Origin of the sequence: Thioalkalivibrio sp. ALRh (assembly GCF_000381425.1) — a bacterium.
Lineage (GTDB): Bacteria > Pseudomonadota > Gammaproteobacteria > Ectothiorhodospirales > Ectothiorhodospiraceae > Thioalkalivibrio.
This window is the reverse complement of the sequence record NZ_KB906519.1, coordinates 1,085,855-1,141,212: the sequence shown is the minus strand read 5'-3', so window position 1 is coordinate 1,141,212 and position 55,358 is coordinate 1,085,855. Positions and strand designations below refer to the sequence as shown.

Sequence of the window (55,358 nt, the reverse complement as noted above, 5' to 3'; positions counted from 1 at the left end):
GCGCGTTCGGCTTCTTCGCGCTGGGAGGCGTCGTCTTTCTGGTCCTGATCGTGGCCATCCTGCGCGGTCGCCCGCGCGACTGAATTCACCTGCCCCGCCCCGTCGATCCGCGTGTACCGCGACCGGGGCCGGCGGCCCTATCGGAGAACACGATGCACGAACTCAAGATCAACATGCAGCGCCTGCAGCAGGACATTACCGAGCTGGGGCAGATTGGACGCGATGCCGACCGTGGTTTGCACCGCCGGGCGTTCAGCGAGGGCGACCGCGCGGGGCGCGAGTGGTTTCGCGGCCGCCTGGAGGCCGCGGGCCTCGACGTCTGGCAGGATGGCGCTGCCAACCTGCACGGTCGCCTGGACTACGACGGCAAGCGCCCGGTGGTCGCCATGGGCTCGCATCTCGATACCGTCCCCGGTGGTGGCCCGCTGGATGGTGCCCTGGGGGTGCTGATCGGGCTGGAGGTGCTGCGCACGGCCAAGGAACATGAGGTCGACTTGCAGTACCCGCTGGAGGTCATCGACTTCACTGACGAGGAGGGCCGCTTCGGCGGCATGTTCGGCTCCCAGGCGATGGCCGGAAAGCTGACCCCGGAGAGCATCAGCCATGCCCGTGACCTCGAGGGCATCACCCTGGTCGAGGCGATGGCCAACTGGGGCCTGAATGCCGACGACGCCCTGAGCGCGCGACGCGACCCGCACACCCTGCATGCCTTCATCGAGACCCATATCGAGCAGGGCCCGGTGCTGGATCGCCGCGGCCTGAGCGTGGGCGTGGTCGAGGCCATCACCGGCCTGTTCAAGTGGGAGGTGCGCCTGAAGGGCCAGCCGAACCATGCGGGCACCACGCCGATGGACATGCGCATCGACGCCTTCCAGGGGCTGGCCGAATTCGGCGGCGAGATCAATCGCCTGCTGGAGGAGCACGGCAGCCCGAACTCGCGCGCGACTATCGGCCGCGTGGAGCTCTCGCCGGGCGCGGCGAACACCGTGCCGGGCATGGCGACTTTCTCCTTCGAGGTGCGCGATACCGACGAGAAGGTATTGACCGCGCTGGCCCATGCGGCCCGCCGCACGCTGTCCAGCCTCGCGCGCCGGCGTGACCTGATGTTCGAGTTCGACGTGCTCTCGGAGATCGATCCGGTGCGCTGCGACACGGGCATCGTGCAGACCATCGAGGCGACCGCCGAACGCATGGGGCTGGAGTACCTGACCATGCCCAGCGGCGCTGCGCACGACACCCAGAGCATGAGTGCAATCACGCGTACCGGCATGATCTTCGTACCGAGCCTGCAGGGGCGTAGCCATTCCGCGGCGGAATGGACAAACTGGGAGGACATCGAGACCGGCGCCAACCTGACGCTGCAAAGCGCCCTGGCCCTGGCCGCCCGTTCGTGAGCATCCCCGATCACCGCGACCCAAGGACCGCCCGGCATGGCCAATAACGACAACGTCTCCCAGCTCACTGACTACGACTCCCTGGACCCGCTGCGCGAGCAGTACCAGGAGAGCCTGATCACGACCCCGGTGCTGCGTCAGGAACTGCGCGAGCACCACGTCGCCCTGCTGTGCATTGACCTGCAGTACCTGGATGCCGCGCGCGGTCATGGGGTGTTCGCCGACTCGGTGCAGTCCGGCGTGCCGCCCGAGGCGCAGGAGTACTACTTCAACCGCCTGGAGCAGACGGTGCTGCCGAACGTGCGCCGGCTGCAGGATGCATTCCGCGAGCAGGGGCTGGAGGTCATCCACACGCGTATCCGTTCGCTGACCCACGACGGGCGCGACCGCAGCCCGGGCCACAAGCGCCTGAACCTGCATGCCGCGCCCGGCTCCAAGGATGCGGAGTTCGTCGAGCAGGTCGCACCGGTGGGCGACGAGATCGTGCTGGACAAGACCGCCAGCGGCGTCTTCAATTCGACCAACCTGCACTACATCCTGCGCAACCTGAACATCTCGGCACTGTTCATCGTGGGTGTGTACTCGAACGAGTGCGTATCCACGGCCGTGCGCGATGCCTGTGACCTGGGTTTCTATGTCACGCTGATGGACGACGCCACCGCCACGGTGACCCCGGAGATGCAGAAGGCGACGATCACCACCATCAAGGATCGCTACGCCCGCGTGATGACCACCGACGAGGCGATCCGCGAGATCAAGAAGGTGAAGGAGGCCTCGTGACCGGCCTCGACGACCCGATCCTCCCGAGTTCGATCGCCTGGGGGCTGCTGATCGCATTCAGCATCCTCTGGGTGGCGCTCGGCTGGTGGCTGGGTCGTCACAACAAGACCGCCGAAGACCACATGCTGGCCGGGCGCAACGTCGGGCTGGCGCTGGCCACCGCGACCGCGATGGCCACCTGGGTGACGGCCAACACCACGATGACCGCCCCGCAGCTGGCGCTGCAGCTGGGCGTCTGGGGCATGCTCGGGTATTCGCTGGGGGCGCTGGGGCTGATCCTGTTCGCGCCGCTGGCTCGTCGTATCCGCGAGCTGATGCCGCGCGGGTTTACGTCCGGCGACTTCATCCGCCTGCGCTTCGGCACCTTCACCTGGCGCGTATTCCTGGTGGTCTCGCTGATCTACGCCTTCGGCTGGCTGGTCTCGATGGCGATGGCCGGCGGGGTGCTGATCAATGCCCTGGCCGGGATCGACTATCGCGTGGGCATGACCGTGATCCTCACGGTCTGCGTGATCTACACCCTGCTGGGCGGTCTGCGCGCGGTTATCGGTACGGACTTCATCCAGACCATCATCATCATCGCCGGCGCGGCGTTCATCGCCTGGCTGACCATCGACAAGGTCGGTTTCGAGGCGATCCACTTCAACCTGATGGAAGAGCGCCCGGAACTGCTGAGCCTGTTGTTCCCGGCCGCGATCATGTTCCTGTTCAACAACCTGCTGTTCGGGGTGGGCGAGATCTTCCACTCCAACGTCTGGTGGTCGCGCGCCTTTGCCTTTGGCCGCAACGTCGGCTTTCGTGCCTACCTGCTGGGCGGGCTGCTGTGGCTGCCGATCCCGATCGTCGCCGGCTTCATCGCCCTGGCCACGCCGGCGCTGGGCATCAACGTGCCCGCCGCGGACATGGTCGGGCCGCTGGTCGCGGCCGAGGTCCTCGGCCTGACCGGCGCGATCGTGGTCTTCATCGTCGTCTTCGCCGCCTTGGCCTCGAGCCTCGACTCGCTGCTGGCGGCCACCTCGGACCTGGTCACCCGCGATATCTACCGCGGCCATATCCGCCCGCAGGCCAGCGAGCAGAGCCAGTTCCGCGCGACCAAGGTGATCGTTGTGCTGCTGGGTCTGCTGACCTGGCTGGCCGCGAGCTATCGCGGCTCGCTGCCGATCATCGGCTCGCTGGCCGAACTGCTGTACTTTACGGGGGCCTTCGTGGCCTCGGCGATCTGGCCGATCGTCGCCGGGCTGTACTGGCGGCGGGCGAACCCTCAGGGCGCGGCCTGGTCGATGATACTGGGGTCGGGCATTGGGCTGGCCAGCTATTTCCTGATCGGCTTCTATGTCGCGGCACTGGTGGGCGCGGCCGTCTCCCTGGCCGTGATGGTGCTGAGTACCTGGCTGGCGCCGCGGCCGTTCGACTGGGGTCGCCTGTCCCGCGACGCCGCAGCCGAGGAGGTCCGGACCGCATGATGATCTCGTCGACTGCCTTGTCCGTGATCGTTGTGGTTGCCACGCTGGTCGCCACCCTGACCCCGATCCTGCTGCTGGCCCTGTTCATTCGCGACTGGAAAAAAGGATGCCTCTGGTGAACTACACCGAAGATCCCCTGCACGTGCTCCACCCGAAAGACGGCGCCGCCGGCACCGACCGCCCGAAGGCGCTCCTTGAGGCCGTGGAGGAAGACCCGGACCCGCTCCTGAAGCTGGCGGCCGCGCATGTGGTTTCCAGTCAGCAGTTCTCGCGCGATGAACTGCTGCAGCTGTTCCGTCTGGCGGCGCAGTACGAGACCACTCCGGCGCTGATGCACCTGCCGCTGGCCGGCAAGATTCTGATCAGTGCGTTCTACGAGCCGTCCACGCGCACGCGGCTGTCCTTCGAGAGCGCCTGGCACCGGCTTGGCGGGGCGGTGATGTCGATCACCGACCCCAAGAGCACCGGCATCGCCAAGGGCGAGTCGCTGGCGGACATCGCCGAGATGTTCAACAACTACGGCGACGTGCTGGTGCTGCGCTCCTCGGATGGCGAGGCGGCGCACAACATGCTGGAGAACCTGCGCATCCCGCTGGTCAACGCGGGCAACGGGATCGACGAGCATCCGACCCAGGCGCTGGCGGACGTCTACACCCTGGCCAAGTGGCGACCGGAGCTGTTCACCGGCCCGGTGGCGCGGGAGGACCGCATCAAGGTCGGTATCATCGGGGTGCCCTCGCGCATGCGCACGGTGCGTTCGCTGCTGCGCCTGCTAAGCCTGTTCCCGGAGGCAATCGAAGAGGTCGTGATCATCTCGCGCGAGGACGAGAACTTTGACCCGGGTCAGCGCGAGGAGCTGGAAGAGGCCGGCCTGAAGCTGCGCGTGGTGCACGAACTGGACCCGCTGCTGCCGGAGCTGGACGTCGTCTACATCAACGCCATTGCCTGGGTGGGGGATACGTTCGAGTCCATGGGCGAGGGCCTGAAGCTGGATCGCAACTCCCCGCTCAAGAAGGGCGCGGTCATCCTGCACCCGCTGGCACGCGGTGACGAGCTGTCCACGGACCTCGACGACACCCCGCACAACTGGTACTTCGCCCAGGCCCGCGGGGCCGTGTTCGTGCGCATGGCGCTGCTGACCACGGTGGTCCGCCGGATCAGCGCGGTCATGGATACCCCGGAAGACTGAGCCAAAGTCGAACTTGAACCGCGAGCGGCGTGGCGCGCCGTAAACCGCGCCCCGCTCGCACCCACGGAATCGAACCAAGGAGACATGCCATGTGTGGCATCGCCGGAATCTTTCACGCCGACCCCAACCGCAAGGTGGACCCGCAGACCCTGGTCAACATGGCCGCGATCCAGTATCACCGCGGCCCCGACGGCTTCGGCTACAAGACGCTGGACGACCGCGGCGTGGGCTTCTCCCATGCCCGCCTGTCGATCATCGACCTGGACGAAAACCGCGGCCGCCAGCCGTTCTGTATGACCGACGGATCGATCATGACCGCGGTCAACGGCGAGCTGTACGACTACAAGCGCATCCGTACCGACCTGACCTCGCGCGGCGTGCAGTTCCGCACCAAGAGCGACTCCGAGATGGTCATGCACCTGTACCGGCGCGAGGGGCTGGAGGATGCGATCAAGCACTTCCGCGGCGAGTTCGCGATCTCGCTGTATGACCGCGAGCATGATCGCCTGGTGCTGATCCGCGACCGCTTCGGCATCAAGCCGCTGTATTTCACCGAGGCCAATGGCAGCTTCGTGTTCGGCTCCGAGCTGAAGGTGCTGTTCGCCAATCCCGACGTCCCGCGCCAGTTTGCCGATGACGGCCTGTACCACCAGCTGATGCAGACCATGGTCCCGGGCACCACTGCGTTCGAGGGCATCCACCAAGTGAAGCCCGGCCACATGGTCATCGTCGAACGGGCCCACGGCAAGCTGAAGGTGCGCCAGGAGAAGTACTGGGACATGGACTTCCCGCTGGCCTCCGAGCGCCCGCCGGAGGAGGATGCCGACGAGAACTACTGGATCGAGGGCGTGCGGGAACAGTTGATGGAGGCCGTCCAGCTGCGCCTGGAGGCCGACGTGCCGGTCGCCTGCTACCTCTCCGGCGGGATCGACTCCTGCATCACCCTGGGCCTGGCCTCGGCCAGCCAGCAGTCGCCGGTCAAGGCCTTCACCATCGGCTTCGACAACGACGACTACGACGAAACGGCGATTGCCCGCGAGATGGCCGAGAGCGTCGGCGCCGACCAGGACATCCTGAAGCTGAATGCGGATCACCTCTACGACAACTTCGAAGAGGCCCTGTGGCACGCCGAGCGCACCATCTACAACACGCTGGGGGTGGCCAAGCTGTTGATGAGCCGGCACGTGAACGAGGCGGGCTACAAGGTGGTGGTGACCGGCGAGGGCTCGGACGAGCTGTTCGGTGGCTACCCGGCCTTCCGCCGCGACATGTTCCTGCACGGCCTGGACACCCTGCCGGAGGCTGACCGCGCCGCCTGGCAGCAGATGCTGAACGAGTCCAACGAGCTGTTCTCCGGCGCGATGCTGGCCGAGGACGAGGTCGACGACCCCGAGTTCACGAAGATGATGGGCTTTACGCCGTCCTGTCTGCAGCCCTGGCTGGCGGCAGCCGAGCACGTGCCCGGCCTGCTGGCGCCGGAGCGCCGCGAACGCATGCAGGACTACCAGCCCGGCAAGGCGATCGCCAACGCCCTGGACGACGACATGCTGGATGGCCGGCATCCGCTGGACAAGGCCCAGTACGTCTGGATCAAGACCATGCTGGAGGGCCAGATCCTGACCTGGGGTGGCGACCGCATGGACATGGCCAACTCCATGGAGGCGCGCCCGCCGTTTCTCGACCACCACCTGGCCGAGTTCTGCGCCCACCTGCCGCCGACCCTGCGCATCAAGGGCCGCACCGAGAAGTACGTGCTGCGCGAATCGATGAAGGGCCTGCTCCCGAAGGTGCTCTACGAGCGCGAGAAGTTCGCGTTCATGGCCCCGCCGGCGCACACCGACCCGGTCAAGTGGGCAGCGATGAAGGCCCTGGCCGACCGCTACCTGTCGCCGGAGAAGGTGGCCGAGGCGGGTCTGCTGGACCCGGAAGGCGTGCGCCGCGTGTTCGAGATCCACGAGGACGAGACCACCCCGGCGGCCACCCAGGTCCAGCTGGACGCGGTGATCAACCACATGATCGGGGTGCAGGTCCTGCACGAGAAGTTCGTCGCCACTGACATCCCGGCGCTGGCTCGCCAGAAGGCCGACGAGTTCGGCTGGCGGCCGTAAACCCGGGTTACGGACGGCCAGGAACTGCCTCGCAAGAGGGGACCGGGTGGTCCGGTGCTCAATCCCAGCTGTTGCGGGCGTTCTGGTAAAAGCCGGGGTCTTCGCTGGTGGCGCCCTGCAGGGTGCAGACCGCCGCCGCGAACGCCAGCGCGCGTTCGAGGGTGGTCGGCCAGCCCCAGTCCTGTCGCATGCCGAGCAGGACGACACTGGCAAAGGCATCGCCGGCCCCGACCGCATCGCGCAGCTCGGGTACCGGCGGGGCCGGGGCCGCAAAGCGCTCGCCGTTGACGGTACGAATGATCGCCCCGCCGGCCCCGGCGGTGACGACCAGGGCCTGACGGATGCCCGCCTGCTCGAGCAGGGCGGTCTCCGCCTCGTCGTCCGCAGCCCCGGGGACCAGGGTGGCCAGCTCGTCCTGGTTCAGCTTCACCACGTCGGCGTCCCGTATAAGGTCCAGCGTCGTGTCTCGCGTATACCAGGGGTCGCGCAGGTTCACGTCCACGAAGCGGTGCCCGGCGCGTTCGCGCAGGCGTGCCAGCAGGTCGTGATTCCCCCGGCGCAGGGCCAGTGTGCCGTGGTAGAGCAGTGGCGTGGAGGCGGGCAGCGCATCGGCCCAGGCTGCGGGTACGTCGTCGTAGGCCTGGTCCGGCACGATGGTGTAGCTGGGCTCGCCGCGGGCGAGTTCGACCCGGACTTCGCCGGTCGGGGCTTCGGGGTGCCGATACAGCCCGCGGGCGTCCATGCCGATCGCATCCATGCGGGCCTGCACCGCGGCGCCCGCTGGGTCGTTGCCTATGCCGCCGACGAAACAGACCGGCTCCCCGAGCTGATGCAGGTTCCAGGCGACATTGAACGGCGCTCCGCCCAGGACGCGCTGTCCATCGGGAAAGACATCGAACAGGACCTCGCCAAAGATCAGCTGGGGGGATGGCTCGGCAATCACAACGGCCTCCTATCAGGGAAATTCTCCCGGGGGATCAGGAAGGGTGTGGCTCGCGGTCGGCCCGCTCCACGCGATCGCGCCCGAGCTTCTTCGCCTGTAGCAGGGCGTGATCCGCGGCGTCGAAGATGGCCGCGGTGGACTGTCCGGCCGCGATCGGGCACATGCCCGCCGAAATGGTCACGCGCAGCCGCGTCTTGCCGGCCCGTACGATCAGGCGATCCACGGCCTCGCGGATCGAATCGGCACGGCGCTGGCAGGTGTCCGGGTCGGAGGTGAGGATCATCACGAATTCCTCGCCCCCGTAGCGCGCAACGAAGTCCTCGCTGCGCACGCCCTCGGCCAGGATCTCTGCGACGGCCTTCAGCACCTTGTCGCCGGCACTGTGGCCGTATTCGTCGTTGATCGCCTTGAAGCGGTCGATGTCCCAGACCAGCAGGCAGGCCGGTTGCTCCGCCCCCAGGTCCTCCCGCAGGCCATCAAGGTAGCGCTCGAAAGCCGTGCGATTGGGCAGCCCGGTCAGGCTGTCGCGGTAGGCCTCCGCCCGCGCCTGATCCAGCCGCTTGCGCAGGGCACTGACCTGCGACTCCAGCGTACGGCCCTTCGCTCGCAGCAGGCGGTTGCGCTCCAGGGCCTCGAGCAGATCGTTCTCCTGCTGATTGCGAAAGGCCGCCACATGTTCGACCACGCGATCCAGACCCCGGCTGATTTCCTGGCGCAGGGTGGCGATGTCCTCCAGGTCGTCCATGCGGCCCTTCATGGCCCGGACATTGTCCGAGATGCCATCGTGCAGGGTGGCAACCGAGGCGCGTGTACGTTCGCTGCGTTTCTCGTCTTCCGACAGGGCCGAGTCGACGTCTTCCAGGCGATGCCAGATCTCGCCCACGACGTCCGACAGCTCGTCGCGCTCGTGCATGGCGCGCTCGCACTTGTCGTGCAGCACCCGGAAGAGCTGAGAAAGCGTTCGTTCGATCTCCGAGCGGTCGCGCCGTTCGGTCGCGCGATGCAGGTCATCCAGGCCGGGGTCCAGGAAATCGAACCCGTTCAGTCCGCGGCGCACGACCTCGAGCACAGCGCTGGCCAGGTCCTCGTGGTGATCGGAGCTGCGGACCGCGTCGGCCAGCTGTGCACCCAGCCGATCCATCCAGGCAGAGTCGGGCGGGCTGGACTCCACCGCGCGGGACAGGTCCTGAACCGCGCCATCCAGTGCCGGCACGCGGGCGCTGACCACCGCCAGTGCCCTCAGGGCCACCCGCCTCAGTGCATCCTGCTGGACCTGCTCGCGCTCCAGGCGGCGCTCGAGGTCGATGATGGTCCTGCGCATCTCGCTGGCGGACATGGGGCTCCCGAAAGGGCTGTGGGGTCTGGACGTGCCGGGATCATTTAACCGCGTCCGCGACGCGGACGCCAGCGATGGGACTCAGGCGGTGTGGCGGGTTCCGTGCAGCGACTGGGCGGCTGGCAGCTCGATCTCGATACCGACCGGGAGGTGGTCGGACAGGGCCACGTTGTACACGCGCATGTCGCTGACATGCAGGTCCGGGGTCAGCAGGATGTGGTCGAACACGAGGCGCGGATCCCAGGAGGGGTAGGTGGCCGGGCAGCTGATCGGCTCCAGCAGCCCGGTACGGGCGACCAAACGCCGGATCTCCAGGCTGTCCTGCTGGCAGTTGAGATCCCCCATCACCACGGCGTGGCGTTCCGACTGGATCCGTTCGGCGACGTAGTCCAGCTGGGCCTGGCGTGCGCGCCGGCCGAGTGCCAGGTGCAGCAGAAACAGCACCAGCTCCTCGCCATTTTCCATTGCGTAACGGGCCTCGATGGCCCCGCGCCCCGGCAGCGGCCCGGGCAGGCGGTGCATCTCGACCCGTTCCGGCTCAAGCCGCGAAAACAAGGCCAGCGAGTGTTTGGCGAACTGGCCGAGATTGCGGTTGATGCGATTGTAGGTATGCGGGAAGCGGGCCTTTTCCGACAGATAGGAGGCCAGGTCCACGAAGTTCGAGCGCAGGCTGCCACCGTCCAGCTCCTGGACGCCGACGATGTCGAAGTCGGAGATGAAACGCGCCACGCGATCCAGGTTGCCGATCCGCCCCTTATAGGGAAGGACGTGCTTCCAGGAGTTGGTCAGATAGTGGTGCAGGCGCGACGAGGGGATGCCCACCTGGGCATTGAAACTCAACAGGCGCAGGCGCTGCGCGCCCTGGTCGTGCTGATAGGTCAGTCCGCGTACCTCCGGCGAGGCCGGTTGTGCGCGAACGGGTTCGGCATGCTTGCCGCTGGCCGTGGCCGTCATACTGCTTTGTTCCCCAGAGAACGGCGGAAGGTCCGCCCGGATACTACCTAGAATGGACAGACCAACTCGCCCAAACGTTCCGTCAGCTTCAGGTTTTCGCTGTAGTCGACCGGGCAGTCGATGATGGTGACACCGGGGGTGGCGAGGGCTTCGCGCAGGGCGGCCTCCAGGCTGTCGCCCGGGCCGATGCGCACACCGCTGGCGCCGAACGAGTGCGCCAGCTGGACAAAATCCGGGTTGCCGAAATCGACGAAGGCCTTGCGCCCGTACTCGCGCACCTGCTTCCACTCGATCAGGCCGTACGCATTATCGTTCCAGATCAGCACGACAAAGCTCTGGTTCAGGCGCACCGCCGTTTCCAGTTCCTGCACATTCATCAGGAAGCCGGCGTCTCCGGTGACCGCGATCACCTGGCGTTCGGGGTAGAGCGCCGCCGCCGCGATCGCTCCCGGCAGCGCGATGCCCATGCTGGCGAACCCGTTCGAGATCAGGCAGGTGTTGGGGAGCTCGCAGCGGAACATGCGCGCCATCCAGAGCTTGTGCGCCCCGACATCGGTAATCACCACGGCGTCGAGCTCGGCCGCGGTGCGAAGGTCCCAGATCAACTTCTGCGGCTTCAGCGGGAACTGGGTGTCCTCGCGATGCTCGTTCATGTCGTCGATCAGGTTCTGGCGCAGCGGGCGCAGGATGGTCTCCTCGCGCGGGTCCACGAGATCCGTGAGGCGGGCGAGGCAGGTATTTAGGTCGCCGATCACCTCGGATGAGACATTGTAGTGGCCATCGACCTCGGCCGGGGCGGAGTCGATGTGGATCAGCGTGCGGTCGCCGGTCGGGTGCCAGAGCCTGGGTGGATATTCCACCAGGTCGTAGCCGATACAGACGATGACGTCGGCCTTGTGAAAGCCGAAATTGACGAAATCCTGGCTTTGCAGGCCCACCGAGCCCAGGGCCAGCGGGTGGCGGAACGGCAACACGCCCTTGGCCATGAAGGTGTTCGCGACCGGGATATTCAGCGCGGAGGCCAGCTGCGAAAGGGCTCCGCTGGCTCCCGAGCGGATGACGCCGTTGCCCGCCAGGATCAGCGGATGCTGGGCCTCGTTGAGCAACTTCGCCGCGGCCTCCAGGGAGGCCTCGGCCGGCACCGCCTCGGGTCCGGCATGGACCGGGAGTGGCGGGTTGGGGCATGGCAGGGCGGCCACGTTTTCCGGAAGTTCAATGAAGCTGGCGCCGGGCTTGCCGCCCTCGGCCCACTTGAAGGCTTTGCGGACAACCTCCGGCAGTATCTCGGGCTCGACCACGCTGGAGCTGTACTTGGTGATCGGCTGGAACAGGCCCTTCAGGTCAAGGACCTGGTGCGACTCCTTGTGCAGCCGGTGAGTGCTGGCCTGGCCCGCGATCGCGACCAGCGGGGCGTGATCCATGTTGGCATCGGCGACACCGGTGATCAGGTTGGTCGCCCCCGGGCCAAGGGTCGCCAGGCAGACCCCGGCACGGCCGGACAGGCGACCATGGACGTCGGCCATGAAGGCCGCGCCCTGCTCGTGGCGCGTAGTGATGAACTCGATGGGGGAATCGGCCAGGGCGTCGAGAACGGCCATGTTCTCTTCGCCCGGCAGGCCGAACACGCGCTCGACCTGTTCCTGTTCCAGGCATTCGACCAGTCGCTGGGCCGTAGTGACGGTTGTGCTCACGCGTTACGCCACCCGACGCTGGACCCTGGACACGGGCGGGGTCAGCCCCGGGCCCGTTCGATCAGGAAATCGGCGACTTCGAGCATCTCCTCGTGGCTGCGCGTCATGCTGGCCGAGACCACGGCCTCGCCGTCGATGACCAGGGTAGGCACACCCTCGACGCCGTACTCCTGAACGTCCTGGCCGGCCTCGGTGACCTTGCGGCGGATCTCCTCGGAGCGCATCACCTCGCGGAACTCGTCGGCGTCGAGGCCGCGCTGGTTGATTAAGCGCAGGATGGCGCTTTCCGAGCGCAGCTCGCGACCCTGGTCATGGATGGCGTCGTAGAACGGTTGATGGACCTCGTTCAGCACTTCCAGCTTCTGTGCGGTGTAGAAGACGCGCGCATGCAGGGCCCAGACATCGTTCATCGGCGCGGGCAGATAGACGAACTCGACATCGTCATCCAGCCCCTTCTGCCACTCCTGCACATAGGGCTCGAACGAGTAGCAGTGCGGGCAGCCATACCAGAAGACCTCGACCACCTGGATCTTGCCATCCTCCAGGCCGGTGTCGACCGGCGGCTGGATGGTGCGGAAGTTCTGACCATCCCGGTATTCGCGGGCCAGGCTGGTGCCGGTTGCCAGCAGCAATCCGGCACCGCCCATGGCACCCAGGAAATCACGACGCCTCATTTACAGCTCTCCGTAGGAATGCAGCCCGGACAGGAACATATTCACGCCCAGGAAGGTGAAGGTGGTCACGAACAGACCGATGATGGCCCACCAGGCCATGACCGGGCCGCGCCAACCCTTGGTGAAGCGCATATGCAGCCAGGACGCGTAGGTCAGCCACAGAATCAGGCTCCAGGTCTCCTTCGGATCCCAGGTCCAGTAGCCGCCCCAGGCCTCGGCCGCCCACATCGCGCCCAGTACGGTGGCGATGGTGAAGAAGGCGAAACCGATCGCGATGGCCTTGTACATCACACTGTCCAGCGCATCCTTGCTGGGCAGCCGATGGGTGATCGCGGCATCCGGCCGGGTGCGCTCGAAACGGTGCTTGATCAGGTAGGCCACACCCAGCATGGCCGCGATGGCAAAGCCGCCGTAGCCGACGAAGTTGGTCGGTACGTGGATCTTCATCCACCAGGAGTTGAGGGCCGGCACCAGCGGTTCGATCTCGTGCGCCTGGCGGTCCCACATGTACCACAGCAGGAAAGTCACCGAGGCGGCGATCACCAGCATCACGAAGGCGCCCATGGTGCGCTGACCGGTGCGCTGCTCGTAGTACAGGTACATGAGCGTGGTCATTACCGCCAGCAGGATGAATACCTCGTAGAGGTTGGACACCGGGATGTAGCCCCAGCTGGGGTCGGTCAGGTAGATCTCGCGCCAGCGCACCATCAGCGCCATCATGCCGGCGCCCGAGCCGATCCAGGCGAAAGCGGCCCCGAGGCGCGACGGGAAGTCGGATTTGCTGAACAGGCCGAGGATGTAGGTCGCGGTGGCCATGTAGAGCATCACGCTCATCCACATCACACCGGCCTGGCCGGAGCCAATGTAGTTCAGCCAGAAGTTGGTGCTGCCCCGGGCCAGATCGTCACCGTACAACCAGACCCCGAACAGCGAGAGCGCGGCGACGATGATCGAAAAGAGCTGCCAGGGGCGCCAGAACCAGCCCAACCAGGCACTCATGCCGGCGGCGAGGATCAGGCCGCCGGTGTCGTAGCGATCCATCAGGTGGCCATACTGCCAGTGAGCGATCACCGCAACGGCGAGCACCAGCGCAAAGTATGCCCAGTCGAGCGGCCGGATGCGCCGGAAGATACTGGGCCGTTCAAAATCCAGGGCCTCATGGGGTACTGACATGGATCGCTCCTCCGACTGCTACCGGTTAGTCGTTCTTATTAGTTGATTCACTTCTGGCCATCGCCCGAGCCGTTGGCCGGCTTCTGATCGATGATCCAACGCTTAAGATGCGCGAAACGGTTCTCGAATTCTACCTTGTGCCGGTTACTGGTTCCGGCCATGGTCACCTGCGTCCCGCTGCCGTCTTCACGGCGTCGGGCGATGATCCACAGACGCTGATACGACACGTAAAACATCAGGAAAATCCCGATGATCAGCATCACGCTGCCGGTGTACACCGTGCTTTGCCCCGGGGCGCGCGCAATCTGGAGACCGGAGGCCTCGCGGTGCTCGAAGTCGCTCAGGTGGAAATAGAACGGTGACTCGTAGAGGCTGATCGCGTTGATTGCGGAGACAGCGTCTTCCAGCCAGCGCTGCTCCTCTTCCTGGATCGAGACCACACCCTCGTCTTCCAGGACCTCCATGTACAGGCCCTGTAGTCCGGCGTGCAGCACCCGCATCAGGAGCTGGCCGACCTGCTCGCGCTGTTCTTCCGGCACGCGGCGGTCAATCTCCGCGTGCACCGCGCCGTATCCGCCCTCGGCGAACAGGCGCATCAGCTCCGAGGTCGTCTGGGCGATCGCGGTGCCGGAGGGATCGTCGGCCGCGACTTCGCGCGCGATGGTGTTGCGCACCTCGGCGTTGTGCAGCATTGCCAGGTAGGTGCGGAAACGGTCCAGCGAGTCATCGGCATCCGCCGGCAGGAACAGGTACACGAACTCGTCACTCGGGCTCTCGCGTACGCCACTGAGGAAGTACATCGCCCCTTCCTGCAGTGCAGGCCGCATGTAGTTGCGGTAGTAAAGCCCGTGCCCGGTGCGATCCATCAGGCGGAAATCGAAGCTCGGGCCCAGCTGACGGTTCTCGCGCTGGCCTTCTTCATTCAGCAGCGGTACGACATTCTGGTCCTTGAAGTCGATGAACTCGATGATGCGCGTGTCACCCTGCGGGGTCGGGATTTCCTGCTCCTGGAATACGCGCCCGGGGACTTCCAGCGAGCGCAGGGCTTCGCCGCCGAGCGGGATCGCCTCGATATCGAGGCGGGTGCCGCCATCGGCGAAGCTGGCCTGGTAGATCGCGTACCCGTTGTAGATCAGCGGGTGGTTGACCGAGATGGTATGCCGCAGCGGCTCGTCGCGGTTGGGGTCATGGATCACGAGATCCGACTCGTAGGAGCTTTCCGCGCCGGTCGAGAAGCGCTCGATTCGGAACTCTTCCAGCTCGATACGAAACGGCAGTTGCTGGACGAAATAGCCCTCGCGCATCGGCAGGAACACCACGTCCGCGGAGGAGCCCTCCGGGATTTCGACCATGCCGCGGAACGAGGGATTGGAGACCGGCACCCAGGCCGAGCGCGGTACTTCGGACACCGGGACGCCCCGGGTCTCGATCTCGATGATGCCCAGCCACTCTTTGGCCTTGAGCAGCGTCGAGCCGTCTGCCAGCGCGCCCACGCAGATCACCACGATCCCGACGTGGGTCAGCAGATAGCCGAGGCGGTTCCAGCGGCCCTTCATGGCCGCGATCACCGTCTGGCCCTCGGATTCCTTCTCGCGTGCCTTGAAGCCCTGGGCCTTCAGCACACGCCGGGCATGATCAATGAATTCTTGCTGCGACTGGTCCAGCTCCCCGGTCGCGCTCGAGTGGAACGAGCGCAGGGACTTTTCCTTCACCTGCAGGTTGTAGCGCCGCAGGTCCTTCAGGATGCCCGGGCTCTGACGGTAGACGCAGAACGAGGTGGAGACCACCAGGAAGGTGACGATCAGCAGGAACCACGTGGCGGAATAGACCTGATAAAGCCCCATGCCGGCAAAGATCTCATGCCAGAAGGGACCGTAGTCGATCAGGTAGTCGGTATAGGGCTGGTTCTGGACGAGCACTGTACCGATTACGGAGGCGATGGCCAGTGCCACCAGCAGGGTGATCGCCAGGCTCATGGAACCCATGAACTCGACCAGGATGCGGCTGCGCCGCGGGGCGCGGGCGGACTTGCTGCGGGCACCGGTCGCGGGAGCAGACCCGGCCACCTGTTCGTTATTCGACATGCTGAAACCTGCGTTGACCTTCGCGACTATGCGAAGCACCCCTGTCGGGGTTCAATTTCCTAGACAAACTGCACGGAAGTTTCGTGCAAACCCTGTTACTGGAGCGGGCCAGTTTCTCTGATCCGACCTGTCTGACGTGCCGAGCCCCCGCTCCATTCCCGGTGGCGGAAAATTTGTCTGCCCCGGACAGCAAAAAAGGGGCGGCCTATGGCCGCCCCTTCCCTGGGAGGTTCGCCGCCCGGACTGCACGGCGCTCCGGCACGATCAGTCGGACGACAGCCCGGCCATGTACTGTGACACGGCCTCGATGTCTTCGTCGGACATGCGCTGAACCACATTGCGCATCATCCGACCCGCGTCGTTGGAACGCTCTCCGTCACGGAATTTGTAAAGCTGGTCCGCGCTGTAGGTGGCGTGCTGCCCCGCAACCTTCGGGAACATCGCCTCCGGGTTGCCCTGGCCATTCGGGCCGTGGCATGCGATGCAGGCGGCGACGTTCTGGGAGGGGATGCCGCCACGGTAGATGCGCTCGCCGCGTTCGACGACGTCTTCGTCGGCGGTTTCGGTGGTGATGGACTGCTCGGCGAAGTAGGCCGCCAGGTCGCGCATATCCTGCTCGTCCAGATCCGCGACTTCGCCCGCCATCAGCGAATCATAGCGGGTCTCGCCTTCCTTGAAGTCACGCAGCTGCTTGACGGTGTACTTCGGGTGCTGGCCCGCGAGCTTCGGCCACTCCGGGTTGGTCGAGTTGCCGTCCGCCTGGTGGCAGGCCGCGCAGGACTGGGAGATTTCCTGGCCGCGCTGAGGATCGCCCGCCTGAGCCGCCGACAGCGGGAGCAGCAGGGAGACGGACAGGGCAGCAAAGAGAGCGGAAAGCTTGTGGTTCATGATCGAAGATTCTCCTGCATGTAAATGCGTGCCGGGTCGGACCCGCGTTCCTTGTGCCCCTTGGCAGGGCGATCAACATGAAGGAAACACTGGTCAATGTACACCCTCGCGCTCGAGTCGCTTTTGCATGCGAACAAGGCGCGGCGACTGCCGTGCAGTCACTCTGCACAAGGGAGCCGCAACGCCGTTCGCGCGCAAAAGCGGCCGAGCCCCTGCATTGTAATGGGTTATGGGGTTGGTACCCCAGTTTCCCGATCCTGCGTTGCGCCGCTTGCGGGTAGAACCACTACCCGCTGCACGGCGCGCCTTGTCTCGGAAAACCTGGGGTACCAACGCGAGGGTGTACATTGACCAGTGTTTCCTTGAGCGGCGCAGTTTATAGCACAATGCTAAATTGCGCTCAAAAATATTCCGAGCTCCGCACTCGGCCAAGGACGTCCCCCGCCCCATGGAACCCCGTTTTCGCGAGACCGCCTTTATCAAGGGCGTGGCCCAGGTCGAGCAGCTCCCGGAGGATGACGGCATCGAGATTGCCTTCGCCGGGCGCTCGAATGCCGGCAAATCCAGCGCCCTGAATGCCCTGTGCGGGCGCAAGGCCCTGGCCCGGGTGGGCCGCACGCCCGGGCGCACCCAGGAAATCAACCTGTTCGCCCTGCCGCCGGACGAGGCATGGCGGCTGGTGGATCTGCCCGGCTATGGTTACGCGAAGGTGTCCGCCGGCCAGCGCCAGCATTGGGATCGGCTGCTGGGGGATTACCTGCAGTCGCGCGAGTGCCTGGCAGGGCTGGTGCTGATCATGGACATCCGTCGTCCCCTGACCGAGCTCGACCGTCAGCTGCTGGAGTGGGTGCCGCTGGAGCGTTGCCAGTTGCACTGCCTGCTGACCAAGGCCGACAAGCTCTCGCGGCAGGCGGCCGACAAGCAATTGCACGCGACCCAGCGTGAGCTGGAAGGCTTGGGGATCGAGGCGACCCTGCAGACCTTTTCTTCATTGAAAAATCAGGGGGTCGATGACCTGCGCGGCCTGTTGACCGAGTGGCTCCAGCCGGTCGAAGACTGACCGTGGCCCGCCCCGGGCGCGAACCATGAACCCCAGACAAAAAAATGCCCCGGCCTTGGGGAGGGCCGGGGCAAGATTCGGCCTCGACAGGGGGGAGCGAGGCCTGCCCGCTCAGGGAGAGAAGCGGGCTCGCGCTGGGCTAGAGCGCTTGTAACGTAAGAAAGCGTCAGTTGCCTTGAGTTCCATCCGTTCCCGAAAATGAACGTGATTGGCTTCACACTCCTGAATGCAGCGCTCCTGTGGCTGTTGCCCCGTCAGTCATCGGTTCCCTGGGACTGGGCGTGTGCCCTCAGGGTCTCGACCAGATCGGCCGCGCTGGTCCCGTGAGGGTGAATCTCCAGCAAGTCGCCTTCGGGCCCGATCAGATAGGTCGATGAGCTGTGGTCGATGATGTCGCCCATCGCCGAATCCGTTGCGCGGCGTTCGTAGAAGACACCAAAGCGCTGAGCGGCGGGCTTCAAGTCTTCTTCGGATCCGGTGGCCGCGTGAATGTCGGCATGAAAATGGGCCACGTAATCGGCCAGGCGGTCCTCGGTATCTCGTTCCGGATCGACGCTTATAAACACACCGTTCACCTGGCCCTGCAACTCTTCCGGCAAGCGGTTCAGCGCCCCGCCAATCCACCCCAGGCTCGTCGGGCAGGCATCCGGGCAGCTCGTATAGCCGAAATACAGCCAGACGTACTGGTCCGTGTAATCGCCCAGGTCGAAGCGCTCCGCGTGCGTGGCGACCGGCAGCTCGATCGGTCCGCCCTGTACCTCGTCGGCGATGGGCAGTTGCGCATGACCTGCAAGATCGCGCGGCGGCGGCTCGCCCGGCTCCAGAGTGACATACACCAGCAGAGCACCTGCGGCGACCACCGCGAAGGCCCAGAAGAGACTGCTGACGGGGATACGGTTCATAAGGGGTTCATCAGTGATCGCGGGCAGTGACAAAGCGGAATTGTACGAAGGCGGCCTCGGATTTGCCTGCCGGCATCGCGGTGGCTGCCCAGGTCATGGATTCGGTGGTACAGATCGGCAGCGTGGTCGTGCCGCGGTAGCGGCCATCACCCGTGTGTTCCAGGCGCGGGCGCTGGTAGCCCATATACATTTCGACTCCGGCCAGGTCCAGGTCCAGGGCCTCAGGGTTGTTCAGCGCGGTCTGCGCCGCGGCATCCAGCTGCAGGTCCAGCGTCAGCTCCCGCAGCATCGGTACCGGGCGCGGCGTGATCTCCAGGCGCACCTCGCCGCCCTGTGCCAGGGCGGTGCTGCAGGGGCCGGCATTCAGGTCGCAGGCCTGTGGCTGGACGATCGGCACCTCGGCGGCGCCACTGTCCAGGTAGCGTTCGGCCAGCATCCAGGCGCTCGCGAGTAGCAGCAGCGCGACCAGCCAGGCGGCGATTCGGTTGAAGCGATGGGCCAGCATGGGGGCTAGTGGGCGTCGTCCCAGTTGGCGCCGACGCCGACGTCTACGACCAGTTCCACGTCCAGGTCGGCGGCCCCGCTCATGGCCTTGCGCACCAGCGTGGTCAGGTCCTCCACCGCCGCGTCGGCCACCTCGAACACCAGTTCGTCGTGCACCTGCATGATCATGCGCGCGTCAATCCCGGTGTCCTCGAGGTCGTGCGCGACCCGTACCATCGCGCGCTTGATGATGTCGGCGGCCGTGCCCTGCATCGGGGCGTTGATCGCGACACGCTCGGACTGCTGGCGCCGCGCCCCGTTGCGGCTGTTGATCTCCGGCAGGTACAGGCGGCGGCCGAACAGGGTCTCGACGTAGCCGTTCTCGCGCCCGGAGGCGCGCGCCCGTTCCATGTAGTCGTGCACGCCGGGATAGCGGCTGAAGTAGCGGTCGATGTATTCGCGCGCCTCGCCCTGCTCGATGCCGAGGTTGCGCGCCAGGCCCCAGGCGGACATGCCGTAGATCAGGCCGAAGTTGATCGCCTTGGCCGCGCGGCGCTGATCGCCGGAGACCTGCTCCGGGTCCAGCCCGAAGACCTCGGCGGCGGTTGCGCGGTGGATGTCCTGACCCTCCGCGAAGGCCTTCAGCAGGCCGGCATCCTGCGACAGGTGAGCCATGATGCGCAGCTCGATCTGCGAGTAGTCTGCCGCCAGTAGCTGGTGGCCCTCATCCGCGATGAACGCGCGGCGGATGCGCCGGCCGGCCTCGGTGCGCACCGGGATGTTCTGCAGGTTCGGCTCCGAGGATGACAGCCGCCCGGTGGCCGCCCCCGCCTGGTGATAGGAAGTGTGCACCCGACCGGTCTCCGGGTGGATGCGCCGGGGCAGGGTCTCGGTGTAGGTGCTGCGCAGCTTGGACAGGCCGCGGTGCTCGAGGATCAGGCGCGGCAGGGCGTAGTCGTCCGCCATCTGCTCCAGCACGTCCTCGGCGGTGGAGGGCTGGCCCTTGGGGGTGCGCCGCAGTACCGGCAGGCCCAGGCGTTCGAACAGGATCTCCTGGATCTGTTTGGGCGAGCCGAGGTTGAACTCGCCGCCGGCCTCCTCGAAGGCCTCGCGCTCGATGCGCTCCATCTCGGCCAGCAGCTCCTGGCTCTGCTCGCCGAGCCGATCCGGGTCCACCTTTACGCCGACGCGTTCGATATCCGCCAGCACCGGGACCAGCGGCATCTCGATCTCGCGGTAGACAAACGCGGGGCCTTCGGCCGCCTGCAGACGTGGCTGGAACACCGCATCCAGCTGCAGGCAGATATCAGCGTCCTCGCCGGCGTAATCGGTGGCGATGCCGATATCCACCTCGGCGAACGGGATCTGCTTCGCCCCCTTGCCGGCCACGTCTTCGTAGTGCGTGGTCTTGTAGTCCAGGTGGCGCTCGGCCAGGGAGTCGAGGTCGTGGCGGTTGGCCCCGGCGTCCAGGCAGAACGACTCGAGCAGGGTGTCGTCGACGATCCCGCGCAGGGCGATGTCGTGATTGCCCAGCACGTTGCGGTCGTACTTCAGGTGATGGCCCAGCTTGCCGTGGTCCTCGGATTCCAGCCAGGGCTTCAGACGTTCCAGCGTCTCCGCGCGCGGCAGCTGCGGGTCGGCGTCCGGCCCGGTGTGGGCCAGCGGCAGATACCACGCGGTGCCCGGCTCGAAGGCGAAGGACATGCCGATGATCTCGGCGCGCATCGCGTCGAGGCTCGTGGTCTCGGTGTCGAAGGCGACTCGGTCGGCCTTGTCCAGACGCTCCAGCAGCTCGGCCAGTTCGGCCTCCTCGCGCAGCGTCCGGTAGTCGCCCTTTGCCTGCGACGGGCCCGGATTGCCGTCAGCGGCCTCGTCCTCGCTACCCTCCAGCTCCGCGCGCCAGCGGGTGAAGCCGTAGCGGCGCACCATCTCCAGCAGGCGCTCGTGATCCGGCTCGCGGATGTTCAGGTCGTTGGGGCCGGCATCCAGCTCGACATCGCGCTTGACCGTGATCAGTTCGCGCGAGGTGGGCAGGCGCTCGGCCGCGGCGCGCAGGTTCTCGCCGATCTTGCCGCCGATGTCGTCGGCCTGCTCGAGGATGGTGTCGAGATCGCCGTACTTCGCGATCCACTTGGCCGCGGTCTTGGGGCCGACCTTGTCCACGCCCGGGATGTTGTCGACGCTGTCGCCCATCAGCGCGAGGTAGTCGACGATCTGCTCCGGGGCCACGCCGAATTTTTCCTGTACGCCCTCGCGGTCCAGCGTGACCCCGCTCATGGTGTTGACCAGCGTGATGCGGTCATTCACCAGCTGGGCGAGGTCCTTGTCGCCGGTGGAGATCACCACGTCATGCCCGGCCGCGGCGGCCTGATCGGCCAGGGTCGCGATCACGTCGTCGGCCTCCACGCCCTCGACGCACAAAAGTGGCAGGCCCATCGCCCGCACGAGTTCGTGCAGCGGCTCGATCTGGGCGGCCAGCTCGTCCGGCATCGGCGGGCGGGTGGCCTTGTATTCCGGGTAGATGTCGTCGCGGAAGGTCTTGCCCTTCGCGTCGAACACCACCGCCATGTGTTCCGGGCCGTAGTCCGCGCGCAGCTTGCGCAGCATGTTCGCCACACCAATCATCGCCCCGGTCGGGGCGCCATCCGGCGCGGTCAGCGGCGGCAGGGCATGGAAGGCCCGAAACAGATACGACGAACCGTCGACCAGAACGAGGGGGGCTTGTGACATCAATGCGGTATCCGTGCGGAAGGTGCGCGCCATTCTACAGCCCCGTTTTGTGCCGCGACCATTTGTACCGACCCGGGGCGCCCGTTACGCTTGGCTTTCGACACGAGGAACCCTCCGCATGAACGACCGCGAACGCGCCGAACACCCCGGCCTGCGCCCGATTGACGACTCCGCTCTGACCCGCGAAAGCTGGAAGATCTTCCAGATCATGGCGGAGTTCGTGGAGGGCTTCGAGCGCCTGGCGCACATCAAGCCATCTGTGAGCATCTTTGGCTCCGCGCGCTTTCCACCCGGACATCCGCATTACCAACTGGGCGAAGAAGTCGCCCGCCAGCTGTCGGATGCCGGCTTCGCGGTGGTGAGTGGCGGCGGCCCGGGCATCATGGAGGCTGCCAACAAGGGCGCCTTCGCCGGGCGCTCCCCCAGCATCGGCCTGAATATCCAGCTCCCCCACGAGCAAAGCGCCAACCCGTATCAGGACATCAGCCTTGGGTTTCGCCACTTCTTCTCGCGCAAGGTGATGTTCGTGAAATACGCCTCCGCCTATGTGGTCCTGCCGGGCGGTTTTGGCACGCTGGACGAACTGGCGGAGATTCTGACGCTGGTGCAGACCGGCAAGACCCGGCGCATCCCGATCGTGCTGGTCGGCTCCGAATTCTGGAAGGGGCTGCTGCACTGGTTCGACGACACTCTTGTGTCCGAAGGCACAATCGATGCCGAGGACCTGAAGCTATACTCGTTGGTGGATGCCCCGGAAGACGTGGTGGACGTGATCTTCGAGCATTACGAGGCGCGCAGCTTCGAGCCTTCCGCGGAAGAAAAGAAACGCATGATGGAGCTGTGAGCATGGCCGCTAAGTGCACCCATTATCCCGCCGCCCTCCTGGTCGGTCTGCTTCTCGCGCCGGCTCTGGCCATTGCCCAGCAGGAGCGCGAGTGGGACGATGCCCCGCCGCCGCCCGAGATGCCGGACGAGGCCGAGGCCGACCCCGCGCCGCCCGTGCTCGACGAACGCGCGCGCGAGCAGCGGGGCCTGGAAGAGGCCGACATTGTGATCATCGAACGCGACGGGGAGACCCGGCGCGAGTACCGCATGGGCGGGCAACTGGTGATGGTGGAGGTGATCCCCGCGGCCGGTCCCTCCTACTACCTGATCGACAGCACCGGCGACGGCCTGCTCGATCGCCGTCAGCGTGAGCTGGAACCCGATTTCGTACCGCCGTCCTGGGTGATTTTCCAATGGTAATGAACGAACACGACTGCCAGGCCTGTGCCGAGGCCTGCGGGGTGAGCATCGAGTTTCGCGAGGGCGAGGCCTTGCTGGCGGGGCAGCCCGTGCAGTGCCTGCGTCTGTCGGCGGATGCCGCCTCCGGTATCGAGGCGGCCCTGAAGGGTGCAGGCATCAGCCCGCTGGCCACCGCTGATGCCGACGGGACGCGGATTCTTTTCCTGGATCTAGGTCAGGCATTGCGCGAACCCCTGTCGGCCGAGGGCCCCGGAAGCCTCAACGCCCTGGGGGAGCGGGCCGCGAGCTGGCAGGCCCTGCACCCGGCGAGTGCGATGCCGGAGGCCACGGGCTATCGCCGCGGGGTGCTGCAGCAGCTATTGCGCGAACGCGCCGATGCCCTGGGCCAGACGCTGTTGGCCGGCGAGCGGGAGACGCTGGACGCCGAACTCCACCACCAGAGCCTCTATCGTTTCGAGGATCTGCCGCTGGCCGGGAGCTACTGGCACTCGGTGCGGGTCTATTCGGAAGGGGCCGGGCTCGCGGATCTGGTGATGCCGCCGGCGCCGGTGCCCGCTTTCTGGCAGCTCGCGCGCATCGCATTGGCGATTGCGGTGGACGAGGCCGGCGAGATTCGAGCCGATGCCTACCGTGCGTTGCTTGCGGGCTACCATGCCAGACGCCCGTTGGCCGCGATCGAGCGCGGGGCCGCACCGACATTGCTGCGCCTGGCCGCACTGGACGACTGGATCGGTCGTCGCGAATCCGGCGCGACGGGCGAGGCCGAACGCCAGCGGCTCGTTGCGCTGCAGGGGCACGCCGCCCGTGTGCAGGGCATGTGGGTACGTGCCGCGTAGGTGGCTCGGGGGTTTCGGCCCAAGGAGATCGACGATGAACAAGGTCTGGGTGCTGTTTCTAGTCGCGATGTGCCTGCCGGCGCTCACCCAGGCCGAGGTCTATCGCTGGACTGACGACCAGGGCAATGTGCACTTTGGCGACCGTCCTCCCGAGGGCAGCGCCAGCGAGTCGGTCGATGTACGTGAGCCCATGCGCGGGGTGCCGCTCGAGGGTGCCCGAGAGATCCTTGAACGTCCGGTGCGGCCTCAGCAAGAGGAGGCCGATGCCAGTGGCTACGAACGCGTCGCGATTACGCAGCCGGAGGACGGGGCCGGCGTGCGTGCCAATGACGGCAATGTCACCGCCGAGGTGGCGCTGGAGCCCGCCCTGGATACCGAGGCCGGCCATCGCGTCGTCTGGCTGCTGAACGGCGAGGAGGCTGGCGACAGCACCGGCTCCAGTATCACCTTCGAGGGGCTCAACCGCGGCGAATACAGCCTGCAGGCGCGAGTAGAAGACGACGCCGGGCAGGAGCTCGCCAGCAGCGACACCATCCAGTTCAACGTGCTGCGCATCGCGATCCCGCGCGAACAGCAGCAACAACAGCGCCCGCAGCAATTCCCCCAGGGCGGCGCCCCGCAGGCCCCTCGGGCCCCCCAGGCCCCGCGCGCACCTCAGCCCCAGGTCCAGCAGATTCCGCAGAACTAGTCGGCCGCACCAACTCCGTGCGCATTCTGCCCCAATATGGTGCCGTATTTGCACTATAATGGGGCGGCGCTTGGTGATTGCCGCCACGGCCGCCTTGCCTGGGCGCTCTCCTGCCCGCGGATGATCCACCCTGTGCTGTGCCCCTGTTTGGCGCGATTCCTGCTTGAGGCCCGTTGATGAACAATCCTGTTGCCAAGCCCGCCCCAGCGCCATGGCCCTGGTGGGACGACCTGTCAACTGCCGTGCTGGTGACGGATGGCGAGCTGCGCCTGGTCAGCCTGAACAGTGCGGCCGAGGTCCTGCTGGGGCTTAGCCGCGAGCGTATCGTCGGCCACGGACTGGGGCAGTGCCTCAGGCTCGACCGCAGCCTGTCCAATCGGCTGCGGTCGGTGTTGTCACTCGATCAGCCGATTACCCTGCGCGCCCGACAGATGGAGCCACTGCGCGCCGAGCCCTTCCTGGCGGACATCACCATCACGCCTCTGCGCGGTGACGATGGCCGCGAGCCACAACTCTTGTTTGAACTTAACGCCATTGATCGCCATGAACGGATCAGTCGCGAGGAACAGCTGCAAAAGCAGCAGGCGATCACGCGTGCGGTGACCCGGGGGCTGGCCCACGAGATCAAGAACCCGCTGGGCGGCCTGCGCGGGGCGGCGCAGCTATTGGCCAGCGAGCTGGATGACGACGGGCTGAAGGAATACACCGGCATCATCATTCGCGAGGCGGACCGGCTGCGCAGCCTGGTGGATCGCATGCTGGGCCCGAACAACCTGCCCCGCCTCGAGGCCGTAAACCTCCACGAGGTGCTGGAGCACGTGCGCGGCCTGGTCAGTGTGCAACTGCCGCTGGGTCTGAAGATCCGCGGCGACTACGACCCGAGCATCCCGGATGTGCAGGCCGACCGCGACATGCTGGTGCAGGCCATCCTGAATCTGGTGCAGAACGCGGTGCAGGCGTTGAGCGAGGGCGGCGAGATCACCCTGGTCTCGCGCGTACTGCGCCAGTACACCATTTCCGGTCACCGCCACCGCCTGGTGGCACGCCTGAGCGTGCGCGACAACGGCCCGGGCATCCCGGAGGAGATCCGCGAGCGCATCTTCTTCCCGATGGTGACCGGCCGCGCCGCGGGCACCGGCCTGGGCCTGCCCATCGCCCAGAGCCTGATCCAGTTGCACAACGGACTCATTGAATGCCGTTCGCGACCGGGCAGCACCTCGTTCGACATCCTGCTGCCGATCGAACCCCAAAATGCCAAGGAGGCCGGCAACTGATGGACCCCATCGTCTGGATCATTGACGACGACGACTCGATCCGCTGGGTGCTGGATCGCGCCCTGCAGCGCGCCGGTATCAATGTGCGCGGGTTCGAGACGGCCGACGCGGCCTGGGCTGCGCTGGAGACTGACGAGGCCCCGGATACGGTGGTGGCCGACATCCGCATGCCGGGGCTGAACGGCCTCGATTTTCTCGCCCGTATGCAGACCCGCCCGGATCCGCCACCGGTCATCATCATGACGGCGTTTTCGGATCTCGAGAGCGCGGTCGGCGCTTACCAGACCGGGGCTTTCGAGTATCTGCCCAAGCCGTTCGATGTCGACGAGGCCGTGGCCCTTGTTCAGCGTGCGCTGGAGGCGCGGGCGACTGCGCAGCAAAATGCCGAGGGTGGCGCCAGGATCGAGGACACCCCCATCATCGGCGAGGCGCCGGCGATGCAGGAGATGTTCCGCGCGATCGGGCGTCTGTCGCGCAGCAATATCACCGTACTGATCAACGGCGAGTCCGGCACTGGCAAGGAGCTGGTCGCGAGGGCCCTGCACCAGCACAGCCCGCGGGCCGATCAGCCATTGATCGCGTTGAACACCGCCGCGATCCCGAAAGACCTGCTGGAGAGCGAGCTGTTCGGTCATGAGCGTGGCGCCTTTACCGGCGCCAGCCAGAGCCGCAAGGGCCGCTTTGAGCAGGCCGATGGCGGCACACTGTTCCTCGACGAGATCGGCGACATGCCGTTCGACCTGCAGACGCGTTTGCTGCGGGTGCTGGCGGACGGAACCTTCTATCGCGTCGGTGGGCATACCCCGATCCGGGTGGATGTGCGCATCATCGCCGCCACCCACCAGGACCTCGAGGAGCGCGTGCGCGCCGGGCTGTTCCGCGAGGATCTGTTCCATCGCCTGAACGTGATCCGTATCCATGTGCCGTCGTTGCGCGAGCGCCCGGAGGACATCCCGCTGCTGGTGCAGCACTTCATGGCCGAGGTGGCGTGCGAACTGGGGGTCGAGGCGAAGACCATGCGGCCGGAGGTGGTGCGCGAGCTGCAGCGTCTGCCCTGGCCGGGTAATGTTCGCCAGCTGGAGAACACCTGTCGCTGGCTGACGGTCATGGCCTCGGGACGTGAGGTGCACCTGGACGACCTTCCGGCCGAGCTGCATCAGGATGCGCCGCCCATGGAGACCCACGGAGGCCTGTCGGACGCGCAGATGGCCACGCCGCGTGACTGGACCAGCGAGCTGGCCCAGGTCGCTCGGCAGCACTGGCAACAGGGCGAGCGCGACCTGCTCGGCCGGGTTCTGCCACAACTGGAGCGTACGGTGATTCGCGAGGCGCTGAATGTGACCGGTGGGCATCGCCAGCAGGCCGCTGCCCTGCTGGGCTGGGGCCGCAACACCCTGACTCGCAAGATTCAGGAGCTGGGCATCGACGACGAGTAGGGCAGATCAGGTCGTGGGGTCTTCCGGGGCCGGGGCGGCGCAGGCGGAGATCGCGCTGTTGAGCTGCAGGCTCCCGGTCAGCTCGCTGACCTGCTGGATGCCGTGGCGATCCATGTAGTCGCGGATGCCGTCCAGGATCTTCGGCAGGCACAGCGGATCGTAGAACAGCCCGGTACCCACGCCCACGGTGCTGGCGCCCGCGATCAGGAATTCCAGCGCGTCGCGCGCATTCATCACGCCGCCCTGGCCGATGATCGGGACATTATGCGGTGCGGCCACCTGATAGACCTGCTGTACTTTCAACAGCGCGATCGGCTTGATCGCCGGGCCGGAGAGTCCGCCCTGGTTGTTGCCGATCACCGCGCGGCGGTTTTCCACGTCGACGGCCATCCCCATCAGGGTGTTGATCACGGCAAACCCGTCGGTCCCGGCATCGATGCAGCGGCGGGCATTCTCGGCGATGTCGGTCTGGTTGGGCGACAGCTTGGTGATCAACGGCTTGGAGGTCACGGAGCGGCAGGCCTCGACCACGCGCGCCGACATCTCCGGGTCGTTGCCGAACGCCACGCCGCCTTCTTTCACGTTGGGGCAGGAGATATTGATCTCGATGGCATCGATCGGCGAGTCGTCGAAACGCCGGGTGACCTCGATGTACTCCTCGATCGTGGAGCCCGAGACGTTGGCGAAAAAGCGCGTCTCCTCGAAATCCAGCGCGGGCAGGATCTCGTCCACCACCCGGTCCACGCCCGGATTCTGCAGCCCGATCGCGTTCAGCATGCCGTCGGGCGTCTCGTAGACGCGGTGCGGCGGGTTGCCCAGTCGCGCCTGGCCGGTCGTGCCCTTCAGGCAGATCGCACCCGCGTCGCGGTTGGAGAACCCGGCGACCCGGGTGTATTCCTCGCCAAAGCCGACACAGCCGGACAGCAGCACCAGCGGCGTGTTCAAATGCAGCCCGCAGAAATCAACGGCCAGCCGCGGATCGGTGCGCGAATCACTCATGCTTCACATCGTCCTTTATGAACCGGAAATCCCGCCGAACACGGGCAATATTATTCGTCTGGCGGCCAACACCGGGGCGGCGTTGCACCTGATCCATCCGCTCGGCTTCGAGCTGGATAGCGCCCGGGCGCGCCGCGCCGGGCTCGACTATCACGAGCTGGCCCGGGTGCAAGAGTATGACAGCCTCGAACGGTGGCGGGAATCGATCCGGCCGCAGCGCGAGTTCGCCCTGACCACGCGCGGGCAGGCCCGTTACGACCAGGCCGGGTTCCAGTCCGGTGATGCCCTGTTGTTTGGGCCGGAGACCCGCGGACTGCCCCAAGCGGTACTCGACGCACTGTCTCCCGAACAGCGATTGCGTCTGCCCATGCAGCCCGATAGCCGCAGCCTGAACCTCTCCAACGCGGTGGCCGTGGTCGTCTACGAGGCCTGGCGCCAACTCGGTTTTCCGGGCGGGGTCTAGGGTCCGATGTGCTGGGCAGGACGCCGTGCTTTGCTCTAAGCTCGAAGGCGTGGCTCACGGCTGCGGGACCCCCAGTTGGGTCTTCTGCGCGGCTCCAATAAGAAGGGGTTCGGGATTCATGGTTTCTGCTGTTCGATCGTTCTGCCTGCTGGCCGCCACCAGCCTCCTCGTTTCGCCGCTCGCCGCGGATGAACCCACCGGTTCTGACAACTGGTGGTGGGATGACGACTGGTGGGAAGACGGCGTGCTGTATTCCGATCTCGAGAATCACGAGGTCGAGATCGAGCGATTCGAGTATGAGCGCGACGGCGTGGACATCCCGGCGCTGGTGGCGCGCCCCGCCGATGGCGAGGCCTATCCCGCGATCCTCTGGGCCCATGGCCGGCGCGGGCTGGACGATCTGGCGATCCTGCATGTGAAGCGCTTGGCCGCGCGCGGCTTCGTGGTGATGGCGCCGGACATGTACACCGGCCGTTTCATGGAAAGCCATCCGCTGGATCATGACTACGAGCTGGAGGGCGACCTGAACAAGGGATTGGATGTCCTGCTCGAGCGTGACGACATCGTCGGTGACCGGGCCTGCCTGGTCTCCATCACGCGCGGGGGCTACAAGACGCTGAAGGTGGCCGTGACCTTTGAGCGGCAGGTCGAGGATGTTGCCTGCTGGGCCGGCTACTACCCGCACCTGCAGGACCCGAACCTCGGCGAGCCGCACCAGGTGTATCGCTACGCCAACGAGGTCAATCAGCTCGAGATCCCGATGATGATCCTGATCGGCGACGAAGAGCAGTATCAGCGCCACCGGACCGCGAAGATGGCCGCGGACGGTCTGGAAAGCCGCGGCGGTGATGTGACCTGGATCGAATATCCAGGCGTTGGCCGCGGCTTCGATTTTCGCAATGGCAGCAACCGCACCTTCGCCGACGATCTCGCCTCTCGTGACGCGATGATCCGGGTCACCCGCTTTGTGAACCAGCATCTGCGCGACTGAGTTCTCCCTCGACTTCCTCCCCTGGCCTGCGAGCCGGCACCACCGACCCATCGGGTTGGTGGTGCCGTTGTGCCTTCAGGTCCTCTCAGGTCAATAAGTCTTTGATAATACAATTAAACGTTTCCGTGCGGAGAGTGCGGAATTTGCTATCTTCGGGCCTTATGTCACTGAGATGCCCGGTCGTTGCGCGGCCGATTCACGGTTGGAACGCACTAAAGTCGCAGAAGGAGGACGAAGATGGCCAAGGTTCTGATCGCCCAGGGTGGAGGCCCGACGGCGGTAATCAATCAATCCATGGTGGGCGCAGTCCTGGAAGCCCGGAAATTTACCGACGTCGAGCTGGTATACGGGGCCTTCCACGGGGTCCGCGGGATCATCGACGAGGAGTTCCTGGACCTGACCCAGGAGACCACCCACAATCTGGAGATGGTCGCGCGGACGCCCTCCTCGGCGCTGGGCTCTACGCGTGACAAGCCGGATCTCGACTATTGCAAGGAGATCTTCAAGGTCCTGAAGGCCCACGAGATCACCTACTTCTTCTATATCGGCGGCAACGACTCCTCCGACACGGTGCGTATCGTCAGCGAGGAGGCGCGCAAGGCCAACTATCCGATGCGTTGCGTGCATATCCCGAAGACGATCGACAACGACCTGGTGGAGAACGACCATACGCCGGGCTTCCCGTCCGCAGCGCGTTTCGTGGCCCAGGCCTTCGTCGGCGCCAACCTCGACAACTATGCCCTGCCGGGAATCTATCTGGCGGTGGTCATGGGCCGCCATGCCGGGTTCCTGACCGCGGCCTCCGCCCTCGGGAAGAAATTCCCGGACGACGGGCCCCACCTGATCTACGTGCCCGAACGCGTATTCGAAGTCGACCGCTTCCTGTCGGACGTCAAGGCGACCATGGACCGTTACGGGCGCTGCGTGATCGCGGTCAGCGAGGGGATCCATGACGCGGACGGTGAGCCGATCGCGACCAAGCTCGCCAAGGACGTGGAGAAGGATGCCCACGGTAATGTTCAGCTCTCGGGCACCGGCGCCCTGGCCGACATGCTCTGTGGCGAGATCCGGGACAAGCTGGGGGTCAAGCGCGTACGCGGCGACACCTTCGGCTATCTGCAGCGTGCCTTTATTGGCTGTGTCTCGGACGTCGACCAGCGCGAGGCCCGGGAAGTGGGCGAGAAGGCCGTGCAGTTTGCGATGTGGCAGGGCCGCGACGGCTCGGTCGCGATCAAGCGTACCGGCTTTTATTCGGTGGACTACGAGTACGTGCCGCTGGAGGCCGTCGCTGGCAAGACCAAGGTCATGCCGGACGAGTTCATCGATGCCTCGGGCACCGACGTCACCGACGCCTTCCGGATGTATCTGCGTCCGCTGCTGGGCTCGGGCATGCCGGATGCCTACCGCCTGCGTCAGAACAAGGTGACCAAGGTGCTCGGTCGCTAGTAGCAAGAACGCCCCTGGTCCCGTGTCCGGGCCCAGGGGCGGCAGGCGCGGGGCCGTGGCCCAATCAAGACGACCCGCCCGGAATACCTGGCGGGTCGTTTTTTAGCCCAGGGCCTTGAAGATCTGGTCGCGGATGTCTTCCACCGACCCGGTTCCCTTGATGTGGACGTATTGCGGCGCGTCGGGCTCGCCGCTGTCCGCCCACTTCGAGTAGAAGTCCACCAGCGGGCGCGTCTGGCTGTGGTAGGCCTCGAGGCGCTTGCGCACCGTTTCTTCGTTGTCGTCTTCGCGCTGGATCAGGTCCTCGCCGGTGACGTCGTCCTTGCCTTCGACCTTCGGCGGATTGAATTCGACGTGATAGGTGCGGCCGGAGCCCGGATGTACCCGCCGTCCGCTCATGCGGCGGATCACCTCTTCGTCGGGGACATCCACCTCCACGACAAAGTCGAGCGGCACGTTCTGCTCCTTCAGGGCCTCGGCCTGCGGGATGGTGCGCGGGAAGCCATCGAACAGGAAGCCGGTGTCGCAGCAATCGGGCTGCTCCACGCGTTCCTTCACCAGGCCCAGGATGATGTCGTCGGAGACCAGGCCGCCAGCATCCATGACCTCTTTGGCCTTCAGACCCAGTGGGGTGCCTGCCTTGACGGCTGCACGCAGCATATCGCCGGTGGAGATCTGCGGGATGTTGTACTTCTCGCAGATGTACTGGGCCTGGGTGCCCTTGCCGGCGCCAGGCGCCCCCAACAGAATCAGTCGCATGCTCTCGCTCCTATGAGGAGTGGGTGGTTGTGCTATGGTCGCTGCAGACACTCCCGATCCGCGCAAGTTACAGTACAGGGGTTGTGGTTGTCGGTACAACCCTGCCCATCCTTATGTGACACCCGCCCCCTGCAAGGAGTCACCGACCGTTATGCAAGCCGGCCCCCGCGAGATCACCACGCCGTTTCGGCCCATCCCCCTGGATATCCCGGAGGGCATGAAACCGAACGAGTTCTTCAACAGCACCGAGAACCTCGCCGACCTGGTGAACAACAACGGGCTGCTGGTCAATCCGGAAAACCTCCTGCTCTACCGCAAGGCGCTGGGGCACAGCAACGAGTTCGACTGCTCTATCATCTACAACACCTCGCAGACCATCCTCGACCCGATGGGGCGCCCGGTGCGGCGCACCCAGGTGCCGGAGCCGGTGCGGCATGTCTGGAACCGGATGAACGGAGTGATCATCGAGTACATGCTGGAGCAGTACCCGGACCCGGCCGAGGCCCTGGTGCTGGCGGGCGAGGCCAGCCTGGACGCGACCTGGCCGCTGACCGCGCCCGGGGTGCCCAGTATCCGCATGCTGCACAACCATTTCATCGTCTTTCCGATGGCGACGCTGGCTGAAGCGCCGCTGGCCGATCCCGGTAACCCCAACCTGACCGATGGCGGCCAGCACAGCCTGTTCCAGGCCTATATGCGCGATGTCTACCGGGCCTTCTTTACCCGCGCCCTGGACCTGCAGATCCTGCGGCCGGCGCCCGATCACGAGGCCCGACTCGCGCTGACCGGCTACCCGCACGGCCTCCCGAGCTGGGAGATCCAGGGTGGGGTCGAGGCGTTGAAGGACATCCGCTTCTGGCGCGAATACGACGCGGTCCTGCAGGGCTTTCTGGACTTCTACCGCACCTTCTTCTCGCAGGTCTCCACCCGCAATGCCCCGATGCCCGAGGGCGTGCACTTCCCCGATGCGGTGGAGGAGGTCCTGCTGTTCAACAACGATTTCCTCAAGACCGCCAAGAAGGTGCGCGATCGCTGCTTCACCGACGCCAAGTACGCCCATGCGATCCGTTGGCAGCCGGCCTTCAAGCAGCTGATTTACCGCAACGACGAGGGCCGCTTGATCGTCACGATCAGTCAGAATTCGATCGGCAACGCGATCACTGAGCTGCTGGGGGTGGTGGTCAACCGGGTGCCGGACGCGGAGGCCTACGAGCACGTCGAACCGGCCCTGGTCGAGAAGTTGCTGGAGGTGCGCCGCCGCCTGGTAGAGCTCGATCTGGGTGAGGGGATCACGACCGAGGCCTGGTCGGCGGTCTGATCGGAGCGATTTGGGGCTGGGCCTCGAACCTGGATGGGCCGGGAGCGGTCAGGCCGCCCCCGGCTGTGTCCTCAGGCCACCGACTGGTAGTAGATGTTCTGCGGGTGGTTGGCCTGGGCGAAGAAGAACCAGCGCTCGGCGACCATGCCCAGATACTGGATCACGAATGCGGCGATCAGCAGGTTGACCGGGTCGATGCGGGTGACTAGCACGACCAGCAGCAGGATCGCCGGGACCACGAACGCACCCAGCAGGAAGATCCACTTCATCCCGCGCAGGAACGCGGCCGACATGTGGTGGAAGAATTCCCGCGTATTGAATGACCCGCCCATGAAGCCCTGGGACTTCTGCTGGATCTTCGGGTGCTTCACCCCGATCGCGGTTTGCAGCGTGGACTTCGACTTGATACGGGAGTTGCGCACCAGCGATGCGCTGCGGGTACCCAGTCCCAGAAGCGTCAGGACGATCGCGACCGTCGCCAGGAAGGCGACCAGCGGGACACCGGCCCAGGCCGCATAGGCGGCCGCCAGGGTGAAGCCGTTGGCGGCCCCCAGCACGGTGTAGTTGACCACGGTCAGCGGGGAGTGCCATTCCTGCAGGAACTTGATGCAGGCGTAGATCATCGCGGTCGTTACATACAGCACGATGGCCAGCAGCGCCCCGATGGCGCCAAGCACGACGGTCAGCAGGACGGGGACATCCCCGGCCAGCGTACCCAGGGCCGGGTTGAACCCGAACGCATGGGCCGCGCCGTACAGGAACACGACGCCCATGAACGCCGGGAGCACGATCACCTCGCGCGAAAGCCAAGAGGTGCGCCACTTGGTGGCGGTGCGCCAGGCGCGTTCCGGCCGCCCCAGGTGAAAGAATGAGGCGATCAGCCCCAGCACCAGGAAGGCCAGCGCGAGCGCGGAGCCCAGGGCCAGGAAGTCCGAACCCGGGGGCGGCAGCACGCCCAGCAGGCTCAGTGCCTCGGCACCGAACAGGCCGAGAAACAGGCCCTGGCCGGCGCCGATCAGGGTGGTGAGGAAAATGACCGAGAAGGCTGGATGCATAGTGTCTTCGTCCCTGTTTACCAGCTGGTGACGTCGTCGAGCGAGGGTTCGTCCTGCCCGGGCTTCGGCAACTGACTGTCGATCTTCAGCGGGTTGTCCGCGCGTTCGACCTCGTCTTCGCGGATGGTGAGCTGGGTCTTGCGCCGCGGCAGGTAGTGGTTGGCCGGCTTGGACCCCCATTCCGGCATCAGCTGGTAACCACCGGCCTCGCGGATGGCCTTCGAGACGACCGACTCGGGGTCATGGATATCGCCGTAGAGCCGCGCATTGGTCGGGCAGGCCCGCACGCAGGCCGGCTTGCGATCCCATTCCGGCAGCTCCTCGTTGTAGATGCGGTCCACGCACAGGGTGCACTTGGTCATCACCTTGCGTTCGGCATCCACCTCGCGCACGCCATAGGGGCAGGCCCAGGAGCAGTACTTGCAGCCGATGCACTTGTCGTAGTCGACCAGCACGATGCCGTCCGACTCGCGCTTGTAGGACGCCCCGGTCGGGCAGACCGGCACGCAGGGCGGCTCTTCGCAGTGCAGGCAGGACTTGGGAAAGTGCACCGTCTCGGTGTTCGGGTATTCACCCACCTCGAAACTCTGCACCCGGTTGAAGAAGGTGCCGGTGGGGTCCGCGTCGTAGGGGTTCTGGTCGACCAGTGGGCCGGCATCGCCGGAGGTGTTCCATTCCTTGCAACTGGTCACGCAGGCGTGGCAACCCACGCAGACGTTGAGATCGATGACGAGGGCGAGTTGGGTCATTTCTTGCCTCCTGGGGGAACGCTGCACAATGTGCGCACTCGCGCTCGAGTCGCTTTTGCGTGCGAACAAGGCGCGGCGACTGCCGTGCAGTCACTCTGCACAAGGGAGCCGCAACGCCGTGCGCATGCAAAAGCGGCCGAGCCCCTGCTTTTCAATGGTTTGTGGGGTTGGCGCCCCAGGTTCCCCGATCCAGCGTTGCGGCTCTTGCCGGTAGAACCACTACCGGCTGCGCACCGCGCCTTGTCTCGGAAAACCTGGGGTGCCAACGCGAGTGTGTACATTGTTCAGCGTTTCCCCAGGCCCGCAAAGAAGTTCAAAACACGTGCCCGTGTGGACTGGCCGGGGTACGGTTTAAGCGGCTTGAACTGGGGAGAGGTCTCCTGCGGCTCCCTTTCTTCGGCCTTGTAGATTCGTACGCGGACGTCATACCAGGCCGCCTGACCAGTCACCGGATCGGAGTTCGAGATCGGGCCGCTCTGCCCCGGCAGCTCCTCGGAGATCAGGTGGTTCAGCAGAAAGCCCTTGCGTGACTCGTTGGCGCCCGGGGTCAGGTTCCAGGCCCCCGCGGCCTTGCCGATCGCATTCCAGGTCCAGACGGTGCCGGGCTCGACAGCCTCCGAGTACTTGGCCATGCAGCGCACCCGGCCCCAGGGGCTTTCCGCCCAGATCCAGTCCTCGTCTTCGATGCCGGCGGCCCGCGCGGTGCGCGCGTTCACGTACAGCAGGTTGTGGGCGTGGATCTGGCGCAGCCAGGCGTTCTGGGAGTCCCAGGAGTGGTACATCGCCATCGGCCGCTGGGTGACGGCCGCCAGCGGGTAGGTGTGCTTGTCCGTGGACTGGTGTTCCAGCGGGTCATAGTAGAAGGGCAGCGGGTCGAAGAAGGTCTCGACGCGCTTGGCCAGGTGCGCCGGCGCCTTGCGCGTGGGCCCCTTGCCCTGGGCGGCGGCGCGGAACTTCATCAGCACCTCGGAGTAGAGGTGGATCAGCACGGGCTCGCCATAGCGCGTGATGCGGTTGCGCTGCGACCACTCCAGATAGCCCTTGTTCCAGTTACGCATGTACTGGTAGCTGCGCGGCAGTTCGTACTGGAAGACGCAGTTGTTCTTCGCGTACATCTCCCACTGGTTGGGGTTGGGTTCGCCACGCAGGGACTTTTCGCCGCCCTTGCCGCGCCAGCCGGCCAGGAAACCGATGCCGGAGCCCGGCTCGGTCTCGTAGTTGACCACGAAGTCCGGGTAGTCGCGGAACTTGCGATCGCCCTTCTCGTTCACGAAGGCCGGTAGCTTCAGGCGCGACCCGAGCTCGATCAGTACATCCTGGAAGGGCTTGCACTCGCCCTTGGGCGGCACCACCGGGATGCGCACCGAGTCCACCGGGCCGGTGAACTCGGAGATCGGGCGATCCAGCATCGACATTACGTCGTGGCGTTCCAGATAGGTGGTATCCGGCAGCACCAGGTCGGCAAACGCGGTCATCTCGGACTGGAAGGCATCCGCCACGACCAGGAACGGGATCTTGTATTCCCCGTTGTCGTCCTTGTCGTTCAACATCTTGCGGACCTCTTCCGTGTTCATGGTCGAGTTCCACGCCATGTTGGCCATGAAGATCAGCAGGGTGTCGATCGGGTAGGGGTCGCCGCGCCAGGCATTGGTGATCGCGTTGTGCATCATGCCGTGCACGGCCAGCGGGTACTCCCAGGAGAAGGCCTTGTCGAGTCGCACCGGCTCGCCCTTGTCGTCCACGAACAGGTCGTCCGGGCTGGCCGGCCAGCCGAGCACCATGCCGTCCAGCGGCTTGCCGGGCTGAACGCCCTCCGGCCCCTTCGGCGTGCGGGCGCAAGGCGGGATCGGACGCGGGAACGGGGCCTTGTGGCGGAAGCCACCGGGGCGATCGATCGTGCCCAGCAGCGACATCAGGATCGACAGCGAACGGATGGTGTGGAAGCCGTTCGAGTGTGCGGCCAGCCCGCGCATCGCATGGAAGGAGACCGGGTTGCCGGTCACCGACTCGTGCTCCACACCCCAGGAATCGGTCCAGGCGATCGGCAGCTCGATGCGCTGATCGCGCGCGGTCACGCCCATCTCGTGGGCCAGGCGGCGGATATCCTTGGCCGCTATGCCGGTGACGCGCTCGGCCCATTCCGGGGTGTACTCCGCGACCCGGTCCTGCAGCAGCTGGAACGAGGGCTTCGCCCGTGTCCCGTCGTCGAGTGTGAATTCTCCGAGCAGGTAGGGGTCGGCGCCCGGGGTGTGGGTGGCGACCGGGCGCCCGGTCTTGCGATCCCACCAGAGCTGGTTCTGCGCGTCGTAGCAGCCTTCTTCCGGCGGATCCTCGGTGCGCAGGAACATGCCGAACTCGTCCTGATCCTCGTCCATGTTCACCAGCTGGCCGGCATTGCTGTAGCGGACCAGGAAGTCGCGGTCGTACAGGCCCTTGTTGATGATCTCGTGGATCAGGGCCAGCAGCAGGGCGCCGTCGGTCCCCGGACGGATCGGGACCCATTCGTCGGCGATCGCGGAGTAGCCGGTGCGCACCGGATTGATGGAGATAAAGCGCCCGCCCTGGCGCTTGAACTTGGAGATCGCCACCTTCAGCGGGTTGGAGTGGTGGTCCTCCGCGGTGCCGATCATCACGAACAGCTTCGAGCGTTCCAGGTCGGGACCGCCGAACTCCCAGAACGAGCCGCCGATCGTGTAGATCATGCCGGCGGCCATGTTCACCGAGCAGAAACCGCCGTGCGCGGCGTAGTTGGGGGTGCCGAACTGCTTGGCGAACAGCCCGGTCAGGGCCTGCATCTGGTCACGCCCGGTGAACAGCGCGAAGCGCTTCGGGTCGGTCTCGCGGATGTGCCCGAGGCGCTCGGCGAGGATCTCGAAGGTCTCCTCCCAGGAGATCGGCTCGAACTCGCCGTCGCCCCGCTCGGCGCCGGGCTTGCGCCGCAGGGGCTGGGTCAGCCGCGCCGGGGAGTGCTGTTTCATGATCCCGGAGGCGCCCTTGGCGCAGATCACGCCCTCGTTGATCGGGTGCTCGGGGTTGCCGTCGATGTACCGTACCTCCCCGTCGCGCAGGTGCACCCGGATGCCGCAGCGGCAGGCGCACATGTAACAGGTGGTGTTCTTGATTTCGTGCGACGGGGTCTGTGCCATAAATCGTCAACGCCTTGTAAGTTAGACAATCGCGATATACTGCAATACCCCTTACTTCGGTCGGGGTTACCCCCACTATGCAGTTCCGGGGTGCCCACCACAAGGGAGTCAAAGATGGATTCTGCGTGCCCGTTCGGATGCCTCGAATTGGGCCCGGGGGCAGGGCGGGGCGCGGCAGTGTTATCGTCCCGGCACTGGAATTTGGCAACAGAGGCCTGCGAACCCATGAAGGTATGCATTGTTTCCGACAGCCATGACCGCGGCCCGATGCTGGCCCGCGCGATCGAGGCCGGTATTGTCGAGGGCGCCGAGGCGGTCATCCACTGTGGCGACGTGATCGGCGGCAATACGCTGCGGGCCTCGCTGAAGCTGGGTGTGCCGATACACGCGGTGCATGGCAACAACCTGGGGGACCCGGTCGCGATCTCGCGCATCGCCCATCAGTCCAACGGCCTGCTGCACTACTACGGGCTGGATGCCACGATCACCCTGGGGGGGCGCCGCATCTTCGTCACGCACTACCCCCATTACGCCCATGCGATGGCATGCACGGGTGACTACGACCTGGTCTGCTGCGGCCACAGCCACGAGACCGAGATCCGTCAGCAGCCGCATGTGCAGGATGGCTCCACCTGGGTCGTGAATCCCGGCACGGTCGCGGGTCTCGGCGCGCCCGAGGCGACCTGGGCGCTGGGGGATCTCGACCGCATGTCGTTCGAGATCCGGCCAACGCCGGAAGAGGCAGCAGCCGGAATCGAGTGACCCATCGGGGTTCCCTGGCGCCTCCCCGGCGCTGCGCCGCCCCGCGGTTTCGTCAGACGGGACCCGCTTGTCAGCGCGCCCATCTCAGGGCATCGTCTAGGTTCCCACCCTGGATGGAGAAATGCGATGACCGCAGAATTCCCGCACAAGCCCCTGCCATCGAGCAAGGCAGCTCCCGGAACCGGGCTTCAGCAGGTAACCGACGAGGAACCGCGGGTTACGCTGGCCTCCTCCGCGTTGTGTGTGCTGACCGACTTCCGCCGAGTGCCGGTGGCCACAATTGGTCCCGACGCGACCCTCGGTCAGGCGACGGAGCAGATGATTGCCAGGGGTGTGCGGTTGCTGATCGTGGTCGACGACGCGCGGCAGGTGCGCGGGTTGATTACGGCTCGCGATACGCAGGGGGAGCGCCCGATCCAGATGGTGAATGAGCGTGGTCTGCGGCATGAGGACCTCCGGGTCCGTGACCTGATGGCGCCCCTGGATGATGTGGATCTTCTGGACATGCAACGGGTGATGCAGGCGGACGTTGGCGACATCATCGCAACCCTGAAGGACTGGGGGCGTCAGCATGCGCTCGTGGGCCAGGCGGATCCGGCGACCGGCGAGACCCGCATCCGGGGCATGTTCTCGGCCACGCAGATTGGCCGCCAACTGGGCGTGTCGGTGCAGACCTTTGATGTCGCGCGGACCTTCGCCGAGATCCAGGCGGCATTGTCGAAGACCTACTGAGAACGCAAAAAGGTGGCGGGATCTCCCGCCACCTTTTCTGTTTCCGGGCTTTGACGCAGTCGAGCCCGGTTACTGATTGATGCTCTGGTAGTAGTCCATCAGGATCTCGGCCACCTCCGGGCGGGAAAACTCGGGCGGGGGTGCCTCGCCGCGGCCCAGCATCTCGCGCACCTTGGTGCCGGACAAGAGCACGAAGTCCTCCTTCGTGTGGTCGGGCGCATCACACATCATGACCACGCGGCCGAGCTTCTTCGAGAAGGCGGTGTGGTCCGCTCGGAAGATCTCGATCTCCAGTGCGTCGCTCGGGACCTCCGTGTCGAAGATGGTCTGGGCGTCGAACGGTCCGTAGTAGTCCCCAACCCCGGCGTGATCGCGCCCGATGATGAAGTGGGTCGCCCCCATGTTCTGCCGGAACAGCGCATGGAGCACGGCCTCCCGCGGGCCGGCATAAAGCATGTCGAAGCCGTACCCGGTGATCATCACGGTGTTCGGGGGGAAGTAGATCTCGGCCATCTTGCGAATGGCGGCGTCGCGCACCGGGGCCGGGATATCGCCGGGCTTCAGCTTGCCCAGCAGCATGTGGATCACCAGGCCATCGGCGCCCAGCTGGTCCAGTGCCATGCGGCATAGCTCCTCGTGAGCGCGGTGCATCGGGTTGCGGGTCTGGAAGGCCACCACCTTGTTCCAGCCGCGTTCCGCAATCTCGTTGCGGATCTCGACCGCAGTGCGGAAGGTGTCGGGGAAGTCATCCTGGAAATAGGAGAAGTGGAGCACCTGAATGGGGCCCGACACGCAGACGCGGCCCTCGCTGTTGAAGGCGGCCACCCCGGGGTGTTCCATGTCGGTCGTGCCGTAGACCTTCTGCGTCATGGTCTCCATCTGTTCGGGGGTGAACTCCTCGATGGCCTCGACTTCCTGGATGGCGAGTACCGGGTTCCCCTCCATGTTGGGATCGCGCAGGGCGATTCGCTTGGCCCCGCGGATGGCGTCGGCATTCTCCAACAGGTTTACCACCGGGACCGGGAAAAACAGGCCGCTGGTGGTCCGCATGTTCTCCGCGCAGCCCATTGCGTCTGCGACATTCATGAAGCCGGTCAGGGGCGTGAAATAGCCCCCTCCCATCATCACGGCGTTGCCGGCGGCCGCAGAGCTGATCACCACGGAGGGGAGGCTTTCGGCCTCTTTCAACAAGGCATGGTGTTGTTCGGGGTCGTAGACAAACAGGGGCTTCAGGGTGTCTGCACCGTGCGGTTTGATCATGGGGCTTTATCTCCTGCCGACGCTGGATGTGGACTGCATGGATTGGGCGGATTATCCCGCCGAGTGTCGTGCTCGGGCCGTACGTGGCCAGCCGGTCTGGTCGCCGGCCGTGCTGCAAGTCGACCCTGAACGTAGCACAAGATAGTCCATAAAGCGCCGGGTTACTTGACCCCTTGTCGGCCGCGTCTGGAGCGGCGCGGTTCATCAATCGGCTGCCGTTCGGTCCCAATGCGGGTTTCGTGGTTGATTAAAGGCTCTTGTGCTGGTCGCCACATTACCTTCCAGTCGCGCGACCGGCTTGTGGCGCGCAAAGCCCGTGAAAGCAGCTCCATAGATTAGCGTTTCCCTAAATAAGCATATGACCCCATACATTGAACTTATGTCTCGGCAAGCAAGTTTGATTTGAAGCACAAGATGGAGTTGGCACAGACTCGGTGGGCCAATTGGACACTCTGAGGAGGCCTGACGCCGTGATCACTAGTAATCCCTTTGCCGAACTGGCTGCGTTTATTCCACCAGCCGCAATGCAGTGGTATGTCGTGCTCATGGTCATTCTCGTGGCCGGCGGCACGATCCTCGACATGATGCACAAGAGGAGTGCCAAGTACTTTTTCGAGAACGCCAAGAAAGCCGAGAAGAATGCGAGCCGAAGCGTGAGCGGTGGCGAGAAATTCTCGCTGGCGATGCAGACCATCGGGAAAGAGGTCATCACCTCCGGCGAATTCAAGAATCCGACGCGTCGTGCCTCCCACCTCTTCACCATGTGGGGCTTTATCGTTTTCGTCGTCTCCTCCGCCGTGCTGATCTTTGGCTACGCGGCCGAGCCGGCCGCCGGCGTGTGGCCGCTCCTGTGGCACCTGGGCGCCTTGTCGCTCGCCTTTGGCGGCTACTGGTTCTGGTTTTTCATTCGTGTCGATGTCAATTCCGAAGGCCGTCGCTGGTACCAGCTGGTCCGCGCGGACCTGTTCATCGTGTCGCTGCTGGCGATGTCGACGTTCGCCATTCTGTGGTCGCTGACCCAGGGCGCAGGTGCCCTCGGCTGGCTCTTCTTCGTGCTCTTCCTCGCGGCTACCACGACCCTGTTCGCAACGGTCTACTGGTCGAAATTCGCGCACATGTTCTTCAAGCCCGCCGCGGCCTACCAGAAGCGCCTTACCCGGGCCGACGGCTCCGCCGAGAACCTTCCGACCCTTACGCGTGATGACCCCGAGCAGCAGCAGCGCCATTCCATGGAGTTGCTGCGCGACGCGCCGATGGAGATGGGGAAGGGTATCCAGCGTGAAGCGCCCAACCACTACTAAAGCCATTTACCCGAACATCAGCATCGATCGAGGACTACCATGCCAACTTTCGTATACATGACCCGTTGCGATGGCTGTGGATACTGCGTGGATATCTGCCCGTCAGACATCATGCATATCGACGAAACCACCCGTCGTGCCTACAACATCGAGCCCAATATGTGCTGGGAGTGCTTCTCCTGCGTGAAAGCCTGCCCGCACCACGCCATTGACGTGCGCGGCTATGCGGACTTCGCGCCGCTTGGGCACAGCGTACGCGTCGACCGCGACGAAGAGCGGGGAACTATCGCCTGGAAGATCAAGTTCCGCGATGGTCGCGAAAAGGAGTTCCTGTCGCCCATTACCACCAAACCCTGGGGCAAGCACATCCCGCAGCTGGCCGACGTTCCTGCGCCGGACAAGTCGATGAGGGACAGCCAGCTGCTGTTCAACGAGCCCAAGTACATCCGTATGGATGAGGGGGATCTGCACACGCTTGAGGCCGCCGGTCTCAAACTGAAAGAAGGGGTGTACTACTGATGGCCTACAAGACAATCGTCGAAGACAACATCGACATCTTGGTTTGTGGCGCCGGCCTGGGCGGCACGGGCGCCGCCTGGGAAGCCCGGTTCTGGGGCCAGGACAAGAAGGTCGTGATTGCGGAGAAGGCCAACATCGACCGCTCCGGCGCCGTGGCCCAGGGCCTGTACGCGATCAACTGCTACATGGGCACCCGCTGGGGCGAGAACAACCCCGAGGACCATGTTCGCTACGCGCGTATCGACCTGATGGGCATGGTGCGCGAGGATCTGCTGTTCGACATGGCGCGCCACGTGGATTCCACCGTGCACCAGTTCGAGGAATGGGGTCTCCCGCTGATGCGCGACCCGAAGACGGGCGCCTACCAGCGGGAAGGCCGCTGGCAGATCATGATCCACGGCGAGTCCTACAAGCCGATCGTGGCCGAGGCCGCCAAGAAGTCGGCCGATACGATCTACAACCGCATCTGCGTCACCCATCTGCTGATGGACGAGTCCAAGGAGAACCGGGTGGCCGGCGCCGTGGGCTTCAATGTGCGCACCGGCAACTATCACGTCTTCAAGTCGAAGACGGTAATCGTTGCTGCCGGCGGCGCATCGATGATCTTCAAGCCGCGCTCGGTCGGTGAAGGGGCGGGCCGTGTCTGGTACGCGCCCTGGTCTTCCGGCTCGGCCTACGGTCTGCTGATCAATGCCGGTGCCAAGATGACCCAGATGGAAAACCGCATCGTGCTGGCCCGCTTCAAGGATGGTTACGGCCCGGTCGGTGCCTACTTCCTGCATCTGAAGACCCGCACGCAGAACTGCAACGGCGAAGAGTACGAGTCCAAGTGGTGGCCGCAGCTGCAGGAGATGGTCGGCAAGGAGTACCTGGATCCGGAGGTCTCCCACCGGACCCATCGCCCGATCCCGACCTGCCTGCGCAACCACGCGTTCCTGAACGAGGTGAATGCCGGCCGTGGCCCGATCCACATGGTCACCATGGAGGCCTTCCAGGATCCGCACCTCGAAGAGGTGGGCTGGGAGAACTTCCTGGGTATGACCGTCGGCCAGGCCGTGCTCTGGGCCGCCACCGACGTGGACCCCAAGAACGAGAACCCCGAGCTGACCACCTCGGAGCCCTACGTGATGGGCTCGCATGCCACGGGCTGCGGAGCCTGGTGCTCCGGTCCGGAAGATGTTTCCCCGCCCGAGTACTTCTGGGGCTATAACCGCATGACCAGCGTCGAAGGCCTGTTTGGTGCCGGCGACGCCGTGGGCGGGACGCCACATGCGTTCTCCTCCGGTTCCTTCACCGAGGGCCGGCTGGCCGCGAAGGCTGCCTGCAAGTACATCGACGATGGCAAGGCCGACGGCATCCGCGTCTCCGATTCGCAGATCAACAAGCGCAAAGAGGAGATCTACAAGCCGCTCGAGCACTACAAGATCTATAGCAACGAGGTTGTGGCCGGTTCGGTCAATCCGAACTTCATCAACCCGCGCCAGGGTCTTGACCGCCTGCAGAAGCTGATGGACGAATACTGCGGCGGCGTGACGGTCAGCTACATGACCAACGAGAAGCTGCTCAATATCGGCCTGAAGAAGATGCACATCCTCGAAGAGGATCTGGACAAGCTGGCGGCGGAGGACATCCACGAGCTGCTGCGTGCCTGGGAGCTGAAGCACCGCGTGCGCACGGCCGAGAGCGTCTTCCAACACACGCTGTTCCGCAAGGAAACCCGCTGGCCGGGTTACTACTACCGAGGCGACTACATGAAGCTCGACGACAAGAACTGGCATCACCTGACCGTCTCTCGTCGTGACCCGAAGACGGGCGAGTACACCATGGAGAAGGCGCCGTGCTATCACCTGGTCGACAAGGACGAGGCCCCGGCCGAACCCGAGAAGGCGGAAGCCTAGGGTGCTAACGTGACGGGGTCGGGTGCGGCCCCGTCACCACGGCTGGCAAGCAGCGATGGCCAACGCGTTCGCGCGTTGGTCTTCTCTTTCAACCGTCACCCCTGGGGGTTTCAACATGACCAGTGCAGCTGGAGCACAGCCAATGCCGGAGACCTCGATGAACATCATCGATCACTCCGACGAGGAGATCCTGGAGATCGCCCATCCCATGTGGAGCGATCTGATCAAGTACTCGAACAAGGGCCAGTACGGCAAGTTCGTCCGCCGGTTCTCCTACCACCTGCTGTTCGGCCTTAACGAGGTCGAGGTGGGCAAGCAGTTCGCCCAGAGCGAGCTGACCCGCAACCTGAAAGATGACTGGGATTACCTCGGCATCATTCGCCGCGGCGAACATGTCACGGTCCTGTATCGGGTGCGCAGCACGAAGAAAGAAGGGGAGTGGCTCGGCCGCATGGTCCTCGGCTACGAGGAAGGCGAAGTGCGAATCTTCGGTGCGTCCATTTTCTAAGACAGCGGGACTTTGAATGACAGATGTAATCAAGGACAACAAGTACGTCGAGCTGAATTACCAGGTCATCGACGAGAAATCCGGCCAGGTCCTGACCGAGGTGGAGTTCCCCCTGGGATACGTGCACGGCGTCAATGAGGTCCTGTCGCCCAAGGTGATGGGCGAGCTTGAGGGCAAGGCGCAGGGCGAAACCATCGAGGTCCCCATCGATTGCAATGCGCTGTACGGCCCGCGCGACGAGTCCCTGGTGATCACGGAAGCGATCGAAAACGTGCCGGAGGAGTACCGCGAGCTCGGTACGGCGATCCTGATGGAAAACGATCGTGGCCAGACCAAGAATTTTCTGGTTACGCGGCTCGACGACAAGACGATCACCATTGATGGCAATAACCCGCTGTGTGGTCGGCAGGTGATTTTCAAACTGAATGTGTTGTTGGTGCGTGATGCCACTGCGGACGAAATCGAGCATGGTGGCAAGGTGGAGTCGGGCCCGGAAATCGACAGCGGACGAGCGGTGCCCATCGAGTGATGGGGCCGGTTTGCCCGGCCTTTCAGTATGTCTGGGGAGCGAGACGTTAATGTCCCATCCCCTCTTTTTCATCGAAGCGAGGTGAATGAACCATGAGCCAGGATACCGAGAAGAAACACCCGCAGGTCCCGGACGGCAAGTCCCGTTACCTGGTGACCCGCCAGATGCCGCCCAACGAAAAGGGCTTCGTCGGTTACGAGACGATCTGGGAGTCTTTCCAGAAAGAGGCGGAATACCAGACGCCGAAGCGCCCCTGAAGCCGGGAGTAGTCGATAGCCGCCCCTTCGAGACCGGGGGCGCTGCCCTGCCGTCCGCTCGCGATGTTTATCGCCGGCGGACGTTTTTGTTTTGGTAGGCCCCGGACGGACGGGCCGACGTTCGGAACCCGGGCCCGCCTCTTACGAGGGGGCGCGTTCCGCTCCCTCCGGCGGCGCCTGCAACTCCGACGGTCGGCCCGGCTGGGCCATGCGGTCCGGATTGGCCCAGCGCATCAGGGCGAGGGCCAGCAGGATGGTGGGGATGCCAATGAGCGCGGAGCTGGCAAAGAACCAGAACCAGCCCAGGTGCTCGGCGAATACGCCGGTAAATCCGGCCAGGAACTGACCCGGGAGGGTCATGATCGAGCTGAACAGGGCGTACTGGGTCGCGGTGTAGGCCGAGTTGGTCAGGCTGGAGAGATAGGCGATGAACACCGAGATCGCCATCCCGCCGGAGAGATTGTCGGCCATGATTGCGAACACCAGACCGTAGGTTTCCGGGCCCAGGGTCGCCAGCCAGGAGAAGGTCAGGTTGGTAGCCGGCGCCAGGATGGCGGTGGCGATCAGCATGCGCATGATCCCGAAACGCACGACCAGCAGTCCGCCCAGGGCGGCCCCCGTCAGCGTCATCGCCAGCCCGAAGGCCGCGGCGATGTTGGCGATCTCGTCCTTGGTGAAGCCCAGGTCGAGATAGAACGGGTTGGCCATCACCCCCATGAAGATGTCGCTGATGCGGAAGATCGCGATGAACGCGATCACCAGCAGGGCGATTCGTCCGAAGCGCTGCCAGAACTCCACGAACGGGCATACCACTGCGCCGATGAACCAGGCCTTGAAGTCCCGCCAGAGGCCGGTGTCGGCGGTGTTGTTGATGTAATGCACCACGCGTTGTTCGAGCCGGGCGGTCTGTGCGTCGCGGGTGGCCACCTCGGGTTCGCGCACGATCAGGGTGCATACGACCCCGACCAGCATCAGCGCCGCCATAGCCATATAGGACAGGCTCCAGCTGCCGGCGGCCGCAATATGCAGCGCCCCCGCCCCGGCCGTCAGCAATGCCACGCGATAGCCGAAGACATAGGCTGCGGCCATCGCGCCCTGGCGCTCCTGGCTGACCGCCTCGATGCGGTAGGCGTCGATCGCGATGTCCTGGGTCGCGGCACCAAAGGCGGTCAGTACCGCCCAGACCGCGACCAGCCAGAGCTGTTCGGTGGGGTCGGTAAAGGCGATTCCGAACAGCCCCAGCATGATGGTCGCCTGCGCCGCCAGCATCCAGGCCCGCCGTCGCCCGAAGATCCGGGTCAGCAGCGGTAGCCGCATCCGGTCAACGATGGGAGCCCACAGCACCTTGATGCTGTAGGCCATGCCCACCCAGGAGAGGAAACCGATGGAGGCCAGTTCGACCCCGAGGTCGCGCAGCCAGGCGGTGAAGGTGCCGCCGGTCAGCAGTAGCGGGAGTCCGGCGGCAAAACCGAGGAACAGCATGCCCACCACCCGCGGGTGGCGGTAGACGGCCAGCGCCTCGCGCCAGTCGCGGTTTGGCCGGTTCTGCGACTCGGCAGCCGTGCTCACGAAGAGGCCCGCGAACGACGATCAGGGGGTGTAGTCATAGTCGATCCAGAACGGGGCGTGATCGGAGTAGCGGTCGTCCGTATGGATGTACGGGGCCCGCGCGGTCTCCGCGATGCCGGGGGTGGCAATCTGGTAGTCGATGCGCCAGCCCACGTTCTTCGCCCAGGCCTGGCCGCGATTGGACCACCAGGTGTACTGCTCGGGGCGGTCGTCCAGCCGCCGGAATACATCCACCATCCCGATCTCGTCGAACAGGTGATCCAGCCAGGCCCGCTCCTCGGGCAGGAAGCCCGAGTTCTTCTGATTGGATTTCCAGTTGCGCAGGTCGATCTCCTTGTGGGCGATGTTCCAGTCGCCGCAGATCACCCACTCGCGCCCGTCCTGCATGCGCTCCGCCAGCCAGGGCCGGAAGAAGTCCAGAAACCGCCACTTCGAATCCTGCCGGTGGTCCCCCGAGGAACCCGAGGGCAGGTAGAGCGACACCACGGACAGGTCCCCGAAGCGCATCTCCACGTAGCGGCCCTCGTTGTCCGCCTCCTCGAAGCCAATGCGCGTGATCACCTCGTCCGGCTGACGCCGGCTGTACAGGGCCACGCCACTGTAGCCGGGCTTGACCGCATCCACATAGGCGCAGTGGTAGCCGGGGGGATGGAAAGGCTCGCCCTGAATCTGGTGAATCTGGGCCTTGGTCTCCTGGATGCAGACCACGTCGGCCTCGGTCGTCGGGAGCCAGTCGAAGAAGCCCTTTCGGGCGGCGGCACGGATGCCGTTGGCGTTCATCGAGAGTATGCGCATGGCCGGGAACGATACCGGCGCGCGCGCGTGCAGGAAAGGGCTGGCATGATGAATCCAGCCCCGCCTGTGTCAGAATACGGCGTTTTCCGACCGGAGCCCCACGATGACCGCCCATGCCTTTCTCGACTATGCCCTGGAACGCGATGTCCTGCGCTTTGGCGAGTTCACACTGAAGTCGGGGCGGGTAAGCCCGTATTTCTTCAATGCCGGCCTGTTCAACCGCGGCTCCGATCTCGTACGCCTGGGCGAGTTCTATGCACAGGCGATCGTCGATTCCGGCGTCTCCTTCGACCTGGTCTTTGGTCCGGCGTACAAGGGCATCCCGCTGGCTGCGGCCGTCACCGAGGCGCTGTACCGCGACCACGAGATGGACCGGCCCTGGGCCTTCAACCGCAAGGAGGCCAAGGACCATGGCGAGGGCGGCAACATTGTGGGGGCACCGCTGGCCGGGCGCGTGCTGATCGTGGACGACGTGATCACCGCCGGCACTGCCATCCGCGAATCGGTGGAGCTGATCCGCGCGGCGGGCGCCACGCCGGTGGCGGTGGCCATTGCCCTGGATCGCGAAGAGCGCGGCCGCGGCGAGCGTTCGGCAATTCAGGAGGTCGAGGACGAGTTGGGCCTGGAGGTCGTGCGCGTGGCTCGGCTGGGGGACCTGGTGCAGATGCTGGAGCAGACCGGCCGCGCCCCTGAGCACCTCGAGGCCCTGCGCGCCTACCGCGCCGAATACGGGGTCTGACTGGCTCAGGAAGAGCCTTCTTCCGAGCGTCCCAGACGCTCCAGGCGGCGCTGCAGTTCCAGGGCCCGCAAGCGGTATCCGCGTGCGGCCTCGAACTCGGGGTCGAGCTCCAGCGCCTTGTCCCACAGGGCAATCGCCTCGTCCAGGTCCTGGTTGCGATAACGCTGGATGGCGGCCGAATGCAGCTCGTCCTTGCGCTGTTCGCGCAGTTCCTCGCGCGCCTCCCGGGCCTTGGCGCGCCCGGAGTCGGCCTCCAACGCCCGGTCGTAGGCGGCCAGCGCGGCCTCGGGGTCACCCGCATCCCGCGCCGCGTGCCCGTGCCGCTCCCAGTAGCGGCCGTCCACCGTGCGTTCCAGCTCGTCGAGTCGTTGCCCCCGAAGGCCATTGCCGGCCTGTGCACGCGCCTGTCGCACCCCGTCGCGCGCCTCTTCGTAACGCCCCGCCTCCAGGTCGGCCTCGATCGCGCGCAGGTAGGCCTCTTCGTCGTCCTGTCCGCCCAGGGCGGTCAGCTGGTCTTCGAGTCCCTCCGCATTGGCAGCCGGTACCTCGCGCGCGGCGCTCTGCGGTATGCGCAGGCGCTGGCCGGCCAGTAGCCGCGACGGGCGCTCGATGTCGTTGTAACGCGCGAGGATCAGGAAGCGGTTGGCATCACCCAGGTACTGCCGGGCCAGCTGGCCCAGTGTCTCGCCCGGCTCGACAGTGTGCGTGAAGTAGGCCGAGCCCAGTTCCTCGCGCGGGTCCGCATCCAGCTGCGCGCGCAGGCTGCGCGCGACCCGGTGCCCGGGCTCGCCCTTCAGGAATCGGTCCAGGGCCGGGGCTGCCCGTTCGATGTCCCCCTCTTGCAGGGCCTCGATGATCTGCGCGATGGTCAGGTCCTCCGCTGGCGCGGGGCCTTCTGCAGCGGCCTCTTCTGACACCTCGGGCGCCTCGGTGGCCGGTTCATCTCCTTCGACTCCCAGCATTGCACAGCCGGTCAGCAGGGCGACGAGGGGCAATGCTGCCCCGACAGCAAGACGCGTCATGTTCAGTCCAGAGGCCAGAAGAGGATTGCAAGGACGGCGAGCAGGAGCAGGGCCCCCAGCAGTAGCGGCCGGATGGCGGCACGCAGGTGGCGCCGAGCCGGGGTGGTCATGGCCTGTGCACGCCAGGCGGCGATGGCCACATTGTCGCCATGCACGCCGCCGCGCTGTGCCGCGCGGGCGGCCGTCTGCGTACAGGCGGCCTGAAGATCCGGCTGACTCATCCATTGAGCACTTTCCTCGGGGTCCAGCTGTTCCCAGTACCCATCGGAGCACAGCAGGAAGCGGCTATCGGGCGTTAGCGAGGCCTCGCCATGTTTCACCCGGATCGGATCGACCACGCCCAGGGCCTGCAGGAGCTGGTTCTGTTCCGGGTGGGTTGCCATGTCTTCTTCGCGGATCTCGCCGGCATCCGCCAGCGCCTGCACCCGCGTGTGGTCCCGCGTGCGGGCGATCAGGCGCTCCCCCTCGAAGTGATACAGACGGCTGTCGCCGCAGTGGGCCCACCAGGCCCGCTCCGGCCCGACATACAGCGCCACCAGCGTGGTCCCGGATTGTTCGCCGGGTGCCGCGCCGGGGTTGTGCAGGGCGGCCTGGGCCTCGCGAAAGAGGCGCTCCAGGAGTGCCGCCGGGTCCTCCGGGCGACCGTCGCAGTCGTGCCACAGGCGCTCGGCGGTGGCGATGGCCATCCGGGCTGCCTGAGCGCCGTCCGCGTGCCCGCCCATGCCGTCCGCGACGACCAGCAACGCGCACCGGGTATTCGGGCAGGTCCATACACCGGCTGCGTCCTGCTGCTCGCGCCGCCCGCCGATTTCCTTGGCTACCGCGGTCTCCATCCCCTGTTGTCCCCGCACCTGGCTCCGAGACCATCATGGCCCAGGCGACGGGTCGCTGTCAGCGCGAGAGGGCGTTTCCTACCCGGTGGCGCCGATCCAGAAGTCGATGGAGCGGCCGAGGAAGTCGTCCCAGGTCATGTAGTGGGAGCCGTCGCAGGAGAAAGTCAGGCTGACCATGCCGTTGAACAGGTTCACCGAGGCCGAGCGCAGGTAGATGGTCTCGTCGGCAAAGCGCAGGGCCTTGAGCCCTTCGAGCACGCGGCCCACGGACTCTTTCGGGATCAGCGCTTCCTCCGGGTAAGGCTCGTGGGGAAAGGCGAGGCAGACATCGGGGTCGGCCAGGGATTCATGGGTCAGGATGCGGTAGCGGTAGGGGTCCTCCGTAGTCCAGAGCGTCGCCCGCGAGCTGGAGAAGTGGAACACGCCCTGGAATACGCCGCGCTCGGTGAACAGCTCTTCCAGGATGGCCAGCGCGGTGTCGATGTGCTGGTCCATCAGGCTCTCGGTGCGGCTCTGCAGGAACAGGGTACCGCGGATGGACGGGTCGCCCTTGATCTGGCGCCACTCGTTCGGTTCCTCGTAGAGATCCTCCGACAGATCCGGCAGGTTGCGCAGGTCGAAATCCGCGCCGAGGAACCCGAGAGCCGTGCCGTTCTCGTCGCGCACCAGCTGTAGCGAGGTGAGCGAAGGGCGGCGTCCGAGCAGGCTGATGTAGGCCTCCGACAGCAGGAAGCCCTCGGCTGGCACCGCCTCCTTCATGTAGGGGCGCTGCGAGCGGTCGCGACCGAAGTGCTCCGGCAGCACGCCGCTGCGCGAGATGTTGTCGGATAGCTGGATGCCCTCGGTGTTCAGGGCATAGACAAACGTGGCTTCCGGGATCTGCCGGATCGCCTCTTCCAGGATCGAATCCAGTGCCTCGCGTCGCGGCCAGGCCTTGCTTATACGGGCTGCGATTTCGGCCAGCGGCTCCTGTAGCCGGGCTTCCAGATATTCGCGCTGGTGCTCGATGGCTTTTTTCAGTTCCGTCATGGTGCGCTGTCGTCTCTTTTCGGTGCGGCGTGATTATCTCTGATCGAACATGTCGCTGTCGTGAAGCCCTCGGCATGGGGCACTCCTGACCCCTCTCGTGGTCCCAGCAGGAACCGTGCCGAATAAGGGGTGTCCGATGGCCGCCAGCGTTGTCCAGAGTTCGGGCCTGCGCCCCGCCTGCCGTGAGGACCTGGGGGCGATCAATCAGCTGGTCGCCGAGGCGATCGAGGACTGGCCCTTGCCGGAGCGGGTACGCCGGCTGGCACTGCCGGCCTATCGCTACACCGAGGCCGATCTGATGTTCCTGGACGCCGTCGTGCGGGAGGAGGCCGGACAGGTGGTCGGTGTGGCGACCTGGGAATCGGTAGGTGCCCGCGACCTGCCCGAGGGCGTGACGGCGGGTCTGTTGCTGCACGGCCTGTACGTGGCCCGCACCGCCCGTGGTACGGGTGTCGGACGGCAACTGGTAGTGGCCTGCCAGGAGGCCGCCCGCGCTGCGGATGTAGACGGGGTGCTGGTCAAGGCGCAGACGTCGGCGGCCGGCTTTTTCGCCCGGGTCGGCTTCCAGTCGGTGCCGGTACGCGATCGGGACCGGGACTTCGAGCAGCGCTACTGGTGGCCGCTCGAAGCCGGCGCATGAACGCGCGGGGCGCCTGGATCAGTCCTGGCGGTTGTCACGGCTTCGGCGGCGCAGCCACCAGCCGACAATGCCCCCGCCGACCATAGCGAGCAATACCAGTCCTGCCACATGTTCCGGGGCGCTCAGGTAGTGCAGCAGAGAGAAGCCGTCGCCATGGCCGTGCCCCGGGTGGGCGAGGGCGGGGCTGCTGGCGAGCGCGAGGAATGCGGGAATCAACGGGCGCATCGACATCGTGGGTTTCTCCTGACTGAACCGTGAGTTTCACCATAACGTCCGGCGGGCGCCGCCGTCATGCCCGTCATCCCGTGTCTCTGTCAGACTCCATCGGGCGGTTTCAGTGGTCCCTCAGCAGATGCGGGGCAACTGCTCGCCGGCTGGCAGGATCACCCGGCGTTCCACGCCGGTCGCGAGGCGTCGGATGACCGCGGGCTCGCCCGCCTCGGCCTGGCCGATGGCGACGGCACCGGCCGTCTCCGGTCGTGATCGCAGTACGCTCAGGGCGTGTTCGGCCGCGGGTTCCGGCACGGCGGCCAGGAAGCGGCCCTCCGAGGCGCTGTGCAGCGGGTCCAGCCCGAGGATCTCGCAGGCCCCGCGCACGTCCTCGCGCACCGGGATGGCTGCGTCGTCCAGCACCAGGCGGCAGCCGGAGGCGTCCGCCAGTTCCTGCAGCGCAGCCACTGTGCCGCCGCGGGTGGGGTCGCGCAGGGCATGCACGGGCACGTCGGCTGCCAGCAGCGCGGCCACTGCCCCGGCGACCGGGGCGCTGTCGCTGGGGATCGGCGGGTCCAGCCCCAGACCCTCGCGCGCGGCCAGGATGGCGACGCCATGCCGGCCCAGATCGCCGCTGGCCAGCAGCACGTCTCCCGGCCGTATCGCATCCGGTGCGATCCGCACCCCCTCCGGCACGACGCCCACGCCACTGGTGTTGAGATAGGCCCCGTCGCCGCGTCCGGCCTCGACTACCTTGGTGTCGCCGGCCATCACCTGCACACCACATTCTTCGGCAGCCGCGCTTACGGAGGCGAGGATGCGCCGCAGATCCTCCAGTGGGAGCCCCTCCTCGAGGACCAGGCCCAGCGTCAGCCACAGCGGCCGCGCCCCGGCCATCGCCAGGTCGTTGACCGTGCCGTGTACCGCGAGGCGGCCGATGTCGCCACCGGGGAAGAACAGCGGCCGCACCACGAAGCTGTCGGTGGTTAGGGCCAGGCGTCCGCCCGGTGCGTCGAGCACGGCCGCATCGGGGGCCCCGCGGGCCGGGCTGCCCAGCGCCGGCAGGATCACCTCGTCCAGCAGCTTCGCCTGCAGCCGGCCCCCGCCCCCATGCGCGAGGCGGACCACCTCCGTGGTCATGCCCCGCCCCGGTAGTGCAGGTAGGCGGCACAGGCCCCCTCGGAGGACACCATCGGCGCGCCCAGCGGGGTGTCCGGGGTGCACGCGCGGCCGAAGGCGGGGCAATCGGTCGGTCGGCGCAGCCCGCGCAGCACCTCGCCGGCGATGCAGGGCCTGTCCGCCCCGGTCGCGGGGGCCGCGATCCCGAAACGCGCGACGGCATCGAAGCGGGCGTAGGCCGGGCGCAGGCCCAGCCCGCTGGTGGGCAGGCGGCCCATGCCGCGCCACTCGCGTTCCACCGGCTCGAATACGCGGGCGACCGCATCGCGGGCGGCCGCGTTGCCGTCATCGCGGGCGGCCCGGTCGTAGCGGTTCTCGACCCGGGCCTCGTCGCGTTCCAGCTGCTCCACACAGGCCCGGATCCCGGCCAGCAGGTCCACCGGCTCGAAGCCCGTCACCACGATGGGCACCCGGAAACGTTCGGCCATCGCCTGATAGGCCGCGGCCCCCTCCACGGTGCAGACATGCCCGGCGGCCAGAAAGCCCTGGATGCGGTGGGCCGGGTCCGTCAGCAGGGCCTCCATCGCCGGCGGCACCAGCGAGTGCGAGACCAGCAGCGACAGGTTGGACAGCCCCAGGGCCTCGGCCTGCAGTACCGTGATCGCGGCGGCCGGGGCGGTGGTCTCGAAGCCCACCGCCAGCAGCACCACCTCGCGCTGCGGGTGTTCGCGCGCCAGGGCGACCGCATCCAGCGGCGAGTAGATCACGCGCACGTCCCCGCCGGCCGCGCGCGCGGCGTTCAGGTCGCCCAGCGCACCGGGCACGCGCAGCATATCGCCGAAGGTGCACAGCATCACCTCCCGGCGGCGGGTCAGCAGTACGGCCTGGTCCAGGGTCTCGGTCGGGGTCACGCAGACCGGGCAGCCGGGCCCGTGGAGCAGCTCGACCGAGCCCGCCAGCAGGTCGTCCAGCCCGTGGCGCAGGATCGCGTGGGTCTGGCCGCCGCAGACCTCCATCAGCGTCCAGCGCCGGGTGCAGGCCGCGCGGATCGCCTCCGCCTGCTGCAGGATCAGCGCCGGGTCGCGGTATTCGTCCAGGTGCCTCACGGGCCCTCCGGGGTGGGCGGCTCGTGTTCGGGGATCGCGCGCAGCGCCGCCAGGGTGCGTTCGGCCGCGGCCTCGTCGATGGTGGCGATCGCGATGCCGGCATGCACCAGCACGTAGTCGCCGGGCCCGGCCTCCGGGGTGCAGGCGAGCGACACCGTGCGCGCAACCCCGCCGAATCGGACCTGCGCCTGGCGGAACAGCGGGTCGTCGCCCTCCACCGCGTCGATAAGGCCGGGGATCGCAAGGCACATGGGTCAGTCTCCTCCTTCCGGT

At 65.9% G+C, this 55,358-nt stretch carries 54 protein-coding genes and 1 pseudogene (2 of these 55 running past the window's edge); 28 read left to right on the top strand and 27 right to left on the bottom strand.

What is annotated here, in order from left to right; genetic code table 11:
* From F791_RS0105495 to asnB, 7 genes are all read left to right on the top strand, one after another.
* Positions 1-83, top strand: partial view of a hypothetical protein gene (locus F791_RS0105495; RefSeq protein ID WP_018175089.1) — the final stretch only. Its footprint begins 319 nt before the window's first position; only the last 83 of its 402 coding nucleotides appear in the window; its start codon lies beyond the left edge, outside the window; it ends in the stop codon at positions 81-83.
* Between the two features lie 69 nt (positions 84-152).
* Complete coding sequence (locus tag F791_RS0105490; RefSeq protein WP_012981443.1) at positions 153-1,394, top strand: Zn-dependent hydrolase; 1,242 nt, start codon at positions 153-155, stop codon at positions 1,392-1,394.
* Positions 1,395-1,430: 36 nt separating this feature from the next.
* On the top strand, positions 1,431-2,174 hold the full coding sequence (locus F791_RS0105485; protein ID WP_012981444.1) for a cysteine hydrolase family protein: 744 nt from the start codon (positions 1,431-1,433) through the stop codon (positions 2,172-2,174).
* Positions 2,171-3,637, top strand: a complete 1,467-nt coding sequence (locus F791_RS0105480; protein ID WP_018139777.1) for a sodium:solute symporter family protein — start codon at positions 2,171-2,173, stop codon at positions 3,635-3,637. The genes F791_RS0105485 and F791_RS0105480 overlap by 4 nt, the downstream gene beginning before the upstream one ends.
* Positions 3,634-3,756, top strand: a complete 123-nt coding sequence (locus tag F791_RS13855) for a hypothetical protein (RefSeq protein ID WP_012981446.1) — start codon at positions 3,634-3,636, stop codon at positions 3,754-3,756. Before F791_RS0105480 ends, F791_RS13855 begins: the two co-directional genes overlap by 4 nt.
* Positions 3,744-4,826: an aspartate carbamoyltransferase gene (locus F791_RS0105470; RefSeq protein WP_018993375.1), complete on the top strand. Its 1,083-nt coding sequence runs from the start codon at positions 3,744-3,746 to the stop codon at positions 4,824-4,826. The genes F791_RS13855 and F791_RS0105470 overlap by 13 nt, the downstream gene beginning before the upstream one ends.
* Positions 4,827-4,915: 89 nt before the next feature.
* Positions 4,916-6,934: an asparagine synthase (glutamine-hydrolyzing) gene (gene asnB / locus F791_RS0105465; RefSeq protein WP_018139778.1), complete on the top strand. Its 2,019-nt coding sequence runs from the start codon at positions 4,916-4,918 to the stop codon at positions 6,932-6,934.
* A 58-nt stretch (positions 6,935-6,992) separates the two neighbouring features.
* Here asnB and F791_RS0105460 read toward each other — a convergent pair whose 3' ends face one another.
* From F791_RS0105460 to F791_RS0105425, 8 genes and pseudogenes are all read right to left on the bottom strand, one after another.
* Positions 6,993-7,877 (bottom strand): carbohydrate kinase, encoded by an 885-nt coding sequence (locus F791_RS0105460; protein WP_018993376.1) that lies wholly within the window; start codon positions 7,875-7,877, stop codon positions 6,993-6,995.
* Positions 7,878-7,911: 34 nt separating this feature from the next.
* On the bottom strand, positions 7,912-9,213 hold the full coding sequence (locus F791_RS0105455; protein ID WP_018139780.1) for a GGDEF domain-containing protein: 1,302 nt from the start codon (positions 9,211-9,213) through the stop codon (positions 7,912-7,914).
* Positions 9,214-9,294: 81 nt separating this feature from the next.
* Positions 9,295-10,167 carry an endonuclease/exonuclease/phosphatase family protein gene (locus F791_RS0105450; protein WP_012981451.1) on the bottom strand — a complete coding sequence of 291 codons (873 nt, stop codon included), beginning with the start codon at positions 10,165-10,167 and terminating at the stop codon, positions 9,295-9,297.
* A 47-nt stretch (positions 10,168-10,214) separates the two neighbouring features.
* Positions 10,215-11,858, bottom strand: a complete 1,644-nt coding sequence (locus F791_RS0105445) for an acetolactate synthase large subunit (RefSeq protein WP_012981452.1) — start codon at positions 11,856-11,858, stop codon at positions 10,215-10,217.
* A 41-nt stretch (positions 11,859-11,899) separates the two neighbouring features.
* Entirely contained in the window at positions 11,900-12,532 is a 633-nt protein-coding gene (locus F791_RS0105440; protein ID WP_018993377.1) for a thiol:disulfide interchange protein DsbA/DsbL, read from the bottom strand.
* The gene (gene ccsB, locus F791_RS0105435; protein WP_012981454.1) at positions 12,533-13,705 is read right to left on the bottom strand and encodes a c-type cytochrome biogenesis protein CcsB; all 1,173 of its coding nucleotides are present in this window, start codon (positions 13,703-13,705) and stop codon (positions 12,533-12,535) included.
* A 25-nt stretch (positions 13,706-13,730) separates the two neighbouring features.
* Positions 13,731-15,789, bottom strand: a pseudogene (locus tag F791_RS0105430) (cytochrome c biogenesis protein ResB).
* Between the two features lie 264 nt (positions 15,790-16,053).
* Positions 16,054-16,677: a cytochrome c gene (locus tag F791_RS0105425; protein ID WP_012981456.1), complete on the bottom strand. Its 624-nt coding sequence runs from the start codon at positions 16,675-16,677 to the stop codon at positions 16,054-16,056.
* A gap of 448 nt (positions 16,678-17,125) precedes the next feature.
* Here F791_RS0105425 and yihA point away from each other — a divergent pair, with 448 nt between their 5' ends.
* Complete coding sequence (gene yihA / locus F791_RS0105420; RefSeq protein ID WP_012981457.1) at positions 17,126-17,737, top strand: ribosome biogenesis GTP-binding protein YihA/YsxC; 612 nt, start codon at positions 17,126-17,128, stop codon at positions 17,735-17,737.
* Positions 17,738-17,991: 254 nt separating this feature from the next.
* Here the strand turns inward: yihA and F791_RS0105415 are convergent, their stop codons facing one another.
* Genes F791_RS0105415 through polA form a run of 3 tightly spaced genes read right to left on the bottom strand, consistent with a single transcriptional unit; the run spans position 17,992 to position 21,852 of the window.
* Positions 17,992-18,639 (bottom strand): SCO family protein, encoded by a 648-nt coding sequence (locus F791_RS0105415; protein ID WP_018993378.1) that lies wholly within the window; start codon positions 18,637-18,639, stop codon positions 17,992-17,994.
* A 10-nt stretch (positions 18,640-18,649) separates the two neighbouring features.
* Positions 18,650-19,144, bottom strand: coding sequence for a hypothetical protein (locus F791_RS0105410; RefSeq protein WP_018175092.1), 495 nt, complete (start codon positions 19,142-19,144; stop codon positions 18,650-18,652).
* Positions 19,145-19,149: 5 nt separating this feature from the next.
* Positions 19,150-21,852 (bottom strand): DNA polymerase I, encoded by a 2,703-nt coding sequence (gene polA, locus F791_RS0105405; RefSeq protein ID WP_026296399.1) that lies wholly within the window; start codon positions 21,850-21,852, stop codon positions 19,150-19,152.
* 118 nt (positions 21,853-21,970) lie between these two features.
* On the opposite strand from polA, the gene F791_RS0105400 reads away from it, so the two are divergent.
* The 6 genes from F791_RS0105400 to ntrC all read left to right on the top strand — a co-directional run bounded on the left by F791_RS0105400 (position 21,971) and on the right by ntrC (position 27,331).
* A complete protein-coding gene (locus F791_RS0105400) occupies positions 21,971-22,696 on the top strand; it encodes a TIGR00730 family Rossman fold protein (RefSeq protein ID WP_012981461.1) in 726 nt (241 codons plus the stop codon).
* A 2-nt stretch (positions 22,697-22,698) separates the two neighbouring features.
* On the top strand, positions 22,699-23,097 hold the full coding sequence (locus F791_RS0105395; protein ID WP_012981462.1) for a DUF2782 domain-containing protein: 399 nt from the start codon (positions 22,699-22,701) through the stop codon (positions 23,095-23,097).
* A complete protein-coding gene (locus F791_RS0105390; protein ID WP_026333000.1) occupies positions 23,097-23,933 on the top strand; it encodes a hypothetical protein in 837 nt (278 codons plus the stop codon). Before F791_RS0105395 ends, F791_RS0105390 begins: the two co-directional genes overlap by 1 nt.
* A 34-nt stretch (positions 23,934-23,967) precedes the next feature.
* On the top strand, positions 23,968-24,621 hold the full coding sequence (locus tag F791_RS0105385) for a DUF4124 domain-containing protein (RefSeq protein ID WP_012981464.1): 654 nt from the start codon (positions 23,968-23,970) through the stop codon (positions 24,619-24,621).
* A gap of 176 nt (positions 24,622-24,797) precedes the next feature.
* Positions 24,798-25,895 carry a nitrogen regulation protein NR(II) gene (glnL, locus tag F791_RS0105380; RefSeq protein ID WP_012981465.1) on the top strand — a complete coding sequence of 366 codons (1,098 nt, stop codon included), beginning with the start codon at positions 24,798-24,800 and terminating at the stop codon, positions 25,893-25,895.
* The gene (gene ntrC / locus F791_RS0105375; protein ID WP_012981466.1) at positions 25,895-27,331 is read left to right on the top strand and encodes a nitrogen regulation protein NR(I); all 1,437 of its coding nucleotides are present in this window, start codon (positions 25,895-25,897) and stop codon (positions 27,329-27,331) included. Before glnL ends, ntrC begins: the two co-directional genes overlap by 1 nt.
* Positions 27,332-27,337: 6 nt before the next feature.
* Here the strand turns inward: ntrC and F791_RS0105370 are convergent, their stop codons facing one another.
* Entirely contained in the window at positions 27,338-28,330 is a 993-nt protein-coding gene (locus F791_RS0105370; protein WP_018175094.1) for a dihydroorotate dehydrogenase, read from the bottom strand.
* Here F791_RS0105370 and F791_RS0105365 point away from each other — a divergent pair.
* From F791_RS0105365 to F791_RS0105355, 3 genes are all read left to right on the top strand, one after another.
* A complete protein-coding gene (locus tag F791_RS0105365) occupies positions 28,329-28,793 on the top strand; it encodes a tRNA (cytidine(34)-2'-O)-methyltransferase (protein ID WP_019592285.1) in 465 nt (154 codons plus the stop codon). The genes F791_RS0105370 and F791_RS0105365 overlap by 2 nt on opposite strands.
* 118 nt (positions 28,794-28,911) lie before the next feature.
* Positions 28,912-29,784 carry a dienelactone hydrolase family protein gene (locus tag F791_RS0105360; protein ID WP_019592284.1) on the top strand — a complete coding sequence of 291 codons (873 nt, stop codon included), beginning with the start codon at positions 28,912-28,914 and terminating at the stop codon, positions 29,782-29,784.
* Between the two features lie 237 nt (positions 29,785-30,021).
* Positions 30,022-31,230, top strand: a complete 1,209-nt coding sequence (locus F791_RS0105355) for a 6-phosphofructokinase (RefSeq protein WP_012981470.1) — start codon at positions 30,022-30,024, stop codon at positions 31,228-31,230.
* A 102-nt stretch (positions 31,231-31,332) separates the two neighbouring features.
* On the opposite strand, the gene adk is transcribed toward F791_RS0105355, so the two are convergent.
* Entirely contained in the window at positions 31,333-31,989 is a 657-nt protein-coding gene (gene adk / locus F791_RS0105350) for an adenylate kinase (RefSeq protein WP_012981471.1), read from the bottom strand.
* A 151-nt stretch (positions 31,990-32,140) separates the two neighbouring features.
* Between adk and F791_RS0105345 the strand changes: the two genes are divergently transcribed.
* Positions 32,141-33,307 (top strand): hypothetical protein, encoded by a 1,167-nt coding sequence (locus F791_RS0105345; protein ID WP_018993383.1) that lies wholly within the window; start codon positions 32,141-32,143, stop codon positions 33,305-33,307.
* Between the two features lie 71 nt (positions 33,308-33,378).
* Here the strand turns inward: F791_RS0105345 and F791_RS0105340 are convergent, their stop codons facing one another.
* The 3 genes from F791_RS0105340 to F791_RS0105330 all read right to left on the bottom strand — a co-directional run bounded on the left by F791_RS0105340 (position 33,379) and on the right by F791_RS0105330 (position 38,257).
* A complete protein-coding gene (locus F791_RS0105340; protein ID WP_018175095.1) occupies positions 33,379-34,362 on the bottom strand; it encodes a DmsC/YnfH family molybdoenzyme membrane anchor subunit in 984 nt (327 codons plus the stop codon).
* Between the two features lie 17 nt (positions 34,363-34,379).
* On the bottom strand, positions 34,380-35,111 hold the full coding sequence (locus tag F791_RS0105335) for a 4Fe-4S dicluster domain-containing protein (RefSeq protein ID WP_012981474.1): 732 nt from the start codon (positions 35,109-35,111) through the stop codon (positions 34,380-34,382).
* Positions 35,112-35,395: 284 nt separating this feature from the next.
* Positions 35,396-38,257 carry a molybdopterin oxidoreductase family protein gene (locus tag F791_RS0105330; RefSeq protein WP_019592283.1) on the bottom strand — a complete coding sequence of 954 codons (2,862 nt, stop codon included), beginning with the start codon at positions 38,255-38,257 and terminating at the stop codon, positions 35,396-35,398.
* Positions 38,258-38,482: 225 nt separating this feature from the next.
* On the opposite strand from F791_RS0105330, the gene F791_RS0105325 reads away from it, so the two are divergent.
* Positions 38,483-39,019, top strand: a complete 537-nt coding sequence (locus F791_RS0105325) for a metallophosphoesterase family protein (RefSeq protein WP_012981476.1) — start codon at positions 38,483-38,485, stop codon at positions 39,017-39,019.
* Between the two features lie 126 nt (positions 39,020-39,145).
* Positions 39,146-39,751 (top strand): CBS domain-containing protein, encoded by a 606-nt coding sequence (locus tag F791_RS0105320; RefSeq protein ID WP_019592282.1) that lies wholly within the window; start codon positions 39,146-39,148, stop codon positions 39,749-39,751.
* A 69-nt stretch (positions 39,752-39,820) separates the two neighbouring features.
* Here F791_RS0105320 and sat read toward each other — a convergent pair whose 3' ends face one another.
* The gene (gene sat / locus F791_RS0105315) at positions 39,821-41,011 is read right to left on the bottom strand and encodes a sulfate adenylyltransferase (RefSeq protein ID WP_018139791.1); all 1,191 of its coding nucleotides are present in this window, start codon (positions 41,009-41,011) and stop codon (positions 39,821-39,823) included.
* A 524-nt stretch (positions 41,012-41,535) separates the two neighbouring features.
* On the opposite strand from sat, the gene F791_RS0105310 reads away from it, so the two are divergent.
* The 6 genes from F791_RS0105310 to F791_RS13765 all read left to right on the top strand — a co-directional run bounded on the left by F791_RS0105310 (position 41,536) and on the right by F791_RS13765 (position 46,023).
* Positions 41,536-42,312: a hypothetical protein gene (locus tag F791_RS0105310; RefSeq protein WP_018139792.1), complete on the top strand. Its 777-nt coding sequence runs from the start codon at positions 41,536-41,538 to the stop codon at positions 42,310-42,312.
* 39 nt (positions 42,313-42,351) lie between these two features.
* On the top strand, positions 42,352-42,831 hold the full coding sequence (gene aprB / locus F791_RS0105305; RefSeq protein ID WP_038038494.1) for an adenylyl-sulfate reductase subunit beta: 480 nt from the start codon (positions 42,352-42,354) through the stop codon (positions 42,829-42,831).
* Positions 42,831-44,729: an adenylyl-sulfate reductase subunit alpha gene (gene aprA / locus F791_RS0105300; protein WP_018139794.1), complete on the top strand. Its 1,899-nt coding sequence runs from the start codon at positions 42,831-42,833 to the stop codon at positions 44,727-44,729. Before aprB ends, aprA begins: the two co-directional genes overlap by 1 nt.
* A 157-nt stretch (positions 44,730-44,886) precedes the next feature.
* Positions 44,887-45,237, top strand: a complete 351-nt coding sequence (locus tag F791_RS0105295) for a hypothetical protein (RefSeq protein WP_018139795.1) — start codon at positions 44,887-44,889, stop codon at positions 45,235-45,237.
* Positions 45,238-45,253: 16 nt separating this feature from the next.
* Complete coding sequence (locus F791_RS0105290; RefSeq protein ID WP_018139796.1) at positions 45,254-45,766, top strand: peptidylprolyl isomerase; 513 nt, start codon at positions 45,254-45,256, stop codon at positions 45,764-45,766.
* Between the two features lie 92 nt (positions 45,767-45,858).
* Entirely contained in the window at positions 45,859-46,023 is a 165-nt protein-coding gene (locus F791_RS13765) for a hypothetical protein (protein ID WP_018139797.1), read from the top strand.
* Between the two features lie 141 nt (positions 46,024-46,164).
* Here F791_RS13765 and F791_RS0105280 read toward each other — a convergent pair whose 3' ends face one another.
* Both F791_RS0105280 and F791_RS0105275 read right to left on the bottom strand, forming a co-directional pair.
* Entirely contained in the window at positions 46,165-47,592 is a 1,428-nt protein-coding gene (locus tag F791_RS0105280; RefSeq protein ID WP_019592280.1) for an AmpG family muropeptide MFS transporter, read from the bottom strand.
* 21 nt (positions 47,593-47,613) lie between these two features.
* The gene (locus tag F791_RS0105275; RefSeq protein ID WP_018862862.1) at positions 47,614-48,387 is read right to left on the bottom strand and encodes an exodeoxyribonuclease III; all 774 of its coding nucleotides are present in this window, start codon (positions 48,385-48,387) and stop codon (positions 47,614-47,616) included.
* A 103-nt stretch (positions 48,388-48,490) separates the two neighbouring features.
* On the opposite strand from F791_RS0105275, the gene pyrE reads away from it, so the two are divergent.
* A complete protein-coding gene (pyrE, locus tag F791_RS0105270; RefSeq protein WP_018139800.1) occupies positions 48,491-49,126 on the top strand; it encodes an orotate phosphoribosyltransferase in 636 nt (211 codons plus the stop codon).
* A 5-nt stretch (positions 49,127-49,131) separates the two neighbouring features.
* Here pyrE and F791_RS0105265 read toward each other — a convergent pair whose 3' ends face one another.
* The 3 genes from F791_RS0105265 to F791_RS0105255 form a co-directional block, all read right to left on the bottom strand.
* Positions 49,132-50,088 (bottom strand): tetratricopeptide repeat protein, encoded by a 957-nt coding sequence (locus tag F791_RS0105265; protein WP_019592279.1) that lies wholly within the window; start codon positions 50,086-50,088, stop codon positions 49,132-49,134.
* 62 nt (positions 50,089-50,150) lie between these two features.
* On the bottom strand, positions 50,151-50,981 hold the full coding sequence (locus F791_RS0105260; RefSeq protein ID WP_018139802.1) for a PP2C family serine/threonine-protein phosphatase: 831 nt from the start codon (positions 50,979-50,981) through the stop codon (positions 50,151-50,153).
* 78 nt (positions 50,982-51,059) lie between these two features.
* Positions 51,060-52,010, bottom strand: coding sequence for a PDC sensor domain-containing protein (locus F791_RS0105255; RefSeq protein WP_018139803.1), 951 nt, complete (start codon positions 52,008-52,010; stop codon positions 51,060-51,062).
* A 136-nt stretch (positions 52,011-52,146) separates the two neighbouring features.
* On the opposite strand from F791_RS0105255, the gene F791_RS0105250 reads away from it, so the two are divergent.
* Positions 52,147-52,650, top strand: a complete 504-nt coding sequence (locus tag F791_RS0105250; RefSeq protein WP_018175104.1) for a GNAT family N-acetyltransferase — start codon at positions 52,147-52,149, stop codon at positions 52,648-52,650.
* 18 nt (positions 52,651-52,668) lie between these two features.
* Here the strand turns inward: F791_RS0105250 and F791_RS0105245 are convergent, their stop codons facing one another.
* The 5 genes from F791_RS0105245 to hypF form a co-directional block, all read right to left on the bottom strand.
* Entirely contained in the window at positions 52,669-52,881 is a 213-nt protein-coding gene (locus F791_RS0105245; RefSeq protein WP_018175105.1) for a hypothetical protein, read from the bottom strand.
* A 114-nt stretch (positions 52,882-52,995) separates the two neighbouring features.
* Positions 52,996-54,000: a hydrogenase expression/formation protein HypE gene (gene hypE / locus F791_RS0105240; protein WP_018175106.1), complete on the bottom strand. Its 1,005-nt coding sequence runs from the start codon at positions 53,998-54,000 to the stop codon at positions 52,996-52,998.
* The gene (gene hypD / locus F791_RS0105235; protein ID WP_019592278.1) at positions 53,997-55,085 is read right to left on the bottom strand and encodes a hydrogenase formation protein HypD; all 1,089 of its coding nucleotides are present in this window, start codon (positions 55,083-55,085) and stop codon (positions 53,997-53,999) included. Before hypD ends, hypE begins: the two co-directional genes overlap by 4 nt.
* Positions 55,082-55,336, bottom strand: a complete 255-nt coding sequence (locus tag F791_RS0105230; RefSeq protein WP_018139808.1) for a HypC/HybG/HupF family hydrogenase formation chaperone — start codon at positions 55,334-55,336, stop codon at positions 55,082-55,084. Before F791_RS0105230 ends, hypD begins: the two co-directional genes overlap by 4 nt.
* Before the next feature lie 3 nt (positions 55,337-55,339).
* Positions 55,340-55,358, bottom strand: partial view of a carbamoyltransferase HypF gene (gene hypF / locus F791_RS0105225; protein WP_019592277.1) — the 3' portion only. 2,297 nt of this gene lie beyond the right edge of the window; only the last 19 of its 2,316 coding nucleotides appear in the window; its start codon lies off the right edge, out of view; it ends in the stop codon at positions 55,340-55,342.

What these genes read in the sequence shown, in the direction of transcription:
- F791_RS0105360 (WP_019592284.1), top strand. Translation starts at nt 28,912, where the DNA reads ATGGTTTCTGCTGTTCGATCGTTCTGCCTGCTGGCCGCCACCAGCCTC.
- F791_RS0105410 (WP_018175092.1), bottom strand. Translation starts at nt 19,144, where the DNA reads ATGCTGGCCCATCGCTTCAACCGAATCGCCGCCTGGCTGGTCGCGCTG.
- F791_RS13765 (WP_018139797.1), top strand. Translation starts at nt 45,859, where the DNA reads ATGAGCCAGGATACCGAGAAGAAACACCCGCAGGTCCCGGACGGCAAG.
- F791_RS0105230 (WP_018139808.1), bottom strand. Translation starts at nt 55,336, where the DNA reads ATGTGCCTTGCGATCCCCGGCCTTATCGACGCGGTGGAGGGCGACGAC.
- F791_RS0105415 (WP_018993378.1), bottom strand. Translation starts at nt 18,639, where the DNA reads ATGAACCGTATCCCCGTCAGCAGTCTCTTCTGGGCCTTCGCGGTGGTC.
- F791_RS0105275 (WP_018862862.1), bottom strand. Translation starts at nt 48,387, where the DNA reads ATGCGCATACTCTCGATGAACGCCAACGGCATCCGTGCCGCCGCCCGA.
- F791_RS0105400 (WP_012981461.1), top strand. Translation starts at nt 21,971, where the DNA reads ATGAACGACCGCGAACGCGCCGAACACCCCGGCCTGCGCCCGATTGAC.
- F791_RS0105440 (WP_018993377.1), bottom strand. Translation starts at nt 12,532, where the DNA reads ATGAGGCGTCGTGATTTCCTGGGTGCCATGGGCGGTGCCGGATTGCTG.
- F791_RS0105390 (WP_026333000.1), top strand. Translation starts at nt 23,097, where the DNA reads ATGAACGAACACGACTGCCAGGCCTGTGCCGAGGCCTGCGGGGTGAGC.
- pyrE (WP_018139800.1), top strand. Translation starts at nt 48,491, where the DNA reads ATGACCGCCCATGCCTTTCTCGACTATGCCCTGGAACGCGATGTCCTG.
- yihA (WP_012981457.1), top strand. Translation starts at nt 17,126, where the DNA reads ATGGAACCCCGTTTTCGCGAGACCGCCTTTATCAAGGGCGTGGCCCAG.
- F791_RS0105290 (WP_018139796.1), top strand. Translation starts at nt 45,254, where the DNA reads ATGACAGATGTAATCAAGGACAACAAGTACGTCGAGCTGAATTACCAG.
- F791_RS0105385 (WP_012981464.1), top strand. Translation starts at nt 23,968, where the DNA reads ATGAACAAGGTCTGGGTGCTGTTTCTAGTCGCGATGTGCCTGCCGGCG.
- ccsB (WP_012981454.1), bottom strand. Translation starts at nt 13,705, where the DNA reads ATGTCAGTACCCCATGAGGCCCTGGATTTTGAACGGCCCAGTATCTTC.
- F791_RS0105455 (WP_018139780.1), bottom strand. Translation starts at nt 9,213, where the DNA reads ATGTCCGCCAGCGAGATGCGCAGGACCATCATCGACCTCGAGCGCCGC.
- F791_RS0105490 (WP_012981443.1), top strand. Translation starts at nt 153, where the DNA reads ATGCACGAACTCAAGATCAACATGCAGCGCCTGCAGCAGGACATTACC.
- hypE (WP_018175106.1), bottom strand. Translation starts at nt 54,000, where the DNA reads ATGACCACGGAGGTGGTCCGCCTCGCGCATGGGGGCGGGGGCCGGCTG.
- F791_RS0105255 (WP_018139803.1), bottom strand. Translation starts at nt 52,010, where the DNA reads ATGACGGAACTGAAAAAAGCCATCGAGCACCAGCGCGAATATCTGGAA.
- F791_RS0105450 (WP_012981451.1), bottom strand. Translation starts at nt 10,167, where the DNA reads ATGACGGCCACGGCCAGCGGCAAGCATGCCGAACCCGTTCGCGCACAA.
- F791_RS0105325 (WP_012981476.1), top strand. Translation starts at nt 38,483, where the DNA reads ATGAAGGTATGCATTGTTTCCGACAGCCATGACCGCGGCCCGATGCTG.
- F791_RS0105250 (WP_018175104.1), top strand. Translation starts at nt 52,147, where the DNA reads ATGGCCGCCAGCGTTGTCCAGAGTTCGGGCCTGCGCCCCGCCTGCCGT.
- F791_RS0105395 (WP_012981462.1), top strand. Translation starts at nt 22,699, where the DNA reads ATGGCCGCTAAGTGCACCCATTATCCCGCCGCCCTCCTGGTCGGTCTG.
- F791_RS0105340 (WP_018175095.1), bottom strand. Translation starts at nt 34,362, where the DNA reads ATGCATCCAGCCTTCTCGGTCATTTTCCTCACCACCCTGATCGGCGCC.
- aprA (WP_018139794.1), top strand. Translation starts at nt 42,831, where the DNA reads ATGGCCTACAAGACAATCGTCGAAGACAACATCGACATCTTGGTTTGT.
- F791_RS0105365 (WP_019592285.1), top strand. Translation starts at nt 28,329, where the DNA reads ATGCTTCACATCGTCCTTTATGAACCGGAAATCCCGCCGAACACGGGC.
- glnL (WP_012981465.1), top strand. Translation starts at nt 24,798, where the DNA reads ATGAACAATCCTGTTGCCAAGCCCGCCCCAGCGCCATGGCCCTGGTGG.
- F791_RS0105335 (WP_012981474.1), bottom strand. Translation starts at nt 35,111, where the DNA reads ATGACCCAACTCGCCCTCGTCATCGATCTCAACGTCTGCGTGGGTTGC.
- F791_RS0105260 (WP_018139802.1), bottom strand. Translation starts at nt 50,981, where the DNA reads ATGGAGACCGCGGTAGCCAAGGAAATCGGCGGGCGGCGCGAGCAGCAG.
- F791_RS13855 (WP_012981446.1), top strand. Translation starts at nt 3,634, where the DNA reads ATGATGATCTCGTCGACTGCCTTGTCCGTGATCGTTGTGGTTGCCACG.
- F791_RS0105485 (WP_012981444.1), top strand. Translation starts at nt 1,431, where the DNA reads ATGGCCAATAACGACAACGTCTCCCAGCTCACTGACTACGACTCCCTG.
- polA (WP_026296399.1), bottom strand. Translation starts at nt 21,852, where the DNA reads ATGTCACAAGCCCCCCTCGTTCTGGTCGACGGTTCGTCGTATCTGTTT.
- F791_RS0105330 (WP_019592283.1), bottom strand. Translation starts at nt 38,257, where the DNA reads ATGGCACAGACCCCGTCGCACGAAATCAAGAACACCACCTGTTACATG.
- F791_RS0105470 (WP_018993375.1), top strand. Translation starts at nt 3,744, where the DNA reads ATGCCTCTGGTGAACTACACCGAAGATCCCCTGCACGTGCTCCACCCG.
- ntrC (WP_012981466.1), top strand. Translation starts at nt 25,895, where the DNA reads ATGGACCCCATCGTCTGGATCATTGACGACGACGACTCGATCCGCTGG.
- F791_RS0105265 (WP_019592279.1), bottom strand. Translation starts at nt 50,088, where the DNA reads ATGCTGGGAGTCGAAGGAGATGAACCGGCCACCGAGGCGCCCGAGGTG.
- F791_RS0105345 (WP_018993383.1), top strand. Translation starts at nt 32,141, where the DNA reads ATGCAAGCCGGCCCCCGCGAGATCACCACGCCGTTTCGGCCCATCCCC.
- F791_RS0105245 (WP_018175105.1), bottom strand. Translation starts at nt 52,881, where the DNA reads ATGTCGATGCGCCCGTTGATTCCCGCATTCCTCGCGCTCGCCAGCAGC.
- F791_RS0105310 (WP_018139792.1), top strand. Translation starts at nt 41,536, where the DNA reads ATGCAGTGGTATGTCGTGCTCATGGTCATTCTCGTGGCCGGCGGCACG.
- F791_RS0105425 (WP_012981456.1), bottom strand. Translation starts at nt 16,677, where the DNA reads ATGAACCACAAGCTTTCCGCTCTCTTTGCTGCCCTGTCCGTCTCCCTG.
- asnB (WP_018139778.1), top strand. Translation starts at nt 4,916, where the DNA reads ATGTGTGGCATCGCCGGAATCTTTCACGCCGACCCCAACCGCAAGGTG.
- F791_RS0105355 (WP_012981470.1), top strand. Translation starts at nt 30,022, where the DNA reads ATGGCCAAGGTTCTGATCGCCCAGGGTGGAGGCCCGACGGCGGTAATC.
- adk (WP_012981471.1), bottom strand. Translation starts at nt 31,989, where the DNA reads ATGCGACTGATTCTGTTGGGGGCGCCTGGCGCCGGCAAGGGCACCCAG.
- sat (WP_018139791.1), bottom strand. Translation starts at nt 41,011, where the DNA reads ATGATCAAACCGCACGGTGCAGACACCCTGAAGCCCCTGTTTGTCTAC.
- aprB (WP_038038494.1), top strand. Translation starts at nt 42,352, where the DNA reads ATGCCAACTTTCGTATACATGACCCGTTGCGATGGCTGTGGATACTGC.
- F791_RS0105320 (WP_019592282.1), top strand. Translation starts at nt 39,146, where the DNA reads ATGACCGCAGAATTCCCGCACAAGCCCCTGCCATCGAGCAAGGCAGCT.
- F791_RS0105295 (WP_018139795.1), top strand. Translation starts at nt 44,887, where the DNA reads ATGAACATCATCGATCACTCCGACGAGGAGATCCTGGAGATCGCCCAT.
- F791_RS0105370 (WP_018175094.1), bottom strand. Translation starts at nt 28,330, where the DNA reads ATGAGTGATTCGCGCACCGATCCGCGGCTGGCCGTTGATTTCTGCGGG.